The following is a 57671-nucleotide window of genomic DNA, read 5'->3' as shown; positions in this document are numbered from 1 at the left end:
ACCTGCGGTGGGGCCGGCGGGACCGGGCGCTCGTGGCGGTGCCGGCCGTCCTCAGCGGCTTGCACCTGGTGCGCCTGCTCACCTACGACCTGCTGGGCCCGCCGGTGGCGGACGGGGCGGCTCGGATGGTGTTCTGGAGCGTGTCGAGCGGAGTCCTGGTCATCGCCGCCTCCGCCGTCCTGTGGGCCGGTGGCCTGCCCCGGTGGCAGCTGGTCCTCGGCCTGTCCGCGGTGCTGGCGGGCACCCTCGGGGCGGGCCTGGCGGGGTGGCTGACGGCCGGCTTCCCCGACGACGAGCCTGGCGGGCTGCCGTGGACACTGGCGGGCATCGCCGCGGCCGATCTCCTGCTGGTGGCGCTGCTGTCGGCGGCGTGGATCAACGGGATGCGACGCGCCTTCCTGCGCGAGCACGGCGGTGCCGTCCCGCGCTGGGTGTGGCTGGTCAGCTGGGGTCTTGCCGCGCTCACCACGGGATACGCGTGCTTCGCCCTGGCCAGGGACCGCCTGCGGGTCATGTGGCTGGCCGAGGACCAGGAGGTCATGGGTTCGGTCACCTCCGACCTGCTCTGGATGCCCTTCAACCTGGTCACCTGGTTCGCCGGCTACGTGCTGTGGCTGTGGCCGGTGACGGTCCTGGTCGTGGCGCTGCGCTTCAGGACGTTCACGCTGGCGCGGGAAGGCCCGGACGGCGGGGGCGCCCGTGCGCTCGTGGTGTGGGTCTTCGTCGCCAACGCCTTCGGCTACTCCCACTTCTACGGCGGCCTCTGGCTGCCGGTCGCCCTGGTGGCAGGAACGGTGACCCTCTGGGCGGTGCTCCAGGCGACACGCCCCTGGGTGCTGTCGGCCCGTCGGCTCGCCGACGGCCGGCCCCTCCACGCCGAACTGCGCACCGGCACGATCGAGCAGGTGCGGAAGGCGGCCGGGCGGTATCTGTGGGCCCGGCGGTCGGGCAGGGAGTGGGACGCCAAGCCGCTCGACTCCGCCGAAGGGCTCGACGACTGGCACGAGGGAGCGGACGCGCTGCGCGCCGAGTTCCGGTCGCTGCGCAGGGGGCCGCGTTCGGGCAGGGAGGTGCTGCCCGCCGACGTGACCCCGCTCGACCTGGCCCTGCTGGCCGGCCCGGACAGGTCACGGGGCGCCGGGGGCGTCACCTGGCGGGCGGGCCGTCAGGCCGACCTGGCCTGGCGGGCCGGGCTCTTCGCGCTCGCCCTCGGGTCGGTGCCGTCCGGGTACATCGTCTGGCACGACATCGTGCTGACGGGTGGACCGGGACGGCTGGACTGGTTCGCCGGGCTCGCCCAGCCGGTGTTCGCCTTCGGGGAGGCGGCCTTCTGGTTCGTGCCCGGCTACCTGCTCGGCCTGTTCTGGGACCAGCTACCGGGACGGCGCGGCCCCATCAAGGCCCTGCCGTTCATCGTGACGTACCTGGTCTACACCCTGGTCAGGCTGGGGCTGGACCAGCTCTTCGACATGGGCGACCTGAACGGCCTCGTGGTACGCGCGGTGGTCCTGGCGGCCGTGCTGACCGCGACGGGACTGTACGTGGACGCCCGCACGATGAGGAACGTCCTGCCGCCCTGGAGCAGGGTCGGCAGGTACGTGCTGGACATCTACCGGCTGGAGACCCTGCCGTCACAGGCCACCTTCCTGCTCGCGCAGATCGCCGCGATCCTGGCGATCATCCAGTTCGTCGGCGGGGGCGGAGGGGAACCGCCCGCGCCGGGAGTGGATCCGTTCCAGGTCCCCAGAACGCCCTAATGGACTAGACGAGGGTGAGGCCCTCCTCGGTGCCGAGCTCGTGAGTGGTGCCGTCCGGCCAGGTCAGGGTGATCCTGCCGCCGGTCAGCCGGAACGCCGGTGGCGCCGAGGTGACGGGGGCCGCCGAGAGGGTGACGACGCACGCGAAGACGGCTCCCGGCTCGGGGACGGTGCCGTCCAGGGCGGGGACGACCGCGTCGGGGCCGAAGACCGTGCCGCCGGGGGACTTCAGCTCGGTGGCCGCCGTGAACCCGTGCAGGGGCAGGAGGGCACTGGTCAGCTCGCCCGCGCCGGTCAGCTCGCCCGCGCCGTTCGGCTCGCCCGCGCCGGTCGGCTCGTCCGCGCCGGTCACGGTCCGCGCGCCGGCGGCGGGCAGGGCCCAGCCCGTCTGGCGGACGAGGGTGCCGGCCGGGGCGGTCACCCGGTGGACGCGGACCTCGTGCGGGCCGTGGACCACGCTCACGGACTCGATCAGCGTCGAGGGTGTCGGGCGGCAGGAGGAGGCGGCCCATCCCGGTCCGGCGCCGCGCGGGGTGATCGGGCCGCGCGGGGTGACCTCCCCGCCGAGCACCAGGCCGACGTGGTTGTCGGCGGGCGCGTCCTCGCAGGATGCGGGCGTGTCCTGGGGGGATGCGGGCGCGTCCTGTGCGGCGGCGGGTACGGCGGGCGCGGGCGTGGTGGGGCCGGTGCGGGTCGAGTAGGCCATGCGCTGGTAGAGCGGGTCGTCGGGGGCGCCGCCGGGCGGCTGCTTGTCGCTGCCGTGGTTGACCAGCCTGACCAGCCCGTCGGCGGCCGTCGAGTGGATCAGCAGCCCCGGCCCCGGCAGGCCGATCGCCTGGTCGGCGCGTTCGACGGGTCCCGGCTCCTCCACCGCGGTCCAGACGGGGTGGTCGGGCGGCAGCAGGAGCCCGAGGAACCCCTTCGCCGCCCAGTACGGCGAGGCCGGCCCCGAGTACGCCTGCAGGGACGGCTCGTGCGGGCCGTACCAGCCGAGCGTGAGGAGTCCTTCGCGCGACAGCGCCCGGCCGCCGGCGAGGAAGTGGGCGGCCGCGCCGCTGGCCAGGCGCCGGGCGGTGCCGGGGGAGTAGGGCGAGACGCCGAGCAGCTCGCCCGCCCACACCGGCGCCGCGGCGGCGAAGCGGTAGATGACGGATCGGCCGTGGTAGACGGGCGAGCCGTTGGTGTCGAAGGCGGTGCCGTAGTTGGTCAGGAAGGCGCGCAGCCGCGAGGCGTACGGCTCGGCGGGCCCGCCGAGGTAGGCGTGGATCACCGGGTACAGGTGCATCGCCCAGCCGTTGTAGTGGTCGAAGTTGCGCCCGTCGCCGTCGCGGTACCAGCCGTCGCCCTCGTACCAGGCCTCGATCCTGGCCAGCCCGCGCTCGGTGGCGCCGCGGTCGTCGAGGCCGAGGTCGCCGAAGAGTCCGGCGACGGCGACGGGGAACAGGTGCCAGTTGTTGTCGACGTGTTCGCGGATCAGCGCGTCGCCCAGCCAGTCGAGGGCGCGCTCCTGGACGGCGGCGGGCAGGCGGTCCCACAGGTGGGCGCGGGTCAGCCGCAGCCCGATGGCGATCGAGGCGGCCTCGACCATCGGCTGGCTGTGGTCGGCGATCGGCTGCCACGCGCCGCCGGGGCCCGCGGCCAGCCCTTCCGCGTACGGCTCCAGCACCGCCGGGTCGCCGCCGCCGGCGACGCGGAAGGCGGCCAGCAGGAACGTCCTGGCGTATCCCTCGAGCCCGTCGCACCGCGACCAGCTGGCCCGGCCCGGCAGGTCGACCAACGCGCGATCATGGGAGCGGTACGGTTCGACGGCCGCGAGCAGGCCGTCGGCCGCCGCCTCCCAGTGGGCGCGCGTCCATCCCGTGATGGGGCTGAGCGATCGGTCGGCATCAGGAAGGGTGAGCACGCGGCCTCCGGGAACTGATCGAACGAAACAATACGTTCACGAACGAAAGCTACCTCGCTAGGATCGGACCCGTCGAGTGTTAGGAGCCCCCCTTGTTCGTCGAGCAACGCCATGAGTTCATCCTTCGCGAGGTGCGCGAGCGCGGCTCGGTCCGGCTGGCCGACCTGGTCGAGCGGCTGCAGGTGTCCATGGTCACCCTGCGCAGGGACGTCGAGCACCTGGCGGGCCGGGGGCTGGTCACCAGGGTGCACGGCGGCATCACGCTGCCCCAGGAGCCGGCCAGGCCGGTCGCCGAGGGGACGCTCGCGGGAGCGCCGGCCTTCCGGCCGGTGAACGACCGGGCGCTCACGATCGGGATGCTGGTGCCGTCGGCCACGTACTACTACCCGAGCGTGATCAAGGCCGCCCGCGACCGGGCCCAGGACCTGGGCGCGCGGCTGGTGCTCGGCGTCTCCCGCTACGACGACGAGGAGGACCGCAAGCAGGTCGGCCAGTTGATCGGCGGCGGCGCGGAGGGCTTGCTGCTCACGCTGAGCAGGCAGCCTGACGCCTCGCACGTCGAGTGGCTCGCCGGGCTGGGCGTGCCCGCCGTCCTGGTGGAGAGGGTGGCGGAGCTGGGCGGCCCGGCCTCCTTCCTCGACGCGGCGGCCTCCCACCACGCCCACGGCGCCTTCGTGGGCGTTCGGCACCTGGCCGAGCTGGGACATCGCCGGGTGGCCATGGTCAGCCGCAGCAGCCCCACCGCGCCGAGGGTGCGCCAGGGGTTCCTGGCCGCGGTGCGCGACCTGGGCCTGGAGACGCCCGGCGAGTTCGGGATCGAGCAGGAAGGGCCGTCGGAGGAGCAGGTCGCCCAGGTGGTGGCGGCGGTCCGCGAGGCAGGGGTGACGGGGCTGCTCGTGCACAACGACGAGGACGCGCTGCTGCTGGTGCAGCACCTCAGGGTCGCGGGCGTGCGGATCCCGCACGACGTGTCGATCGTGGCCTACGACGACGAGGTGGCCGCGCTCAGCGACCCGCCGCTGACCGCCGTCGCCCCGCCCAAGTCCGCGGTCGGCCGTAACGCCGTCGACCTGCTGGTTCGCCGCATCGAGCACGGCGCGGACCTGCCGGGCCAGCACGTGGCGCTGCTGCCGGAACTCCGGGTGCGCGAATCGACCGCTCCGCGCGGTTGATGTTTCGCGTTCATTTCGTTACTGATCGATATCTAGACAAGTCTTCGTTTGTGAGCGAATGATGCTCTAGCGATCGGAAGCGATTAGGAGCAATCATGGAACGCAAGCGCGCCGCCGCCGGCATCGCCGGAATGCTGGCCGGTATGACCCTTCTCGCGGCCTGCGGTGGCGGCAGCGGCGGATCCGCGCCCGCGTCCGGCGAGGCGGGCAAGCCCACCCAGGTCACCTTCTGGGGCTGGGCCAAGGGCACGCAGCAGGTCGTCGACGCCTTCAACAAGTCGCACAAGGACATCCAGATCACGTTCGAGGAGATCCCCTCGGGCAACGCGGGCGGCTACGCCAAGTTCTCCAACGCGGTGAAGGCGGGCAACGCCCCCGACGTGATGTCCGTCGAGTACCCGCAGCTTCCCGACTTCGTCAACCAGGGCGCGCTCCAGGACATCACCGCCGACGTCGCCGACCTCAAGGGCAAGTACCCGCCCAGCGTCTTCAGCCTCGTCGAGCTCGGCGGCAAGACCTGGTCGGTGCCCATGGACGCGGCCCCGCAGGTGTTCTTCTACCGCAAGGACCTGTTCGAGAAGAACAAGATCGAGGTCCCGAAGACCTGGGACGACTTCAGGGCCGCCGCCGAGAAGGTCAAGAAGGCCGACGGCAAGGCACGCATCGCCACCTTCTTCCCCGACGACCCGAGCGTCCTGGCCGCCCTGTCGTGGCAGGCGGGCGCCAAGTGGTTCGGCACCGAGGGCGACGCGTGGAAGGTCTCCATCAACGACGAGGCCACCAAGAAGGTCGCCGGCTACTGGCAGGGCCTGGTCAAGGACGAGCTCGTCAAGGTGCAGCCGTCCTTCAGCCAGGAGTGGAACGCCGCCTTCGAGGACGACAGCCTGTGGGGCTACGTCGGCGCCAACTGGGGCGCCGGCGTCATGAAGGGCAACCACGCCGGGCAGTCCGGCAAGTGGGCCATCGCGCCCGTCCCGCACTGGGGCACGCCCGCCAGCGGCATGCTCGGCGGCACCACCTTCGCCGTCGCCAAGAACAGCGCGAACACCAAGGCCGCCGTCGAGGTCATCAAGTGGCTGACCGGCTCCCCCGAGGCGTGGACGGCCCGCCTGTCCTCCGGCACCTCCAGCGGCTTCCCCGCGATCGCCGACCTGGTGCCGGTGGCGGCCAAGAGCTTCGACGCCTCCTTCTACGGCGGGCAGGACATCTACGCGCTGTTCACCGAGGCCTACGGCACCATCCAGCCCGGCTGGACGTGGGGGCCGAGCATGGTGCAGACGCTGACCTCCTTCAAGGACGCGCTCGGCAAGGTGAGCACCGGCGAGACGACGATCCCCGACGTGCTGGAGAGCGTCCAGACCGCGACCGTCACGGAGATCAAGGGCCGCGGCCTCAACGTCGCCGCCCAGCAGTAACCCGTACGGCACGCCTGCCTGGCTCCGGTCCGCCGGGTGGCCGCCCCCCGGCACCCACCCGGCGGAACCCGCCCCCCTTCAAGGAACCCTCGCGCGCGGGCGGCGAGGGGCCATGAGACGGCGGTCGGTCCAGGCGGCGTGGGAGCGGCGGACGGCCGTGCCGTACCAGACAGCGAAGAAGAGGTGGAGATGACGACCGGCACACCAGAGACACCGGCGCGCGGCCCGGGTGAGGCGTGGCGCAGGCGGGGGGCGATCCTGCTCTTCGTCGGCCCGTTCTTCGCGCTGTTCGCCGCGGTCATCATGGCTCCGCTGGCGTACGCGGTCTACCTGAGCCTGTTCAGCGAGAAGTCGTCCGGCCTCGGCTTCGGCGGCGCCGAGACGGTCTTCGTCGGGCTCGGCAACTACCTCGACACGCTCAGGGACCAGGCCTTCACCGACGGCTTCCTGGTGATCCTCGGCTACTGCGTCCTGTACATCCCGCTGATGATCGGCGGCGCGCTCGCCCTCGCGCTGCTGCTCGACTCCGGCCTGGCCAGGGCGAAGAAGTTCTTCCAGCTCGCCCTGTTCATGCCGCACATCGTGCCGGGCGTGATCGCGGGCCTCATCTGGCTCTACCTCTACCTGCCCGGCATCAGCCCCATCGTGGACCTGCTCGGCGGGGTCAACTTCCTCGGCGGCGACCAGGTGCTCGGCTCGGTGGTCAACATCGCGCTGTGGGAGTGGGTCGGCTACAACATGATCATCTATTTCGCCGCGCTCCAGGCCATCCCCGCCGAGGTGCTCGAGGCGGCCAGGATGGACGGCGCGGGCGCGGTCAGGACCGCCCTGTCGGTGAAGGTGCCGCTGATCCGCGGCGCCGTCATCACCACGGTGCTGTTCACGATCATCGGCTCGCTGCAGCTGTTCACCGAGCCCATGGTGCTCGACAACGTCAGCGACGGCATCGTCAGCACCTGGACCCCGAACATGTACGCCTACAACGAGGCCTTCGGCAACAACGACTACGGCCAGGCGGGCGCCGCCTCGATCATCCTCGCGCTGCTGGCCGCCGTGCTCTCCTACGTCGTCACCAGGTGGGGTAACCGTCGATGAAGTGGATGTCCCGCGCGACGGTCAACGTCCTGCTGATCGTCGCCACGCTCTACACGCTGCTGCCGCTGACCTGGCTGCTGTTCGCCTCGACCAAGTCGCTGTCGGACCTGTACTCGACGCCGGGCTTCGCCTTCGGCGACTTCAACCTGATCGCCAACATCCGGGCGGTCAGCGAGGAGAACGGCGGCATCTTCTTCCGCTGGTACCTCAACAGCGTCCTGTACGCGGGCGTCGGCGCGGCGGTGAGCTCCTTCATCACCGTCATGTGCGGCTACGCCTTCGACAAGTACTCGTGGTTCGGCAAGGAGAAGCTGTTCGGCCTGGTGCTGCTCGGCGTGCTGGTGCCCACCACGGCGACGGCGCTGCCGCTGTACCTGCTGGCCTCCCAGGTGGGCCTGGTCAACACCTTCTGGGCGGTGTTCATCCCGGTGCTGGTGCACCCGTTCGGCGTCTACCTGGCGCGCGTGCTGTCGTCGGGCTACGTGCCGGGCGAGGTGCTCGAGGCGGCCAGGTCGGACGGCGCCGGTGAGATCAGGACCTTCACCAGGGTGGCGCTGCCGATGCTGATGCCGGCCTACGTGACGATCTTCCTGTTCCAGTTCACCGCCATCTGGAACAACTTCTTCCTGCCGCTGGTGATGCTCAACGACCAGAACCTCTACCCGCTCAGCCTGGGCCTGTTCAGCTGGGAGAAGCAGGGCAACGCCTTCCCCGAGTTCCACAGCCTGGTGATCACCGGATCGCTGCTGTCGGTGGTCCCGCTGCTGCTGGTGTTCATGTCGCTGCAGCGCTTCTGGAAGGCCGGGATGACGGCGGGCAGCGTCAAGTGAACGACTTCTCGGGGGAGAACGTGAAAAGGCCGAAGACTCTCGTCGCCATGAGCGCCCACGTCGCCGAACGGCTCGTCAGGGGCCCTGTCAGGAGCCGCCTGGCGATGCTCGCCGACGTCGACGTGGACCTGGTCGTCCAGGACTTCGCGCGGGCCGACCTGTCGCAGGTGGAGGTCCTGTACACCTCCTGGGGCTGTCCGCCGCTCACCGCCGAGGTGCTGGCGCGCGCCCCCAGGCTGGGCGCCGTCGTGCACGCCGCCGGATCGGTCAAGCACCACGTCACCGACGCGGTCTGGCAGCGCGGCATCGCCGTCTCCTCGGCCGCGGCGGCCAACGCCGAGCCGGTCGCGGAGTTCACGCTCGCCGCGATCCTGTTCGCCAACAAGCGGGTCATCGACATCGCCCGCCGTTACCGCAGGGACCGGAGCCACGACGACTGGGACACCCGCTACCCCGGCTTCGGCAACTACCGCAGGACCGTCGGCGTCATCGGCGCCTCCAGGATCGGCCGCAGGGTGATCGAGCTGCTGCGTCCCTTCGACCTGGAGGTGCTGGTCAGCGACCCCTACCTGACCGAGGACCTGGGCGTCGCGCACGTCGGCCTGGACGAGCTGGTCAGCCGCAGCGACGTGGTCAGCGTGCACGCGCCCGACCTGCCGGAGACCCGCCACATGATCGACAAGGCCCGGCTGGCGCGGATGCGCGACGGCGCGACCCTGATCAACACCGCCAGGGCGGCGCTCGTCGACCAGGACGCGCTGACCGCCGAGCTGCTGTCCGGGCGGCTCCACGCCGTCCTCGACCACACCGAACCGGAGTTCCTGCCCGAGTCCTCGCCCCTCTACGAACTGGACAACGTTCTCGTCACCCCGCACATCGCCGGTTCGCTCGGCGGGGAGCTGGCCCGCATGGCCGACCTCGCGCTCGACGAGCTGGCCCGATACGCCCGCGGCCTGCCCTTCGAGTACGCGGTGGAGCCCGCGAGCCTGTCCCGCTCCGCCTGAACCCCTTCCCGGGAGGCACCCCCCATGCTCCGACGTGCCCTGCCGGCGACCCTGCTGGTCGCCACCGTCACCTCCTCCCTCACGCTGTCCGCCGCCCCCTCCCTCGCCGACCCGTTACCCGCCCCGGCCCCCACCGGAAGCGCCGCCCCACTACACGCGCCAGCGGACATCGGGAGCGCTGACCCTCTGCCCGCACCCGCCGACACCGGGACCCCCGCCCCACTGCCCGCGCCAGCGGACACCGGGAGCGCCGACCCGTCACCGGCGCCCGCGGGCACCGGGAGCGCCGACCCCGCGGCGGCGCCCGCCGCGGACGACTTCGGGGCGCCCGTCCAGCGGTGGCGCGACCTGGTCACCGGCGGAGCGGCCGTCACCCCCGCCGACCCCGTCTACGCCAAACCGCTGGCCGCCATGGACGACAAGGCCGCGGCCAACCTGGCCACCCTCGCCGACGGCCGCTGGCCCGACGCCACCAGCGCCGACGGCGCCACCGTCGGCACGGCCGCCGCCAGGATCAAGGACATCGCGCTCGCCTACGCCACCGCGGGATCGCGGTACCACGGCGACCGGACCGCCGCGGACGCGGCCGTCGCGGCCCTGCGCTGGCTGCACGACAACCGCTACCGGCCCGGCGCGCAGGAGCTGGGCAACTGGTGGTTCTGGGAGATCGGCGGCCCCAACCACCTGCTCGACTCGCTCATGCTGCTCGGCGACGCCGTACCGGAGGACCTGCGGGCGGGGGTGCTGGCGACGGTCGCGCACTTCGTGCCCGACCCGGCCAGGCGCAAGATCTCGGGCGTGCCCGAGGTCGGCGCCAACCTGGTGGACAAGGTCTCGATCACGGTACGGCGCGGCCTGCTGGCCCGCGACCCGGCCGTCCTGTCGATGGCCCGCGACAAGCTCAGCCCGGTCTTCGACCTGACGGCGAGCGGCGACGGCTGGTATCCCGACGGCTCGCTCATCCAGCACTTCTACTTCGCCTACACCGGCGGCTACGGCACCGTCCTGCTCGACGGCGTCGCCAGGGTCCTCACCCTGCTGGCCGGCACGCCGTGGCAGGTCACCGACCCCGACAGCGGCAACGTCACCACCTGGGTGTTCGACGGCTTCGAGCCGGTGCTGTTCCGCGGCCAGATGTTCGCCAACGTGCGGGGGCGCGGCATCTCCCGCCCGGCGAGCGACGACTTCGCCGAGGGCCGGGCGGTCGTGGCCGCGATGGCGATGCTCGCCCACGGCGCCTCGGCGGAGGTGCGGCAGCGCATCGCCGGCGTCGTCGCCGAGCACGTGAGCGCCGCCCCCTTCTACGACCACGCGACCGTCGCGCAGGTCTCCCTCGTCCGCGGCCTGGTCGAGGGCGTCGCACCCCGGGGCGACCTGACGCTCACCAAGGTGTTCGCCGGCATGGACCGCCTCGTCCACCACCGGCCCGGTCACGCCTTCTCCGTCTCGGCGCGCGGCAGCAGGGTCGGCGCCTACGAGGCGGGCAACGGGGAGAACCTCAAGGGCTGGTACACCGGCGACGGCATGACGTCGATCTACAACGACCGCCCGCAGTACAGCGACGGCTTCTGGCCGACCGTCGACCCCTACCGCCTGCCGGGCGTCACCAACGCCACCGCCGAGACCTACCCGCGCACCGCCAGGGACACCAACTGGTACGGCTTCCGCCAGAGCGACCCGCACACCGGCGGCGTGGCCATGGGCGACCTGTCGGCCTTCGGGATGCGCCTCGTCGCCGAGCGCGACTACCACAGCAAGCAGCCCATCGACCTGAAGGCCCGCAAGTCGTGGTTCACCGTCGGCGACACCGTCGTGGCGCTCGGCTCCGACATCACCGCGGCGGGCGTCGCCGCGCAGACGACGGTCGAGAACCGGATGGGCGCGGGGCGGCTCACCCAGGGCGAGCACTGGATGCACCTGGAGGGCGTCGGCGGCTACCTGTTCCCGCACGGCCTGCCGAAGACGCTGCGCGAGAGCAGGACGGGCGCGTGGTCCGACATCGGCACCGGCGGGCGCGAACCGCTCACCCGCGACTACACCACCCTCTGGTTCGACCACGGGAACGACCCGCGCGCGGCCTCCTACGCCTACTACCTGCTGCCGGGCAGGAGCGCGGCCGAGACCGCCGAGGCGGCCAGGCGGACGAACGTCCGCATCGGCGACAACACCGCCGCGGTGCAGTCGGTGGTCACGGCCGACGGCGTCAACACGCGGCTGGCGGCCACCTTCTGGAGCTGCGCCACCACCCAGGACACCGTCCGCGCGTACGGCCCGGCCGCCGTCACCCTGCACCAGGAGGGCGCCACGCTCGACCTGGCGGTCGCCGATCCGACGTGGAAGCAGGGCCGGATGCTGTTCGAGGTGGCCCGCGAAGGCCGCGAGGTGCTCGCCGCCGACCCGCGCGTCACCGTGCTGACCACTTCGCCGACGATCAGGTTCACCGTCGATGCGGCCGATGCGCTCGGCGCCGGCGTCAAGCTGAAGGTCAAGGTCAGGCCGACCGCCAGACCGGCGCTGACCGGGCCCTCCTGCGAGCAGGCCAGGCAGGTCGCCGCCGCCGACACCTACGTGCGCGGCGGCGTCCACGCGGGCACTTCCTTCAACGGCAAGGGCCTCGTGGTCAAGACCGTGTCGGCGGACCCGGGCTACACCAGGATCAGCTACCTGCGCTTCGACCCGCCGCCCGCCACGACGGGGCCGGCCACCCTCTGGATCCGCGCCGCCGTCCAGGACGCCGACGGCGACTCCACCACGCTCACCCTCTACGAGGCTCCCGCTTCGGGCTGGGACGAGGCGACGCTGACCTGGAACGACAGGCCCGCCCTCGGCCGGCCGATCGGCACCGTGACCGTCACGGGCAAGACCCCCGCCTGGTACTCCGTCGACGTCACGGGCCACCTCGGCGGCGGCTACGCGCTGTCCGCCCCGGACAGGACCCTCGCGGTCGGGATCGGCGACAGGGAGACCCCCGGCGCCGCCCCCTTCCTCCAGCTGTACTGACCCCCCGAGAACCCCCCAAGACCGACCCTTCGAGACCCCCCGAGAACCCGCCCGAGGCCCCCGAGACCCCCCGAGACCCCCCCGAGAACCCCCCGAGAACCCCTCGAGACCCCCGAGAGAACCCCTCGAGACCCTCGAGACCCCCCGAGAAAGGACCCGCATGCGCCTGTCCCTCAGATGGGCCGCGGCGACGGCGCTCGCCGTCGCCGCGACCGGCCTGGCCGCCACCCCGGCGGCGGCCGCGCCGGCCCGCAACGTCTTCGTCGACTGTCAGGCCCCCGACGGCGGCTCCGGCAGTGACGCCGCCTCCCCGATCAACGCCCTGGCCGCCGTCAACGCGCTGGAGCTCGGCCCCAAGACCAAGGTCAAGTTCCGGGCCGGGACCGTGTGTGCCGGCCGCCTGGAGCCGAAGGGCTCGGGCAGCGCCGACCACCCGATCGTGTTCACCTCCTACGGCGAGGGCCCCAAGCCGATCATCCAGGGCGACGGCGGTGAGTGGGCCGTGCACCTGGTCGACAACAGCCACGTCACCATCGAGAAGCTGCACATCACCAACCCGGCCCCCACCACCGCCAAGCGGACCGGCATCCAGTACAACTCGACGACCCCCGAGCCGAAGGCCGGGCTGGTCCTGCGTGACCTGGAGATCTCCGACGTCGCCGGCTGGGGCGACAAGACGGGCGCCAACTCCTCCTGGTTCGCCTACTCGGCGGGCATCAGCATCCAGGCGCTGCCCGAGGGCAAGGTCGGCTACCTCGACGGCATCACGATCACGGGCAACTACATCCACGACACCGGCGGCGGTGGCATCAAGATCAGCCGTAAGGGCACGGACTACCACAAGAACGTCTACCTCGCCCGCAACACCATCCGCGCGGTCGGCGGCGACGGCATCGTCGTGCACGCCTCCGACAGGCCGCTGATCGAGCACAACCTGTTCGACGAGGGCGGCGCGGGCAAGTACCCCTACGTCGACGGCAACTTCGCCGGCATGTGGCCGATCAACTCGGTCGACCCCGTCTTCCAGTACAACGAGGTCACCAGGCAACGGCCCACGATCTTCGACTCCACCGCGTGGGACTGCGACGGCGGCATCAAGGGCTCCTGCGTCTACCAGTACAACTACTCCCACGACAACGCGGGCGGCTTCTACCTCGGCTGCCAGAGCTGCACCGAGTTCCCGAACTACCAGGCGACCGCCATCCTGCGCTTCAACATCGCCCAGGACGACTGCAGGATCGCCGGCAACGCCGCGGGCGACAACCGCAGCCCGCTGTGGATCCACAACAACACCTTCTTCTGCTCCTCGCAGAAGGTGGACTGGGCGGTGCCCACCGGGAACTCCAGGATCGCCAACAACATCATCTACGCCCCGTCGGGCGTGCTGCCGGCGGCGCCCGGCATCACCTACGACGCCAACGTCTACTACGGCGGCGTGACCGCGCCCGCCTCGGACGCCAAGGCGATCACCGCCGACCCCGGGCTGGCCGCCCCCGGCACCGCCACCGGCTACGGCGACGTGGACGGCTACAGGCTGCTCGCCGGCTCCCCGGCGCTCGGTTCCGGCTCCCTCGTCGAGGGTGTGGGCGGGCGTGACTACTTCGGCAACCCGGTCGAGGGGAGCGTCTCGCGCGGGGCCTACAACGGCGCCGCCGTACCGGCGGTGGTCCACGAGTCCGTCGAGAAGGCCTACAACAACGTCGGCGTCAGCTCCGACCACAACCCCAACACCGGCGGCTTCTCCACCAGCGGCCGCAGCTACTCGGGTCAGGGTCTGGAGAAGGTGGGCCTGGTCCCCGGGGCGACCGTCAGCGTGCTGGGCGCGGACTTCGTCTGGCACCCCCGCCCCTACGGCTGGACCGACAACGTGAAGGCGGCCGGGCAGACCGTCAGGCTCGAGGGCCGCGGCGACCGGCTGGTGCTGCTCGGCGCCGGGGCGTTCAAGGTGCGCGAGGGCGTCTTCACGGTGACCTACACCGACGGCAGCGTCGAGGAGAAGACCGTGCGCTTCGGCGACCAGTGGGACGCGACAGCGCCCGAGGGCGGCGTCGTCGTGGCCCGCGCGACCTACCACAACAGGACCCAGACCAGCTACCGGAACCCGGCCACCGGGCAGACCACCGAGTCGGGCGTGTCGGTGTTCGGCTACGCGGTGCCGCTCGACCCCGCCAAGACCGTCGCCACCGTGACGTTCCCGCAGGGCAGCCCGCTGGCCGACGCCGGCTTCCACGTCTTCGACATGAAGATCGCGAGCTGAGGTCATGAGGAGCGCCACGCCGGGGACCGGGCGCCGTGCCCTCCCGCTCGGCAGGGCGGCCGCCGCGTCGGTCGTGGGCGTCGCCGTCCTGGTCGCCCTGGTCGTGGCGCTCACCCGGGGCGGAGGCGGCGCGCCCCCACCGCGGGGCCTGGCCGCCTCCGCGACCGTCTCCGAGGTGCTCGGCCTGCGGCCCGGCGACCGGGTCACCCTGGTCGAGGGCGAGCCTGTGGTGGGGGCCGAGGTGTTGAGGGCGGCCGAGACCGCCCGCGCCGAGGTGCTCTCCGAGTACACCCGGTACGGCCTCGCGCTCGGTCCCGGCTTCTGGGACCGGGCGCACGCCGGGGTCACGCCGCGCAGGGCGCTGCGCGACAGGGCGGTGCGCGCGGCCGTCCTCGACAAGGTCAGGCGGGTGTGGGCGCGGGAGGCGGGGCTGCTCGCCGATGTCAGCGAGCAGGGGTTCCAGCGCGAGCTGGCCGAGGAGAACGCGCGCCGCGCGCGGGCCGCCCGCGAGGGACGGCCGCTGCCCGGGGTGCCGTCCTACGACGAGCACACCTACGCCGGGGTGCGCGCCGCCGAGCTCGACTCGGCGCTCAGCAAGGTCCACGCCGCCACGCTCGAGCTGTCCGAGCGGCGGCTGCGCGAGCAGTACCGGCTGATGGCGGGTCAGGACGCCCCGCCGTTCGAGAGGGTCCGCGACAACGTGCGCCAGGCCCTGGTCGCCGAGGAATATCGCAAGGCGCTGCGGGCCCGCGCTGGGTAGCCTGACTTACAGGTACATGGGGGACTGGATCAGGGAACGCATCGTTGACACAGGACGGCTGCCGCTGTTCTGCTTCTTCGTCGCGCTCATCGTGGCCTTCGTCGCCACCCGGATCAACGTCAGGCTCATCCGCGCCAAGATCGGCTGGTTCCGCAACGTCAGCGTCGGCGAGATGCACATCCACCACGTCGTCTTCGGCGTGGTCCTCATGCTGGTCGGCGGCGTCAGCGGGCTGGTCGCCGCGGGGTCGGCGGTGGCGGCCGCGGTCTTCGGGGTCGGCGCGGCGCTGGTGCTGGACGAGTTCGCGCTCATCCTCCACCTGCACGACGTGTACTGGGAGGAGGAGGGCCGCACCTCCGTCGACGCGGTCTTCGTCGCGGTCGCGGTCACCGGGCTGCTGCTGATCGGGCTGCGCCCGCTGACCTGGGAGGTCGGCCGCGTCGCGCCCTGGTGGCTGCTGCTCGCCAACCTGGCGCTCGCCGTGATCACGCTGCTCAAGGGCAAGATCTGGACGGGCCTGGTGGGCTTGTTCCTACCTCCGCTGCTGGTGGTGGGCGCGCTGCGGCTGGCCAGGCCCGGCTCGCCCTGGGCGCACTGGTTCTTCGCGGTCAGGTCGCCCCGCAAGATGGCCACGGCGCTGCGCCGCGAGGAGCGCTGGCGCCGACCGGTGATCAAGGTCAAGATCGCGGTTCAGGAGTTCGTCTCAGGACGGCACGACCTTCCATCGACCCGCAAGAGGCGCGCGCATGAGTGAGGGCATGTGGTCACCGTGAGAGTTCCCGCGTTCCACGCGCGGCTGATCGAGGCCGCTCTGGACGTCCGCGAGCGCCACGGCCTGCTGCTGGCCGGCGGTCACGCGATGACCGCCCACGGGCTCACCGAGCGGCCGGGCGACGACCTCGTGCTGGCCACCGACCGGGGTGTCCCGCTGCCGGAGGTCGCCGCGGAGCTGGCCGCCGAGCTGCGGCGGCACGGCCTGGCGGTGACGCCGGCCGACGCGACCGAGCGGGTGGCGCGGATGGTCGTGCGCGACGAGGCCGGCGGCGAGCGGTGCACGGTCAGCCTGCTCAGGGAGCCGCTCAGGGACCGGCCGCTGGCACTGGAGGGCTACCGGGTGGTCGGCCAGGACGACGCGGTGGGCCTCAAGGTGCGGGCGCTGCACGGGCGGGGCCTGCCCAAGGACTTCGTCGACGTCGCCGCGGCGGCCACCCGCTACTCCTTCCGCGAGCTCGAGCGCTTGGGCGCCGCCTTCGAGGAGGACTGGCTGCTCGACGACCTGATCCAGCGCCTGGAAAGCGTCGACCTGCTGGCCGACGAGGCGTTCATGGCCTACGGCGTCGACGAGGAGCGGCTGCACGAGATCAGGCGCTTCGCCTACGCGTGGGCCGAGGACATCAAGCTTCGCCGCGCCGACGACGGCGACGCGGACCACGACGTCCCCGACGTCCCCGAGATCGACTGAAGGCGCGTCAACTTCGCTTGACTTCCGCCCATGCGTCAATCTAAGTTGACGCATGGGCGTACCGCGGCAATCAGGGAAAGGTGGGTGATTTCCCTGAGCGCGCGCGGCCGTGCCGCGACCCAGAATGTCTGTGGACGTATGTGACGGGGACGGAGAAACGTGAGCGGCGACAACCGCGAGACAGCGCAGGCCGCCGAGGGGGAGAAGCCACCCTTCAGGCTCCTGCTGGCCTACCTCGGGCCGCACCGGAAGATCTTAGTCGCCGGCGGGCTGCTCGGCCTGGTCGGCTCGGCCGCGGGACTGGCGATGCCGCTGCTGGCCAAGTACGTGGTCGACGCCTTCGGCGCGGAACGGTCGATGACCGGCCCGCTGATCGCGCTGACGGTCGCCGTCGTCATCGGCGCGGTGGTCTCGGCCGGCGGCAACTACCTGATGGAGCGCACCGGCGAGGGCATCGTGCTGGGCGCCAGGCGCAGGCTCGTCGACAGGATGCTGCGGCTGAAGGTCGCCGACGTCGACCGGCTCAAGCCGGGCGACCTGCTGTCGAGGGTCACCGGCGACACCACCCTGCTGCGGTCGGTGCTCACCAACGGCATCGTGGACTCGATCGCCGCGGTCTTCATGCTGATCGGCGCGATCGTCATGATGGCGCTGATGGACGGCGTGCTCCTGCTGGTCACGCTGCTGGTCGTGGTGCTGATCGGCGGCATGACCGCGCTGGTCATGCCGCGCATCCAGCGGGCGCAGCACCAGGCCCAGGAGGCCGTCGGCGAGATGGGCGCGGTGCTCGACCGGGCCCTGCAGGCCTACCGCACGGTCAAGGCGAGCGGCGCGGAGGAGCGCGAGGTCGCCGAGATCGGGGCGGCCGCCGAACGCGCCAAGGACAAGGGGCTGCAGGTGGCCGGCTGGACCTCGCTGGCCGGGGTCTCGACATGGATGGCGGTGCAGGTCGCCTTCCTGTGCGTCCTGGCCGTCGGCGGCGCCCGCGTCGCCGCCGGCACGCTGGAGGTCTCGGCGCTGATCGCCTTCCTGCTGTACCTGTTCTACCTGGTCGCCCCGATCGGCCAGCTGGTCGAGGGCGCGGTGCAGCTGCAGAACGGCCTGGCCGCGCTCAAGCGCATCCGTGAGATCGAGGACCTGCCGGGCGAACCGGCCGGCCAGGACACCCGCGTGGCCCCCGGCGGCGACGAGCCCGTCGGGGTGCGCTTCGAGGACGTGGTGTTCAGCTACGGCGATGACCGGGCGCCCGTCCACCACGGCGTGACCTTCGACGTGCCGCCGGGAGGGCTGACCGCGCTGGTCGGACCGTCGGGCGCGGGCAAGTCCACGGTGTTCGCGCTGGTCGAGCGCTTCTACGAGCACCAGGACGGGCTGATCGAGGTCGGTGGCGTGGACATCCGCGACTGGCCGCTGGAGCGGCTGCGCGCCGCGCTCGGCTACGTCGAGCAGGACGCCCCCGTGCTGGCGGGCACGCTCAGGGAGAACCTGCTGTTCGCCGCGCCGGACGCGACCGAGGACGAGCTGAGCAGGGCGCTGACCCGCACCAGGCTCGACGACCTGGTCGCCAGGCTGCCCGACGGTCTCGAGACGCCGGTCGGCCACCGCGGCGTGCTGCTGTCCGGCGGCGAACGCCAGCGGGTCGCCATCGCGCGGGCGCTGCTGCGCAGGCCGCGGCTGCTGCTGATGGACGAGGCCACCTCGCAGCTCGACGCGGTCAACGAGCTCCGCCTGCGTGAGGTGATCGCCGAGGTGGCGAGAGAGACGACGGTGCTGGTGATCGCGCACCGGCTGTCCACCGTCACCAACGCCGATCGCATCGTGGTGATGGAGTCGGGCGGTGTGCGGGCGGTCGGCACCCACGACGAGCTGGTGGGCTCCGACGAGCTCTACCGGGAGCTGGCCGCCACCCAGTTCCTCGTTTCATGATCCACGAAGGGCGAGGGCCGCTGCTCGCAGGGGCGGCCGTCATCCGGGTCGGTGGCGACGAAGCCGTCAGGGTGATGCCAGGCTTCCCTTGCTGATGATCGCGTACGGCTCGCGCGCCCGCGCGGGCCGTACGGCTGCTGGAGACTCCCCTGTATCGCCTCCAGAAACCGTCGTTGTGGACCAGCCGAATGCCCCCTCAGGCGAGATCAAGTCCAGCACTTCGCGCAGCGAAGTGTCATGCAGTTTCAGGCTCACCCGAATAACCCAGCTATGTCGGTATATTTCGGGTCAGCAATTTAACTTTCAGGCTTTTGCAAGCGCCCCCCGCGAGACTGCGACGCATGGCGGGCGGCATATTGCGCATCATTTTCACCGGCGACGACCTCGCACGCGTACGGATCGCCTCACGGGCCGATCCGCTGTGGGAGACGGTGGCCAGCCTGCACCGCTTCCAGGCCGGCGACGGCGGCGCCGCCATGGCCGAATGGCGGCGGCGGGCGCGCGCCAAGCTCGCCGAGACCGGCTTGCTGCAGGACGTGCGCAGGATGCTGGTGCCGCTGGCGCCCCGCGCGGCCTACTTCCCCGACTTCCTCACCCCGATCGAGGCGCAGCAGGGCCTCGAGGAGGGCATCCAGGCCATCCTCGACACGCCGCCCGCCAGGGTGCGGCGCGAGCTCGACCTGCTGCGCGCACGGCACGGGCTGCCGGCCCACCTGGAGTCGCTCCCCGACGACGGCCCGGCCATGCGCAGGCTGGCCGCGGTCGCGGCCGGATACTTCCAGACGGCGCTCGGCGAGCACTGGGGCGAGGTGGAGCGGGCCGTCAGCCAGGACCGCGGCACCAGGGTCAGGCACCTGGCCGACGGCGGCGTCGAGGGCATGTTCACCCAGCTGTCGCCCAAGGTCCGGTGGCGCGCCCCCGTCCTGGAGGTCGACTACCCAGCGGGAGACAGGGAACTGCGCCTGCGCGGGCGCGGGCTGACGTTCATCCCCAGCTACTTCTGCAGGACCGCGCCCGTGACGCTGGCCGACCCCGGCCTGCCGCCCGTGCTGGTCTACCCGGTGGCGCGCACCGGCGTCGCCGGACGGAAGACGGGCGGGGACGCGCTGGCCGAACTGCTGGGCAAGACCAGGGCGGCGGTGCTGCGGTGCGTCGGGCTCGCCCCCGGATGCAGCACGACCGAGCTGGCCCGGCGGGCGGGGGTGCCCACCTCCAGCGCCAGCGAGCACGCCCGAGTGCTCCGGCAGGCGGGCTTGATCGTCAGTACCCGGCACGCCAACCTGATGCTGCACCAGATCACCGAATCGGGCGACGCGCTGTTGCGTGGCACCCGCTGACCTGACCCAGGAGGTCGCATGTCGTTCTGGAAGAAGATCGGTATCGCGCTGGTGGCGGCCGTGGTGGTGCTCTTCGTCGCGCTGGTGGTGGCCGTCTTCGTGCCGGGCGGCTGGAAGTTCTCGCTGGTCCTGGTGGGCCTGCCGGCGCTGGCGGGCTGGATCTGGTGGCAGTGGCTGATGGAGAGCCATCCGGCGGACCGCCGCGACGACGTGCCGCCCCCCGGCTCCCGCTGGGACGAGCGCACGGAGCGGTGGCAGTACCCGGACCGGCCCTGACACGGGGTCGCGGGGTTGTCGACGGGAGCAGGCGTTGTACCCTTCGAGTGACATAGATGAATATGTTCATTCAGGAGGGAAGAGGCATGAGCCGTACCGTGCGCGCGCCGCGAGGCACCACGCTCACCGCCAAGGGCTGGCCGCAGGAGGCCGCGCTCCGGATGCTCCAGAACAATCTGGACCCGGAAGTCGCCGAGCACCCCGAGCAGCTCGTCGTCTACGGAGGCTCGGGCAAGGCCGCGCGCGACTGGCCCTCGTTCGACGCCCTGACCCGCACGCTCACCACCCTGGAAGGTGACGAGACGCTGCTGGTGCAGTCGGGTCGCCCCGTGGGCGTCTTCCGCACCCACGAATGGGCGCCACGCGTCCTCATCGCCAACTCCAACCTCGTTCCCGACTGGGCCAACTGGGAGGAGTTCCGCCGCCTCGAGGCCGCCGGCCTGACCATGTACGGCCAGATGACGGCGGGCTCCTGGATCTACATCGGCACGCAGGGCATCCTCCAGGGCACCTACGAGACCTTCGCCGCGGTGGCCGCCAAGCGCTTCGGCGGCTCGCTGGCCGGGACGATCACCCTGACCGCCGGGCTCGGCGGCATGGGCGGCGCCCAGCCGCTGGCCGTCACCATGAACGGCGGCGTGGCCATCTGCATCGACTGCGACCCGCGCAGCGTCACCCGCCGCATCGAGCACCGCTACCTCGACGTCGAGGCCGCCACCCTCGACGAGGCGCTCCGCCTGGCCTACGAGGCCCGCGACCAGCGCAGGCCGCTGTCCATCGGCGTCGTGGCCAACGCCGCCGAGGCCGTGCCCGAGCTGCTGGCCCGCGGCGCCGAGATCGACATCGTGACCGACCAGACCTCGGCCCACGACCCGCTGATGTACCTGCCGATCGGCGTCGCCTTCGACGACATGGCCGCCGAGCGCGACAAGGACCCCGCCGGGTTCACCACCAGGGCGCGCGAGTCGATGGCCAGGCACGTCGAGGCCATGGTCGGGTTCAAGGACGCGGGCGCGGAGGTCTTCGACTACGGCAACTCCATCCGCGGCGAGGCGCAGCTGGCGGGCTACGCCAGGGCCTTCGACTTCCCCGGCTTCGTGCCCGCCTACATCAGGCCGCTGTTCTGCGAGGGCAAGGGCCCGTTCCGCTGGGCGGCCCTGTCCGGCGACCCCGCCGACATCGCGGCGACCGACAGGGCGATCCTCGAGCTCTTCCCCGAGAACGAGGGGCTGTCCCGGTGGATCAGGATGGCGGGGGAGAAGGTCCACTTCCAGGGCCTGCCCGCGCGGATCTGCTGGCTCGGGTACGGCGAGCGCCACCTGGCCGGCGAGCGCTTCAACGACATGGTGGCCTCGGGCGAGCTCCAGGCGCCGGTCGTCATCGGGCGTGACCACCTCGACTGCGGGTCGGTGGCCTCGCCGTACAGGGAGACGGAGGCCATGGCGGACGGCTCGGACGCGATCGCGGACTGGCCGCTGCTGAACGCGATGCTGAACACGGCGTCGGGCGCCGCCTGGGTGTCCATCCACCACGGCGGCGGGGTGGGCATCGGGCGCTCGATCCACGCGGGGCAGGTGACCGTCGCCGACGGGTCGGCCCTGGCGGGGGAGAAGCTCAACAGGGTGCTCACCAACGACCCGGGCACGGGCGTCATGCGGCACGTGGACGCGGGCTACGACGAGGCGGTGACGGTGGCCGACGAGCGCGGCGTCCGCATCCCGATGCGCGAGTCCTGACGGCCCGCCGGCGCGGGAGCCGGTGGTCACGGGCGGACGCCGTCCATGAGAACGGCGCCGCCGGCCACCGGCCCGCGTCCTCGCGGAGAGCGCCGCCGCTCACCCCGTAGGACGCCCCGGCGGACTTCCTGCGGGGCCGAGCCGGGGTGTCGGGGACAGGTGCCCGTGCCCGGGTGACGGGAAGGGGTTGGGCAGGTCGGTGTGTTGGAGGTGGCGTGAGGGACGGACTTGAGGGGCTGCTGGACGGCAGGCGCCTGTCGCCCGTGCAGCGGCGGATCGCGCACTACCTGTCCGACCACCTGGACGAGGCGATCTTCCTGTCCAGCGTGGAGCTGGCCGAGCGGGCGGGCGTGAGCCAGCCCTCGGTGACCAGGTTCGCGATGGTGCTGGGCTTCGGCGGCTACCCCGAGCTGCGGCAGGCCCTGCGGCCTCTCGTGCTCGGCGGCAGGCCCGAGGGCGGCAGCCTGCTCAGGGGCGCGATCGACGACGAGATCCGCAACCTCACGCTGATCCGCGACCGCCTGAACGGCCTGCCGCTCAAGGAGCTGGGCGAGTCGCTGGCCGCCGCCGAACCGCTGCCGGTGCTCGGGCTGCGCGTCTCCTCCGGGCTCGCGACCACGTTCGCCTACTTCGCCAGGCGCGTCCACCCCGACGTCCGCCTGCTCGTCCACGGCGGCTCCGAGCTGGTCGACGGGCTGCACGCGGCCCGCAGGGCGGGCGCCGAATGGGTGTTCGCGGTGGTCCTGCCGCGGTATCCGGCCGAAACCGTGCACGCGCTGGAGTACGCGACCAAGCTCGGGCTCAGGACGGCGGTGATCACCGACCGGCCGGGCTTCCCCGCCGACGTCGTGCTGGACGCGCCGGTCGGGGAGCGCCTGGTGTTCGACTCCCACGCGGCCCCGCTCGCCCTGGCCATGGCGCTGGTGGAGGCGATGGCCGACGCCGCGCCGCTGCGGACGCAGGCCAGGCTCGAGGAGTACGAGCGGATGACGGAGGAGACGGGCACGTTCCTGTCAGCCGGCGAGTCTGCGTAGGGAGCGGACCGACCAGGTGACGGTCACCGCGGCGAGGGCGAGCATGATGCCGAACGCCAGGGGGATCGACAGGTCGGTCAGCGTGCCGGCGAACAGCGCGCGTCCCGCTTCGACGGGGTGGTAGAAGGGCGTGAACCAGGCGATCTTCTCCAGCCAGTCGGGGCCGAGCGCCATGGGCAGCAGCGCGCCCGACAGCAGCATCAGCGGCAGGGCGAAGAACTGCATGATCTGCCCCATCGCGTTCTCGTCGCGCAGGCCGAGCGCCAGGCCGTAGGCGACGCCGGAGGCGAACAGGCCGGTGACGCCGAGCAGCAGCAGCATGAGGACCAGCCCTAGCGGGCCGATGCGCAGCCCCATCAGCAGCGCGATGAGGATCACCGCCAGCGACTGGATCATGAGGGCGACCACGTCGCGCAGCATCCGGCCGAGCACGATCGCGGGCCGCCACGCGGGGCTGACCGCGATCCGCTCCAGCACGCCGCTGCGGATCTCGTAGATGGTGCCGTAGGCGACGCCCATCGAGCCGAACAGCGCGGTGATCACCAGCATGCCGGGCGCGAAGGAGGTCAGCGCCCGGCCCATGTCGCCCTGGAAGGCCATGCCCGCGTAGAGCGGCGCGAACAGCAGCAGGTACATCACCGGCTGGATGATGCCGAACAGCGGCCAGACGGGGTTGCGCAGGGTGTTCCTGACCTCGTGGCCGAAGAACAGGGACGTGTCGCGGATCATGCGGCGGCTCCGGTGTCGCGCAGGGACCGGCCGGTCTTGGCCAGGAAGACGTCGTCGAGCGTGGCCCGCTCGAGCGCGATCGAGCGCAGGGAGAGGCCCTCGGCCTCCAGCGTGCGCAGCAGCGCCGGCAGCGCGTGTTCGCCGTCGTCGACGTAGACGCGCAGCATGTCCTCGTCGACGCGGGTCTGCTTGGCCAGCGGGCCCAGCACCCGGGCGGCCTCGTCCAGTTCGTCGAGCCTGAGGGTGACCACATCGCCGGACACCGACCGCTTCAGCTCGGCAGGGGTGCCCTCGGCCACCACGACGCCGTGGTCCACGATCGCGAGGCGGTCGCACAGGGCGTCGGCCTCCTCCAGGTAGTGCGTGCTCAGCAGGACGCTGGTGCCCCGCTCGCGCAGTTCCCTGATCCGGTCCCAGAGGTTGGCGCGGTTCTGCGGGTCGAGGCCGGTGGTCGGCTCGTCGAGGAACAGCAGCGGAGGGCTGTGGACCAGCCCGAGGGCGATGGCGACGCGGCGCTTCTGGCCGCCGGAGAGGGTACGGCCGGGCCGGTCGGCGATCTCGGCGAGGTCCATCTTCCTGAGGATCTCGTCGGCCGCCCCCGCCGGGTCGGGCACGCCGTAGATCTTGGCGGCGAACACGACCTGCGCGCGGGGGGTGTTCTGCTCCTCCACCCCGCCGGCCTGGCTGACGTAGCCGAGCTTGCGCCGGATCGCGCCCGGCTCCTTGACCAGGTCGTGTCCGGCGATCCTGGCGGTTCCCCCGTCGGGGAGGATGAGGGTGGCCAGCATCCTGATCGTGGTCGTCTTGCCCGCGCCGTTGGGCCCGAGCACGCCGTAGATCTCGCCGTCCTTCACCTCGAGGTCGACGCTCTTGACCGCTTCGACGGTCTGGGTGCCTTTCCTGCTCTTGGTGACGAAGGTCTTCCTTAAGCCTTGCGCATCGATGATCATCAGGGGAGGTCTCCTTCTTCGACCTTCTGGATGGCTTCACGTACCCAGTCGAGTTGCGCGTTGACCATGCCGATGTTCAGCCGCAGGTTCTCGTCGACGTGCCGGGGGGCGCCGAAGGCCTGCTTGCTGCCCAGCGCCCGCTGCATCATCGCGACCGCCCGGCTGAGCTCGTCGGATCTGACCCGTAGCGCGTCCTTGAGCAGCGGCCTGTCCAGCCGGTCCATGAACGTCATGGCCACCTGGAAGGGGTCGATGATCGGCCTGATCTCGTACCAGAGCAGCATGAGCAGCCGGTGGAACTCGAACCGGCCCGCCTCCGTGATCGCGTAGACGGTCTTGCCGCCCTTGCCGCTCTCGACGATGTCGAGCAGCCCCTCGTTGGCCATCTTGCCGAGGCCGTGGTAGATCGAGCCGAAGGCGACGTTGGCCCACTGGTCGGCGCCCATCGTCTCCAGGCGGCGCCGCACCTGGTAGCCGTTCATCGGCTCGTCGAGCAGCGTGCCGAGGATGAGAACGCGCGTCGTATTCACCCTTCAAATTTGAATACAAACTTGAGTATGGTGTCAACCGTGAGAGAGATCGTGAGAGAGGACGACGGCGCCCTGCTCGGCTACGTCAGGCAGGTGGAGGGCGGCTGGCGGCCGCTGACCGTCTTCGGCTACCCCCTGGGTCCCGCGGCGGACGCGGACACGGCCGAGGAGGTGGTCAGGCGGGAGGGGCTCGACCGGCTCGCGGGCCGCTGGGAGTTCCACTGGGAAGGCGAGTGGTACACCTGCGTGCTGCAGGAGGCCGACCTCGCGCGGGTGCGCGTCCGGCCGACCGATCCGGGCTATCCGGGACGCGAGCACTCCCTCGAGCTGGTCACGCCGGGGACCGGCGAGCTGCGGCCCTTAGGCTGGCGACCATGAGAACCGCACTGATCACAGGGGCGTCGAGGGGCGTGGGCGAGGCCGTCGCCCGCGCGCTGGCGCCCACCCACCGGCTGATCCTCGGCGGCCGTGACCGGGCCGCCCTCGACGCGCTGGCCGCCGAGCTCCCCGACGCCCGCGCGTGGCCGGTGGAGCTCGCCGAGGTCACCGCCGCGGACGTCGAGGACGTCGACCGGCTCGACGTGCTCGTGCACAGCGCCGGGGTGGTCACGCTGGGCCGGATCGCCGACACCCCCGCCGAGGTCTGGCGGCGGACCATGGAGATCAACGTGGTCGCCGTCGCCGAGCTGACCAGGCTGCTGCTCCCGGCCCTGCGGGCGGCGGGCGGGCACGTGGTCCTGATCAACTCGGGCGCCGGGTTGCGCGCCAACCCCGGATGGGGCTCCTACGCGGCCAGCAAGTTCGCGCTGCGCGCCCTCGCCGACGGCCTGCGGCTGGAGGAGCCCGCGCTGCGGGTCACGACCGTCTACCCCGGCCGCGTCGCCACCGACATGCAGCGTGGCGTGCGGGCGCAGGAGGGCGGGGCCTTCGAGCCGGAGAAGTACCTGGAGCCGGACACCGTGGCCAGGGCCCTCCTGGCGGCGATCAACGCCGGCCCCGACGCCCACCTGACCGAGCTGACCCTCCGGCCCAGCGAGGGGCCCGTCTCCTGACGCCGGGCGAGCGCCGCCGGGCCCACCACCCGGCGGAAGTCCGGGGTGCCGGGTGTGGCTGAATGGATTCATTCACTAGAGTGAGGGCATGCTGGATGAACTCTCGCGTATAGGACGGGATCCCGCGACCAACGGCTATGTGCGGGACGCGTGGTCGCCCGCGGACATGGAGCTGCGGGAGTGGTTCCGGCAGGAGGCCGAACGCCGCGGCCTCGGCCTGCACGACGACCGCAACGGCAACCTGTGGGCCTGGTGGGGCGACCCCGACCGCGCACCCGGCGTGGTCACGGGCAGCCACCTCGACTCCGTACGGCAGGGCGGCGCCTACGACGGTCCCCTCGGCGTCGTGTCCGCCTTCCAGGCGCTCGACCTGCTGAAGGCCAGGGGCTTCACCCCGGCCAGGCCGATCGGCGTCGCCTGCTTCACCGACGAGGAGGGCGCCAGGTTCGGCGTGCCGTGCATGGGCTCGCGGCTGCTGACCGGCGTGCTCGACCCGGCCAGGGCCAGGTCGCTGACCGACGACGAGGGCGCCTCGATGGACGAGGTGCTGCGCAGGGCCGGACGCCGTCCCGAGGAGCTGGGCAGGGACGACGAGACGCGCGCCAGGATCGGCGTGTTCGTCGAGCTGCACGTGGAGCAGGGACGCGGCCTGGCCGACCTGGACGAGCCCGTCGGGGTGGCCGGCGCGATCTGGCCGCACGGCAGGTGGCGCTTCGACTTCTCCGGCGAGGCCAACCACGCGGGCACGACGCGGCTGGAGGACAGGCACGACCCGATGCTCGACTACGCCCGCGCGGTGCTCCAGGCGCGCGACGCGGCAGAGAAGCACGGGATCGTGGCGACGTTCGGCAAGGTGCGGGTCTCGCCGAACAACGCCAACGCCATCCCCGGCCTGGTCTCGGCGTGGCTGGACGCGAGGGGCGCCACCGAGGGGGCGGTCAGGGCGCTGGTGCGGGAACTGTCCGAGGGCAGGGACGTGCGCGAGGAGTCCTGGACCCCCGTCGTCGACTTCGAGGTGCCGCTGCGCGACCGCCTCGCCCGCGCCGTCGGCGCGGCGCTCGCCGGGGTCAGGACGGCAGGGCAGGGCCCGGCTCCCGTGCTGCCGACGGGCGCGGGCCACGACGCGGGCATCCTGGCGGCGGCGGGCGTGCCGGCCGCGATGCTGTTCGTGCGCAACCCCACGGGCGTCTCCCACTCGCCGCGGGAGCACGCCGAACCCGGCGACTGCGCGCACGGGGTCACCGCCCTCGCCGGCGTGCTCGAGGAGCTGGCCCGATGACCGTCTACTGGTGCGAGCTCGCCCTGCTGCCCGAGGGCGTCACCGACAGCGTGGTGATCGAGGTCGAGGACCAGCGGATCGTCTCGATCGACAGGGGCGACCGGCAGGGGATCACCCTCGCGGGGCTGACGCTCCCAGGCATGGCCAACGCGCACTCCCACGCCTTCCACCGGGCGCTGCGCGGCGCCACCCAGACGGGCAAGGGCGACTTCTGGACCTGGCGCGAGCAGATGTACGAGGTGGCGGGCGCGCTCGACCCCGACTCCTACCTCAGGCTGGCCAGGGCCGCCTACGCCGAGATGGCCCTGGCGGGCGTCACCTGCGTGGGCGAGTTCCACTACCTGCACCACGGGCCGGACGGCGTGCCGTACGACGACCCGAACGAGATGGGGCACGCGCTCATCCAGGCCGCGCGCGAGGCCGGTCTGCGCATCGCGCTGCTCGACACCTGCTACCTGACCGGCGGGGTCGGCACCGCGCTGACCGGCCCGCAGCTGCGCTTCGGCGACGGCACCAGCGAGGCGTGGGCGGTCAGGGCGCAGGAGCTGGCCGCCGCCTACGAGGGCCGGCACGACGTGGAGATCGGCGCGGCCATCCATTCCGTCAGGGCCGTGCCGCCCGAGCAGATGCCGACGGTCGCCGAGTTCTCCCGCAAGCACGCCGCCCCGCTGCACGCGCACGTCTCCGAGCAGCGGGCCGAGAACGCCGCCTGCGTCGAGCGCTACGCCGCCACCCCGGTCCAGGTGCTGCACGAGCACGGCGCGCTCGGCCCGCGGTCCACCGCCGTCCACGCCACCCACCTGGCCGAGGTCGACCTCGAACTGCTCGGCCACTCCCGCACCCACATCTGCATGTGCCCGACCACCGAACGCGACCTCGCCGACGGCATCGGCCCGGCCAGGGCGCTGTTCGACAGGGGCTCGCCGATCACGCTCGGATCCGACAGCCACGCCGTCGTCGACCTGTTCGAGGAGGCCAGGGCGGTCGAGCTGAACGAGCGCCTGGCCAGCGAGAAGCGCGGCCACTGGACCGCCGCCGAGCTGATGGCCGCCGCCACCGTCGCCGGCCACGCGTCGCTGGGCTTCCCCGACGCCGGAGGGCTGGTTCCCGGCGCGTGGGCCGACCTGGTCTCGGTCCGCCTCGACTCGGTCCGTACGGCGGGCGCGACACGCGAGAGCGCCCTGGAGACGATCGTGTTCGCGGCGACGGCCGCGGACGTGCACAGTGTGGTGTCGGGCGGTCGCAGGATCGTCACCGACGGCCGGCACGAGCTGGGAGACGTCGGGCGGATGCTGAACGAGGCGATGGGAGCGATCAGGTGAGTACCCTCATCGACGGGATCGGGATGCTGTTCGACGGCCACGTCGAGCACCTGGACGCCGCGCTGGTGATCGAGGGCGAGCGGATCGCGTGGGTCGGTCCCTCCAGCCAGGCGCCCGCGTGCGACGAGCGTCACGACGCCGGCAGGAGGTGCGTCATCCCCGGCTTCGTCGACAGCCACGCGCACCTGGTCTTCGCCGGAGACCGCACCTTCGAGTTCAACGCCCGCATGTCGGGCCAGAGCTACACCGCGGGCGGCATCCGCACCACGGTGACCGCCACCAGGGCGGCGGGCGAGGCCGAGCTGGCCACGCGCGCGGCGGCGCTGGTCGCCGAGATGACCGCGCAGGGCACGACCACCGTGGAGATCAAGAGCGGTTACGGGCTGACCGTGGAGGACGAGCGGCGCTCGCTGGAGATCGCCACCTCGCTCACCGACGAGACCACCTTCCTCGGCGCGCACGTGGTGCCCGCCGGGACCGACGCCGACGACTACGTCAGGACCGTCACGGGCGAGATGCTGCGGGCGTGCGCGCCGTACGCCAAGTGGGTGGACGTCTTCTGCGAGCGGGGGGCCTTCGACGGCGACCAGACGCGCGAGATCCTCCAGGCGGGCATCAAGGCGGGCCTGCTGCCGCGGGTGCACGCCAACCAGCTCACCGAGGGTCCCGGCGTGCGCATCGCGGTCGAGCTGGACGCGGCCTCCGCCGACCACTGCACGCACCTGAGCGACGCCGACGTCGACGCGCTGGCCTCCTCCGACACGGTGGCCACGCTGCTGCCGGGAGCGGAATTCTCCACCCGCTCGCCCTATCCCGACGCGCGGCGGCTCATCGACGCCGGCGTCACCGTGGCGATCGCCACCGACTGCAACCCCGGGTCGTCGTTCACCTCGTCGATGCCGTTCTGCGTGGCGCTGGCCGTACGGGAGATGCGGATGACGCCCATGGAGGCGGTCAGGGCCGCGACCTACGGCGGGGCCAGGGCGCTGCGCCGTGACGACGTCGGGCAGCTGCGCGTGGGCGCGCGGGCCGACCTCGTCGTGCTGGACGCGCCGTCGTTCGTGCACCTGGCCTACCGGCCAGGGGTGCCGCTCGTCCGGCAGGTGTGGCGGGCGGGCGAGCGGGTCGCCTGAATCCGGCGGGCATTTCTCGGAATCCCGCGGGCCATTGAGTCCCGCGGGTCATCCTCTGGTCGTAGCCGCGACGCGCGGCGAGCTGCGGCGGGGGCGGCGTATCGGCGCCGCCCCCGCCTTTTTTCGCGCGCCAGGAAAAGAATTTCTCATCCCTGAGAAGGAGGTGCAGAACCGTCCTGTGGTCGTAGTTCTTTTGGGAATCTTTGCTTCGGGCCGGACGTTGCCGGGATATAGAACGCAGCTGCGGGAACGAGGTGCCTGGGGATGGCAAGGCCTACGGGGAATCGCACGCAGGAGGTCGCCGATCGCGACCTGCTCGGGACCTATCTGGCCGAGATCGGCAGGGTTCCGCTGCTCACCGCGGAGGAGGAGGTCGAGCTCGCCAAGCGGATCGAGGCGGGGCTGTTCGCCGAGCAGCTGCTCGACAGCGGGGGCTCCGAGCCGCGTATCGGGGACGCGGCCGACGAGGAGCTCGAGCGCCTGGCGGTTTCGGGACGGCGCGCCAAGGACGAGTTCATCCAGGCCAACCTGCGCCTGGTGGTGGCTGTCGCACGGAAGTACTCGGGGCGGGGCATGCCGCTGATCGACCTGGTCCAGGAGGGCAACCTGGGCCTGGTGCGGGCGGTGGAGAAGTTCGACTACCGGCGGGGGTACAAGTTCTCGACCTACGCCACCTGGTGGATCAGGCAGTCGGTGGGGCGCGCCATCCACGAGCAGGCCAGGCCGGTGCGGCTGCCCACTCACGCGGGCGAGCAGATGACCAGGCTCATGCGGGTACGGCGCGACATGCTGGCCGAGTTCGACGCCGAGCCGACCGACGACGACCTCGCCCGGGTGCTCGACCTGCCGATCGAGCGGGTGCGCGAGCTGCGCCGCTGGGCCTCCGACCCGGTCTCGCTCCAGCTCGGCGTGGGTGACGAGGACGAGACCGAACTGGGCGACATGATCGCCGACGAGACGTGGGCCGATCCCGAGCAGCAGGCGATCGACATCCTGGAGCGCGAGCGTCTCGACGAGTGGCTGACCGGGCTGGAGGGCCCGACCAGCGAGATGCTGCGCTGGCGCTACGGCCTGCTCGACGGGCGCGAGCACACGCTGACGGAGGTGGGGGAGCGCTACGGCATCGGCCGCGACCGCGCCCGCCGCATCGAGCGCGACGCCCTGGCCAGGCTCCGCAAGATGGCCTCGGCCGCCGCCTGACCGACCGCTTCGCCGGGCGCTTCTCCGGTCCCTTCGCCATGCGTGGTCGCGCCCCGCGCGATCCGGCCGGTGGGCGCGGCCGGGGCCCGCTCGCGCGGGCCGCCCCGGCCACCCCGCCGCTCCAGGACGGTTCCGGCGCGCGGGCCACAGAGGCGGTTGCGGCCGCCGGCGTACGCCGCCACGGCGGCCCTGAGGGCCCGCCCGTGGCTATCGGGCCAGCGGGGTCAGGTAGGTGTCCAGGTCGTCGAGGATCTTGCCGGCCGCCGTGACGCCGATGCCGAGCATCCACACCTCGTCGTCCACGTCGTGGGCGTGGCCGGAGGTCACCGCGCCGAGGTTCTTCCACAGCGGGCCGCCCGTGACCTCTGCCTGGCTCTTGGCGGCGGCGTCGCCGTACGCGCTGTAGAACAGGGCGTCGCCGTCGGCCTTCGCGATGTTCTCCTGGCTCAGCTTGCCGAAGCGCTTGTCGTCCTGGTCGGCGAGCAGCTGCGCCTCCGGGCGCTGGACGCCCGCGTCGCCGAGCACGATGCCGCTGAAGGACTCGGGGCCGTACATCCTGATCTCGGTCGGCATGAATCGCACGATGCTCACCTTCAGCTTCGCGAACTTCGCGCCGACCTGCTCGGCGCGACCCTCGTAGGCCGACAGCAGCTTCTCGGCCTCGGCCTTCCTGCCGAGCGCGTCGGCGTCGAGGAGGAAGTTCTCCTTCCAGGTGACGCCGACCTTCTCGGTGAAGACGGTGGGCGCGATCCTGCTGAGCTTGTCGTAGAAGGCGGCCTGGCGGAACTTGGTGCCGAGGATGAGGTCGGGCTTCAGCGCGGTGATCGCCTCCAGGTTGGGCTGCTGGAGGGTGCCGACCGACGTGGTGGCCGACAGCGCGGAGCCCAGGTAGGCGGGCCACTTCTGGTTCTCGGCCGCCTGCGCGGCGCCGACGGGCGTCAGGCCGAGCGACACCATGGTGTCCAGCTTGTCGGTGTCGAGGACGACGACCCGCTTGGGCGTCTGGGGGACCTTCGTCTCCCCCATCGCGTGCTTGATCGCCCGGGTGGGCCCCGTGGCCGTCCCTTCGGGGGTGGAGGTGCCGCACGCGGTGAGCGCGAGGGCGGACAGCAGGGCGGCCGTGAGCCCGGCCAGACGGAACGTCATCACAGTTTCCTTGATCGCTTAGGTTAGGCAACCCTAAGTGTAGTACCGGTCTGTCCGAAACACCCGCGAAACACCGGGGTGCGGAGTTTCACGCATGCGAAACATGCGGCGTCAAACCACGAAACGGCGGAAGAAGACGCTGAGGCGACACGTCAGTGCGCTGCTGGGGGCATCCACTGCGACACGTACAGGCCGAAAGTGAAGGAGGGTCGCGTCGATGATCGATAGCGGCACTACCGCCTGGATGCTGGTATGCACCGCCCTGGTGCTGCTGATGACTCCGGGCCTCGCGTTCTTCTATGGGGGCATGACCAGGGCCAAGAGCGTCCTCAACATGATGATGATGTCGTTCGTCAGCATCATCGTGGTGACGATCGCCTGGGTCCTTTACGGCTACTCGCTGGCGTTCGACGCCTCGGGCAGCGACACGCTGAACTTCGTCGTCGGCGGCCTGGACAATCTCGGCCTGGCCGGCGTCTTCAACGCGGTGTACGAGGGTCTGATCGTCCAGGGCGGTCAGGTGACGGCCGAGGCGGCGGCGGCCGACAACTTCCCGATGATGGTCTTCTCCGCCTTCCAGCTCACGTTCGCGATCATTACGGTCGCTCTGATCAGCGGCGCCATCGCCGACCGCGCCAAGTTCGGCGCCTGGGTGCTCTTCTCCCTGGTGTGGGCGACGGTCGTCTACTTCCCCGTGGCCCACTGGGTGTGGGGCGGCGGCTGGCTCGGGCAGCTCGGCATCGAGGACTTCGCGGGTGGCACCGTGGTCCACATCAACGCCGGAGCCGCGGCCCTCGCGCTCGCGCTCGTGCTCGGCAGGCGCCAGGGCTGGCGCAAGGAGCCGATGCGCCCGCACAACCTGACGCTGGTCCTGCTCGGCACCGGCCTGCTGTGGTTCGGCTGGTTCGGCTTCAACGCCGGCTCCGAGCTCGCCCCCGACCAGACCGCGGGTCTGGCCTTCATGAACACGCAGATCGCCACCGCCGTCGCGGCCGGCGCCTGGCTCGTCGTCGAGAAGCTGCGCGACGGCCACGCCACCACACTCGGCGTCGCCTCGGGCGCCGTCGCCGGTCTGGTCGCCATCACGCCCGCGTGCGGCTTCGTCGACCCGTGGGCGGCCCTCGTCATCGGCCTGCTGGCGGGCGTGGCCTGCGCCTACGCGGTCGGCCTGAAGTACCGCCTGGGCTTCGACGACTCGCTCGACGTGGTCGGCGTGCACCTGGTCGGCGGCGTCGTCGGCGCGGTCTCCCTGGGCTTCTTCGCCGCCTACCCCTTCCTCGAGCAGCAGAACGAGGGCCTGCTCTACGGCGGCCCGATCAGCCAGCTCGGCCTGCAGATCCTCGGTCCCGTCGCGGTCGGCGGCTACTCCTTCGTGGTGTCGTGGGTCGCCGCCAAGGTGATCGACAGGACAATGGGCTTCAGGGTCGACGCCGACCAGGAGCTCGCCGGCGTCGACATCACCATGCACGCCGAGACCGGCTACGACCTGGGCACCGTGTACGCCTCAGGCGTGAGCCCGTCGACGGCGCTCGCCACGACGACCTCGAAGAAGGTGGACGCATGAGGCTCATCACCGCGGTCATCAAGCCCTTCAAGCTCGACGACGTGAAGGCCGCCCTCGAGCAGTTCGGCATCAAGGGCATGACGGTCAGCGAGGCCAGCGGCTACGGCCGCCAGCGCGGGCACACCGAGGTGTACCGCGGCGCCGAGTACCAGGTCGACCTGGTCCCCAAGGTCCGCCTGGAGGTGCTGGCCGAGGAGGACGACGCCGACGACGTCATCGACGTCATCGTCAAGGCGGCCCAGACCGGCAAGATCGGCGACGGCAAGGTGTGGTCCGTACCCGTCGACACCGTGATCCGGGTGCGCACCGGAGAGCGCGGTCCCGAAGCCCTGTGACCACGGAAGCGCGGTGACCATGACGGAGCCGAGGCGCGGCGAGGAGCCCGGCCGGAGGACACGGTGAGAGCAGACGCCCGCTCGTTCGCCGCGACCCGCAAGGAGCGGGCCGCGGACACCGACCGCTGGCTGAAGGACCTCCTGCGCACGGCCCATCCCGGCGGCGAGGGCGTCGCGCTCGTCGCCGTCGGCTCCCTCGGCAGGGGAGAGCTGGCCCCCGGCAGCGACCTCGACCTGGTCATGCTGCACGACGGCGGCGAGGACGTCGCCAGGATCGCCGACCGGATCTGGTACCCGATCTGGGACTCCGGCGTCGGCCTCGACCACTCCGTCCGCACGGTCGAGGAGGCCGTGAAGGTCGCCCGCGAGGACCTGAAGGTCGTGCTCGGTCTCATCCAGGCCAGGCACGTGGCGGGCGATCCCGAGCTGACCAGGAAGGCGCGGGAGACCGTGCTCGCCGACTGGCGTGCCGACTCCCGCCGCCGGCTCGCCGAGCTGCGCGAGGCGGCCGACAGGCGCGCCCGGAGCAGCGGCGAGCTGGCCTTCCGCCTCGAGCCCGACCTCAAGGACGGCCGCGGCGGGCTGCGCGACGTCCAGGCCATGCAGGCGGTCGCCGCCGCCTGGGTGGCCTCCGCCCCCGGCCCGCGCGTCCGCGAGGCCTACGAGCTGGTTCTCGACGTCAGGCACGCGCTCCACGTCGTCACCGCCCGCGGCGCCGACCGGCTGGTGCTGCAGGAGCAGGACGCGGTGGCGGGAACGCTCGGCCTGCTCGACGCCGAGGCGTTGATGCGCAGGCTCGCCGAGGCGGGCAGGACCGTCTCGCACGCCTTCGACGCCACCTGGCGTACCGTCGACCGGCTGCTGTCCGGCCCGATCCCCCGCGGCCGCAGGCCGCTGGCCGACGGCGTGGTCGAGCACGCCGGCGAGGTCGTGCTGGCCCGCGGCGCCACGCCCCGCACCGACCCGGTGCTCGTGCTGCGCGCCGCCGCCGCTGCCGCCGAGTCGGGGCTGCCGCTGGCCCCCGCCACCGTCTCCGTGCTGGCCGCCCAGTCGGCGCCCATGCCGGTGCCGTGGCCCGACGAGGCGCGCGACGCGCTGGTGGCCCTGCTCGGCGCCGGGCGCGCCGCCGTACCGGTGTGGGAGGAGCTCGACCAGGCCGGGATCCTGGTGAAGCTGCTGCCCGACTGGGAGCGCGTACGGCACCGCCCGCAGCGCAACCCCATCCACCGCTTCACCGTCGACCGGCACCTCATCGAGGCCGCGGCCAACGCCGCCGCCCACACCCGCGAGGTCGCCCGCCCCGACCTGCTGCTGATCGCCGCCCTCCTGCACGACGTCGGCAAGGGCTGGCCGGGCGACCACTCGGTCACCGGCGAGGTGGTCGTGCGCGACATCGGCGCCCGCGTCGGGCTGCCGCCGCAGGACGTCGAGATCCTCGCCAGCGTCGTCCGCCACCACCTGCTGCTGCCGGAGACCGCGACCAGGCGCGACCTCGACGACCCCGTGACGATCGAGAAGGTCGCCGGCGCGGTCGGCTCGCGCGAGGTGCTCGACCTGCTGGCCGCGCTCGCCGTCGCCGACGGCCACGCGACGGGGCCCGCCGCGTGGAACTCGTGGAAGGCCGCGCTCGTCGACGACCTCGTCCGCAGGGTGCGCAGCGCGCTGTCGGGCTCGCCGCTGCCTCCCGTGCCCACCCTCTCGCCCGCCCAGGCCGCCCTCGCCAGGCACGGCGGCGGCGCGATCCGAGTGAATGGGACAAACGTCACAGTCGTCGCCCCCGACCGTCCCGGCCTGCTGTGGCGCGCGGCCGGCGTTCTGGCCGCCCACCGGATGATCGTCCGCTCCGCCTCGGCCGCCTCCGCGAGCGCCACGGCCGTGATCGAGTTCTCCGTCGTGCCCGAGTACGGCACGCCCCCCGACCCGGCGACCCTCGAGGCCGACCTGCGCCTGGTCCTGGCCGGACGCCTGGACATCGAGCAGCGGCTGGCTCGCCGCGCCCGGTCGGTGCGACCCGCCAGGGTGCCGGTCGCCCCACCCCGCGTCACCCTGATCGACGACGCCTCCGCCACGGCCACCGTGGTGGAGGTCCGCGCCCACGACCGCCCGGGCCTTCTGTGGCGCATCGGCAGAGCTTTCGGTGAGTGCGGGCTTGACGTGAAAGCCGCTCGCGTGGAGACTCTCGGCGCGGAGGCGGTTGACGTCTTCTACGTAGTGGACCGCGCCGGGCGCCCCCTCAGCGACGACGCGCAGCGGACCCAAGTCCGCGATCACGTGCTCGCCGCGCTCCGGTAACCAACGGCAACGGTCTGCGGTCACCTTTGTAACGATTGTGTCCGTTTTGCCTGGTACGCGAGTTGTGGCGGATACGTTGTGGGGCGAATTACGGTCTTTATGATTCCTGTTGCGGACAGGGTTGAGGGGTAACGACGGCTGTGACGACGGTGACATCCGACGGCGGAAGTACCGCCAGGCGGGACCGCGGGAAGCGGTCGATGCCACGAATGGGACTGCGTAACTGGCGCGTGAGATCTCGTCTCACCGCGCTCATCCTGGTACCCACCATCGCGGGTGTGGTCCTCGGCGGAGCGAGGGTCGTCTCCTCCGTCGACAGCATCGGCGTCTACGACCGCACCGTGGTCATCGCCGGGCAGGCGACCCACATCCGCGATCTGGTCCAGGCGCTCGGAATGGAGCGTGACACTGGCGGCTGGTTCTACGCGACCAAGCAGCGCAGGCAGCTCAAGGAGCCCTACGAGGACAGCAAGGACGCCGTCGACAAGCAGGTCAAGGCCGTCCTGGCCGACCTCGCCGCCATGGACGCCGCCTACGGCCCCCGCGTCCAGCAGGCCGCCAAGGTCGCCGCCTCCCAGCTGAAGTCGCTGCCGGCCATCCGGTCGCAGCAGCGCGCCAGGCCCGACTCCGGCGCCTACCGCTACCTCGTCGAGCAGCTCGTCCGCGTGCACGAGGAGCTGAGCCTCCTCAACAACGACCCGCAGATCCTCGGTGACTTCCGCGCGCTGACCGTGCTGATGAAGGCCAAGGAGGCCGTCTCCAGGCAGCGGATCATGCTGCTGGAGTCCTACTACGGCACCTCCAAGGTCGACGCGCAGCGGGTGACCGACTTCATCGCCGCGGGCGCCGAGCAGTGGCAGCTGGTCAACAGCTTCGCCGCCGACGCCGGCGCCACCAGGGCCACGGCCCTCGCCACCGGACTCAAGAACGACAGCGACGTGGTCAGGGCCGAGCTGTCCAAGGCCCGCGCCATCCGGCTGACCAACGACGGCCCGGCCTTCCAGGCCAGGGCGCTGCTCGTCGACCCCACCCAGTGGTTCGAGGACAACGCCAAGGCCATCACGGTCATGCAGAAGGTCGAGTCGAACACCGACCCCAAGAACCTGGGTCTCGCCCAGGCCGTGACCAACAGGGCCGAGGAACTGCGGAGCGCCGAACTGCGCACCGCCCTCGTCATCGGTGGCGCCATCCTGCTCCTGCTGCTCCTGGTGCTGCTCTTCACCGTCCTCATCGCCCGCTCGATGGTCACCCCGCTGCGCCGCCTGCGCAGCGAGGCGCTCGAGATCGCCGGATCCCGGCTGCCCGACGTGGTGCGCAACCTGCGCGTCTCGGGCAACGCCACCGCGCCGGAGGTCGCGCCCATCGACGTCGAAGGCAAGGACGAGATCGGTGAAGTGGCGCAGGCCTTCGACGAGGTCCACCGCCAGGCCGTACGGCTGGCCGCCGAGGAGTCCGAGCTGCGCAGCAACATCAGCTCGATGTTCGTCAACCTCTCCCGGCGCACGCAGACGCTGGTGGAACGGCAGATCTCGCTGATCGACGGCCTGGAGAAGGGCGAACAGGACGGCGGCCGCCTCGCCGACCTGTTCCGCCTCGACCACCTGGCCACGCGCATGCGCCGCAACTCGGAGAACCTCCTGGTCCTCGCCGGCCACGAGCCCACCCGCAGGCGCAGCCAGCCCGCCAAGCTCGTCGACGTCGTCCGCGCCGCCCTGTCGGAGGTCGAGGACTACGAGCGCGTCCAGGTCAAGGTGCACCGCGCGACCGCGGTCGTCGGCAGCGCCGCCAACGACCTGGTCCACCTGGTGGCCGAGCTGGTCGAGAACGCCATCCAGTTCTCGCCCAAGAACAGCCAGGTCCACGTCTCCAGCAGCATCATCGAAGGCGGCGGAGCGCTGCTGTCGGTGAGCGACCAGGGCATCTCCATGACCGAGGAGGAGCTCGCCGAGGCCAACCGCCGCCTGGCCGAGCCGCCCGTCGTGGACGTGTCGGTCTCGCGCCGCATGGGCCTGTTCGTGGTCGGCCGCCTCGCGCTGCGCCACGGCATCCGCGTGCAGCTGCGCAAGGGCGAGGGCACCGGGCTCCTCGCGATGGTCCTGCTGCCGCCGCCCCTGCTGGCCGACGGCAACCAGCCGCCGCCGCCCCCGCGGCCCGCCTTCGGCGGCAGCGCGTCCTCCGCGCCCGCCTTCGGCGCGCCCGCGCAGAACGGCGCCTTCACCGCGTTCGAGTCCTACGACTCCACCGCGAACGGACAGGGCACCCGGCAGGCCTTCGGCGCCTTCACCGCCGACACGGGCGGCGACAGCGGCTTCTTCCGCCAGCAGCCCCAGGGCGAGCGCAACCCGTCGTTCCCGAGCATCGACCTGAGCGCGATGCCGAACCTCGACCAGACCGCGCCGCACCCGGGCCACTCGCACCCGTCCTTCCCCAGCCTCGACCAGGCCGGCCAGCACCCGTCCTTCCCCGGCGCCGAGCAGAACGGGCACCCGTCGTTCCCGAGCAGGGAGCAGAACGGTCAGTACCCGTCGCTCCCGGGCGCCGAGCAGAACGGGCGCCCATCGTTCCCGAGCAGGGAGCAGAACGGTCAGTACCCGTCGCTCCCGGGCGCCGAGCAGAACGGGCACCCGTCGTTCCCGAGCAGGGAGCAGAACGGTCAGTACCCGTCGCTCCCCGGCACGGAGAAGAACGGGCGGTCCCCGTCCTTCCCGAGCGTCGACAGCGGGCTGCCGCGCCGCGGCCCCCGCGCCGACAGCGGCAACACCGGCGCCTTCACGTCGCCGCCCGCGACCGCGTCGCCGTCCTACCCGCCGGCCGAGCCGTACGGGTGGGAGGAGCACACCGCCGCCATGCCCGCGGTCGGCAGCTCGCCCCTGGAGCCCGAGCAGGAGGAGTTCCTGCCGATCTTCGCCGCGGTGGAGTCGGCGTGGTTCAGGCGGCCAGAGGAGGCCGCGCGACCGTCCGCCTCCGCGGGTCCCGCCACCGGCCCCTCCAGCGGCCCCACCAGCGCCCCCTCCACCGGCCCCGCCACCGGGAACCCGGCGGCGTCTTCGGCCGGAGCTCCGGCGGGGTCCGCGGCGGGGTCTGCGGCGGCGCCCGGGCGGGAGCCCAAGTACCACCTGCCGGAGGCGCAGCGGCCCGCCCAGGCCGTACCCTCTGATGGTGACCAGTGGCGGACCCCCGCCGACGCGGGGTGGCGGGCGGCGGCCGCGGCCAGTGACCCGAGCCTCGGCGGCATCACCGCCGCCGGTCTCCCCAAGCGCACCCCGAAGGCGAACCTGGTCCCCGGCACGGCGGGTCAGGCGCCCCAGCAGATGACCCCGATGCCGCCGGTCTCGGCGGACCGGATCAGAAACCGGATGTCCAGCTTCCAGCAGGGCATCCGCCGGGGACGCGCGGAAGTGAACGATGAGTCCGCCCCGAACGGGTTGGATAAGGAGGACTTGGCGTGACGACCTTGAGCCACGAGGCCCATAGGTTCGACTGGCTGATCACTGACTTCGTCAGGAACACCCCCGGAGTGGCCCACGCCGTCGTCGTGTCGGCCGACGGCCTGTGCCTGGCCAGCTCCGAGGGCTTCCCGCCGGACCGGGCCGACCAGTTGGCGGCCGTGTCCGCGGGCCTGCTCAGCCTCACCGTCGGCGCATCGCGCGTCTTCGAGGGCGGCCCCGTGACCCAGACGGTCGTGGAGATGCAGCGTGGCCTGCTCCTGGTGATGGCCATCAGCGACGGTTCGGTCCTGACCGTCCTGGCCTCGCCCGACTGCGACATGGGTCTGGTGGCCTACCAGATGACCCTGCTGGTGGACCGCGCCGGTCAGGCGCTGACCCCGGCTCTCCGTGCGGAACTCCAGGCTGCCAGGACCCGGTGATGTGATGGTGTACGGGAGCGATGGGGCAGGGGACGAAGAGCCTCTGTTCCGTCCGTACGCAGTCACCGGCGGCAGGTCGGAACCCCGCTACCACTTGGCGATGGAGACGCTGATCTCCTCGATGTCGATCCCGGATGACGAGATGGCGCTGCTCACCCCCGAGCAGGAGGCCATCATGACGCTGTGCAGGTCGTTCCGGTCCGTCGCCGAGATCTCCGCGTTGCTGCGGGTCCCGCTCGGCGTGGCCAGGGTCGTCGTCGCCGACATGGCGGACGAAGGCCTCGTGCGCCTGCACCAGCCGCGTCTCGACCAGGGACAGCCAGACATGAACATGCTCGAAAGGGTGCTCAGTGGACTTCGCAGGCTCTAGCAGCGGCGGACTCACCTCGACGAAGATCGTCGTCGCGGGCGGGTTCGGCGTCGGCAAGACGACGTTCGTGGGTGCGGTGTCCGAAATTCTCCCGCTGACGACGGAAGCGGTCATGACCGATGCCTCAGCCGGCATCGACGACCTCGGCCTGACCCCGAACAAGCAGACCACCACCGTGGCCATGGACTTCGGCAGGCTCTCGCTCGACAGGGACCTCATCCTGTACCTGTTCGGCACGCCCGGCCAGCACCGGTTCTGGTTCATGTGGGACGACCTGGTCCGCGGCGCCATCGGCGCCGTCGTCCTGCTCGACACCCGCAGGCTCGCCGACTCCTTCCCCGCGATCGACTACTTCGAAGAGGCCAAGCTGCCCTTCGTCGTGGGCATCAACGGATGGGACGGGCAGTTCCTGCACTCGGAGGACGAGGTGCGGGAGGCGCTGGCGCTCGCCCCGCACATCCCGATCGTGCGGACCGACGCCCGCAACCGCGAGTCGGTCAAGGCGACGCTGATCTCCCTGGTGGAACACGTCGTCCGCGTCCGCGCCACCTACGGCGCCCCGGCCTGACCTCCTCCGGCTCCGGGGTTGGTGTTTGTCCCGGTCTCGCGGCAGGCCGCCGTTCCTCTCGGCGGCCCGGGTTCGTTGGGTTGGTGTTTGTGCTGGTCTCGCGGCAGGCCGCCGTTCCTCTCGGCGGCCTGGGTTGGTTCGGTTGGTGTTTGTGCCGGTCTCGCGGCAGGCCGCCGTTCCTCTCGGCGGCCTGGGTTGGTTCGGTTGGTGTTTGTGCTGGTCTCGCGGCAGGCCGCCGTTCCTCTCGGCGGCCTTCCGCGTTCTCCCCTGCTCCCTCTACGGCAAGCCCGCTCGAGCCCACCCCGGGCACGGGGCTGGCGTCCGTCCAGGGAGACGGCCGGCCGGCGTGCGTGGCCGGCCGCCGTTACGCGGCACCTCCAGGCGCTCCCCACGGGACTGACGTCATCGCGTTGAGCACCGGGACCAGCTGTTCCTCCTCGTAGTCGAAGTGCGCTTCCAGCTCGGCCGCCAGCCTCTCGACCTCGCCGGCCGCGTCCCCGCCCTCGTCGAGCAGCTCGCGCAGCCTCCTGATCAGCCGGGCCACGACGGTGTGCTCCCGCCGCAGCCGAGCGAGCGCATCGGCGAGCTCGGGGTGCGTCTCCTCCAGATGCGGGAAGGCGACGTTGTCCTCGGCACCGTGGTGGAAGTGGAGCGCCTCGCAGAAGGTCAGGCAGTGGGCGCGCAGTTCCGCACTCAAGCCCTGCCCCTGCGCCGCCCCCTTCCTGACCTTCGCCAGTTCGTCACGCAGCCAGCCGTGCACCCGCACCAGCTCGTCCCCGAACGCCCGCACCCGCGCCGCCGACTCCGCCCCCGGGCTTCCCTGCCCCGCACGTCCGTCCGACCGGGCCGCGCCGGTCCCGCCCGCCACTGTCCCGGCGCCGCCTTCCGCGGCTGCCCCTGCCCCGGTCGCCCCCGTCTCGGCTGCCCCTGCCCCGGTCGCCCCCGTCTCGGCGGCCCCTGTCTCGGTCACCTGTGTCCCGGTCACCCCCGTCTGAGCGGTCACCCCCGCCTGGGCGGTCACCCCCGTCTGAGCGGTCACCCCCGCCTGGGCGGTCACCCCCGTCTGAGCGGTCACCCCCGCCTGGGCGGTCACCCCCGTCTGAGCGGTCACCCCCGCCTGGGCGGTCACCCCCGCCTGGGCGGTCACCCCCGTCTGAGCCACCTTCGTCCCCGTCGCACTCGTCTCGGTCTCCTGTGTCGCGGTCGGCCCGGTCGGCCCGGTGTCGGTCACCTTCGTCGCGGTGGCCCTTGTCTCGGGCACTTGTGTCTTGGGCGTGTTCGCGCTGGTCATGGGCGTCTCGGTGGCGGGGGACTCGTGGGGGACAGCGTCGTCGCGGGTCGCCGGTCGGTCGAGGCGGTGGAGGGCGACGACCGGGATGACCCGCGACGTGTTCGCTTGGTAGGCGGCGAAGGCCGGGTCGATGGCGGCCTGCCGCTCGTACATCCGGTCCCGCTCCTCGCCCGCCAACGGCACCGCTCTTGCGGCGAACCGCTCCGACCCCAGCTCCACCACGACGTCCGGGTTGGCCAGCAGGTTGTGATACCAGGCAGGGTGCCTGTCCTGTCCCGCGTTGGAGCCGAACACCAGGATCCGCTCGCCGTCCCGCAGGTAGACGGCCGGGTTGGTCTTCACCGCGCCGCTCCTGGCGCCCACCGTCGTGAGCAGGACGAGCGGGGCGCCCTCGAACATGCCGCCGACGGTGCCCCCGTTCGCCCTGAACTCCTCGATGACCTGCTGATTGAAGTCCTCGGCCATTCGATATCCTTAGATGGTCAAGATGATTTGCTTTGCAAGCAAAGCTAATTTCATAGGCAAGGTATTTCGAGGAGTGGGCCGATGTCAACGGAGGGCCTGAGCGTCGATGAAGGGATCCGCACGCTGCTGCTGCTGATGCCGCGCATGGTCGGGCGCGTGAAGCGGATCAAGATTCCGGAAGAGCTGCAGTCGCTGTCGCTGGCGCCGCGTCACCTGTCGCTGCTGGCGTACCTGCTGTTCGACGGTCCCACCACGGTGAACGACCTGGCGGCCCGGCTGGAGGTGGCGCCCGCGACCGTAAGCCTCATGGTCGGGGACCTGAGCCGCAAAGGCGTGCTGGAGCGGCGCGAGGACGACGTCGACCGGCGCCGGACGATCGTCAGCATCGCCGCGGCGCACCAGACCTCGATCGAGGAGTGGCTGGGGCGAGGGGCGGGCGCGTGGCGGAAGGCGCTGGAGCCGCTCACGCCGGAGCAGCGCAGGATGTTCATCGACACCCTCCTGGCCTACGAGCGCGAGATCGGGGCCTGACCGGGCGAACGACCGGACGGCCCATCTCTCCACCGGTGGTCTCGCCGCTCGAGCGGTCGTCGATCAGCGTGCTTGCTGTCCTGGCTCATCGGCACACGTTCCGTGCCGCCGCAGGGTTGCGTGCCCGAGGGTCCGAAGGCTCGTCCAAGATGCGGGCTGATCTCCCCCCGGGAGTCCGTCGGCCCCGTGCGGGCCGCGTCGGAGTGGTTGGCGGGTACGAGTGCGGGCCTGTGTTGGAGTGGTTGGCGGGTACGAGTGCGGGCCTGTGTCGGAGTGGTTGGCGGGTACGAGTGCGGGCCTGTGTTGGAGTGGTTGGCGGGTACGGGTGCGGGGTCGGCTGCGGCGGAGTGGTCGGCCGGTTCGAGTGCCGGGCTGGCCGCAGCGGGGTTCGGCGGCACAGCCGGCAACCTGCAACGCGCTCCGGATGTGAGCTCGCTCACACGGTGTCACAGCCCGATGGAGCATGTCGTCTTAGAGGGCATGACGAACGCGGAACAGACCTCGGTGCTGATCACCGGAGGCAACAAGGGACTGGGGTTCGAGGCGGCCCGGCGCCTCGGGGAACTGGGTTGGACGATCTTTCTCGGCTCGCGTGACGAAGGTCGAGGACGTACGGCCGCCGACAAGCTGACCGCCGGTGGCGCGAACGTGGTCATGGTCCCGCTGGACGTGACCTCGGACGAGTCGGTGACCGACGCGGAACGGCTCGTCCGGGAGCACACCGACCGGCTGGACGTGCTGATCAACAACGCCGGCGCGTCAGGAAGAGCCATCGCGCCCGCGGACGCGACGGTCGACGAGATTCATTCCGTCTACGACACCAACGTGTACGGACCGGTCAGGGTCACGCACGCGTTCCTTCCCCTGCTGCGGGCGGCGGACAATCCGCGGGTGGTGATGGTGTCCAGCGCCGTCGGTACCTTCGCGGTCGTGACCGATCCGGAGCAGCCCGCCTCGAAAATGCACGAGCTCGCCTACAGCTCGTCCAAGACGGCACTGAACATGATCACCGTCCGGTACGCCCAGGCGCTCCCGGAGATCAAGTTCAACATGGTCACCCCCGGGGAGGTCGCCAACCGCAAGTTCGCCGCCACCGACATGAACAATCACACCGGCCAGCTGACAGTCACCCAGGGCACCGACCCGATCCTCGAACTCGCGATGATCGACGCCGACGGGCCGACCGGGACCTTCATCGATCGCCTTGGCCGCATCGCCTGGTGACCGCCGCGCCCTGCCTCCGCGGTCGGGTCTGCCTCCGTGGTCGGGTCTGCCTCCGTGGTCGGGTCTGCCTTCGTGGTCGGGCCTGCGTCCGCCGTTGGTGCGGGCGGTGGTATGTGGACAAGACCGTGCCGGTCGCGGCGCCGGAGGGAACCGTGCAGTGATAGGGCGTGATCGACGGGCCGGGCGCCTCGGATACCCTGCTGTCCGTCGTGCGGAAGCGTCCTCGAGCGAGAAGGCGAGAAGGCGAGTAGGTGAGCAGCGGTACGCGAGTCGGCGGGAGGGATTCCGTGCCTGGGCCGGCGGATGAGACGGGCGCGACCGGGTACCGGCCGCTGCTGTTCTCCATCGCCTACGGGATGACCGGATCCGTGGGCGACGCCGAGGACATCGTGCAGGACGCGTTCCTCGGCATGACCCGGGCGCGCCAGGCGGGAACCGTGATCGCCGACCCCAAGGCGTACCTGGCGACGGCGGTGACGCGGCTGGGCATCGACCACCTGCGTTCGGCGCGGGTGCGGCGGGAGACGTATGTGGGGGACTGGCTGCCCGAGCCGGTCGTCGTGCCCGCCGATGGGCCGGGCCCGGCCGAGCACGCCGAGCTGGCCGACTCGCTGTCGATGGCGTTCCTCGTGCTGCTGGAGTCCCTTTCGCCGGTGGATCGGGCGGTGTTCATGCTGCGCGAGGTGTTCGGGTACGGCTACCCGGATGTGGCGAGGATCATCGGCAAGACCGAGGTGAACTGCCGGCAGATCTTCGCGCGCGCCAGGCAGCGCATCGCCGCTGGGGGGCGGCTGCGCGACAGCACGCCGACCCCGGCGCGGCGGGCGCAGGGCAAAGAGCTCGCCCGCAGGTTCTTCGAGGCCGCCGCGGGCGGCGACATGGACGCGCTGCTCGGCATGCTCGCGCCCGACGTGGTGCTCCACGGGGACGGCGGCGGCAAGGCACAGGCGATCGGGAAGCCGGCGACCGAGCCGCGGCGCGTCGCACAGCTGCTCGTCGCCGGGCTCCGCCGGATACGGATGCTCGGCGTCTCCCTCCGGCCGGCCTGGGTCAACGGCGGGCCGGGCGCTGTGATGTACGACGCCGAAGGACGCGTGGCCGCCGTGGTCGAACTCGACATCGCCGATGGCGTGGTCCAGGCGGTCCACTCGGTCGCCAATCCCGACAAGCTTGCCCACATCGGACCGGTATCTGATGTAGCCCGACTGCCGGAGAAATAACGCGACTCGGTCAGGGGCGGGAGTCGATCAGGATCCGGAGCCGGTCGGGGATCGGCGCCGGTCAGGGGCGGGAGCCGGTCGGGATCCGGAGTCGGTCAGGAGCGGGAGTCGATCAGGAGGGAGATGCCGTCGAGGAGGCGCTGCAGGCCGAACTCGAAGGTGTGCTCGGGGCTGTGCGCCGAGCCGTACACCTCGGCGGCGGCCTCGCCGACGCGCGACGCGACGGGGAAACGGTTGACGTCGGCGATCCGGTGCAGGAAGGGCGCGTGCGCCGCCCACCACTGCTCGTCGGTCATCCCGGTGTGCTTCTCCGCCTCCAGCGCCTCCACCGCGCCTCGCGCCGCGCCGTGGACGAACCCGGTGACGAGCGTGATGACCGAGTCCATCTCGACGTCGGTGAGGCCGATGCCGTCGATGGCGCGCAGCTCGTACTCGTACTTGGCCGTGGTGTTGGGGCCGAGCACCGGACGGCTGGTGGCGACCTGGAGCAGCCACGGGTGGCGCAGGTAGAGCGCCCAGTTCTCGCGGGCGATCTGCAGCAGGCGGGCCCGCCAGCCGCCGGGGAGGTCGTCGGGGCGGGCGGTCTCGCCGTAGACGGTGTCGAGCATGACGTCGAGCAGTTCGGGCTTGCCGGGCACGTAGGTGTAGAGCGACATGGTGCCGACGCCGAGCCGTTCGGCGACCCTACGCATGGACAGCGCCGCCAGCCCCTCGGCGTCGGCCACCTCGATGGCGGCCCTGACGATGCGGTCGACGCTCAGCTCCGGCTTGCCCTTGCGGCTCGGGCGTTCGCTGGTGCGCCACAGGAGGGCGAGGCTGCGGGCGGGGTCGCCCTTGCCGGTGTACTCGACGGTCACCTTACGTACGGTACACCGTACGGATTCCGCTGCCCAGCAGGGCCACCCAGGTCAGGCCGACGACGAGCGTGAGCCGCTGGAGCAGTCCCGCGATCGGGGAGAGTCCGGCGGCGCCGGAGAAGCCGACCCCGGTGATCACGAAGCCGGCGAGGAAGACGACGCCCGTGACGATCGAGTACGCCGTCCAGCCGGGCCTGCCCCATCCGGCGAAGCGCCTGGCGTACACGAAGCACGCGGCGGGCAGTCCCGCGAAGACCAGCAGCGAGAACAGGTCGTGCAGGGCGCCGGCGGTGGTGGAGGTCGCCGGCGCGTCCTGCGGGTAGCCGTTCACGGGGTCGGTCACGAAGAGGCCGGCCCCGATCAGGCCGACGGCGAAGGCGAGCATGAGGGCGAGGCCCCAGCGGGAGGTGCCGCGCAGGCTGATCGCGAAGGCCAGCATGAGCAACCCTGTGACCAGGAAGTTCGCGGTCTGGGTCCAGCCGAGGTCGCCGATGGCGAGCGAGCTGACGGGATGCCGGAGCGGGTCGTAGCCGCCGCCCCGCGTGGCGCCCTCCACCAGGAAGGCGGTGACGAAGACCACCGCGCCGGCCACCCCCGACAACCGCATCAGCCTCATCGCGGTCCCTTCACCGATCACGCGCCCCACCTCCCATCCTGCCCGGCCACGTCACGGCGCGGGGCGGGCCGCCGACCGAATGACGCCGGACCGTGCCGCCGACCGGTTCCCCCCGTGCCGCCGACCGGCTTCCCCGGGGGGCGGGACCAGCGCCCCCGAGACGGCGACCGGTTTCCCCGGGGGCGGGACCGGTGCCCCCGGGCCGCCGACCGGTTCCATCCGGGCGGCGACGGGTTCCCTGGGGGTGAGGATCGGTGCCTTCGGGTCGGCGACGGGGTTTCCCCCGGGAGGGGGGACTGGTGCGCCCCAAGAGGGCGACGGGTTCCTGGGGTGAGGGCCGGTGCCCTCGGGTCGGCGACGGGTTTCCCCCGGGAGGGGTGGGGACTGGTGCCCCCAAGAGGGCGACGGGTTCCCTGGGGGTGAGGATCGGTGCCTTCGGGTCGGCGACGGCTTCCCCCCGGGGGTGGGGGACTGGTGCCCCCGGGAGGGCGACGGGTTCCCCGGGGGTGAGGGCCGGTGCCCCCGGGATGGCGACGGGTTTCTCCCGGCCGGCGGCCGGGACGGGGCGCGCGCCGGGGTGGCCGGGGGAGGGCCCGGTGCCCGCTCACCTGGGCAGCCAGTCCTTCCACACGATCTTGTTCGCGTCGATCCACTTCTTGGCCGCCTGCTCGGCCGACATGCCGCCGTCGGTCATGTCGCTGGCCACCGCGTTCTGGTGGTCGTTCGTCCAGGAGAAGTTGCGGACCAGCTCGTAGGCCCTGCCGCCGGTGTCGGCGAACTTCTTGCTGACGATCTTGTCGAGCAGGTACGGCGGGTAGTCGCAGGCCACCTTCGCCGCCACGGCGTCGCAGCCGATCGCGTACGACGGAAGGTTGATCTTGGCCATCTTGACCTGCGTGAACAGCCACTGCGGCTGGTAGAAGTACATCAGCAGCGGGCGTCTGGTCCTGGTGGCCGACCGCATCGCCTTGATCAGCGCGTCCTCGCTGCCCGCGTAGACGACCTTGTAGTTCAGCTTCAGGTTGCGGACCAGGTCCTCGTCGGCGGTGACGAAGGTGGGGTCGCCGTCGAGCACCTGCCCGAGCTCACCCGACTTCTCGGTCCTGAACAGGTGAGCGTACTTGTTGAGGTTGCGCCAGTTGGTGATGTCCGGGTACTCCTCGACCATCCACTGCGGCACGTACCAGCCGATCACGCCCTTGTTGCCGTTCAGCCCCGCGGACACGGCGACCTTCTTGTCCTGGATGAACTCCTTCTTCTCCTTGTCGCGGCCCCAGTTCTCGACGATGACGTCGACGTCGCCGCTCTCGAAGCCCTTCCAGGACTCCTCCTCCGTCAGCTTCTTGGTCTCGACCTTGTAGCCGAGCTCGTGCTCGAGGAGGTAGGCGAGCACCGCGGCGCTGGCCTCGTAGCCGACCCACGGGTTGACGGCCAGCCGTACGGTGCCGGTGGCCTTCGGGGTCTGGGGTGCTTCGCTGGTGCAGCCGGTGAGGATCAGGCCGAGGGTGAGGGCCGCGGCCAGCAGTTTGGTTCTCATGTGCGGTCTCCGGCGTGCCCCCGCCGGCGACGGGGGCACACGATCGTCTACTTCGGGATCCAGGCCTGCCACGTGGCCGTGTGGGCGTCGATCCACTTCTTGGCGGCGGCCTCGGCGGACATCCCGTTGTTCTGGATGTCGTTGGCGACCGCGTTCTGGTCCTCGTTGGTCCAGGTGAAGTTCTTGACCAGCTCGTAGGCCTTGCCGCCGGTGTCGGCGAACTTCTTGCTCACGATCTTGTCGAGGTCGAGCTCGGCGTAGTCGCAGGCGACCTTCTTGGGGTCGGCGTCGCAGCCGGCGGTGTACGGCGGCAGGCTCACCCTGGCCAGCTTGACCTTGTCGAAGAGCCAGTGCGGGGTCCAGAAGTAGAACAGCAGCGGCTTCTGCTGCTCCTGCGCCTGCGCCGCCGACTCCAGCAGCGCGGCCTCGCTGCCGCCCGTCACGACCTTGAAGTCCAGCTTCAGGTTCTTGACCAGCGCCTCGTCGTTGGTGACGTAGGAGGGGTCGCCGTCGAGCAGCTGGCCCTTGCCGCCGGACTCGGAGGTCTTGAACAGGTCGGCGTACTTGTTGAGGTTCTTGTAGTCGGTGATGTCGGGGTACTTGTCGGCCATCCACTGCGGGACGTACCAGCCGATGACGCCCTTGTTGCCGGTCGAGCCGGCCGAGGCGGCGACCTTCTTCTCGTCGATGTACTTCTTCTTGAGGTCGTCGTGCCCCCAGTTCTCGACGATGACATCGACCTCGCCGGTCTCGAAGCCGGCCCAGGCGACCTCCTCCTTGAGCTCCTTCTTCTCGACCGTGTAGCCGAGCTGGCTCTGCAGCAGCTGCGCGATCACGGCCGCGCTGGCCTCGTATCCGACCCAGGGGTTGATGGCGATCCTGACCGTCCCCGCGGCCGCGGCGCTCGCCGAGCCGCTGGGCTGGGTGGCGGGGCTCGCCGTGGTACCGCCGTCGACCCTGGCGCCGCCGCCGCACCCTGCGACGGCCAGGCCGAGGGCGACGACCCCGGCCATGAGGCGTATCTTCATCCGGTGATCATCCTCTTGAGTGGGGGGAAGTGCGCCTGTCGGCGCCCTGCGTGATGCGGTCGAGCATGACGCCCAGCAGCACCGTGGCCACTCCGGCGACGAAGCCCATGCCGAAGTCGGAGTGCTGGGAGAAGCCGGTGACGACGTCGTAGCCGAGCCCGCCCGCGCCGACCATGCCGCCCACCACGACCATGGCGAGCGTCATGACGATGCCCTGGTTGGCGGCCAGCAGGATGGCCCCGCGTGCCATCGGCAGCTGGACCTTCCACAGCAGCTGGCGCCGGGTGGAGCCGGCTGAAAGCGCCGCCTCGACGGAGGTGGGGGACACGCCCCGGATGCCGTCCTCGACCAGGCGCACCACGGGTGGCACCGCGTAGATCACCGAGGCGAAGATGGCGGTGAACCTCGTCGGCCCGAACAGCGCCAGCGCGGGCAGCAGGTAGACCACCGACGGCATCGTCTGGGCCGCGTCGAGCAGCGGACGCTGGACGGCCGAGAAGGCGCGCGAGCGCGCGGCGGCGACGCCGAGGACGAGGCCGAGCAGGAGCGCGGCGGCCGCGGCGACCAGAACGGTGGTCAGCGTGGCCATGCTGTGCTCCCACAGCCCCACCCCCGCCAGCGCCAGCAGGCACGCCAGCGCGACCAGCGCGGGGCGCGGCCCGCTCGCCCACCAGGCCAGCGCCAGGACGGCGGCGGCCACCAGCCACCACGGCGTGGAGGTCAGCACGTCCTGCAGCGGGTTGAGCAGGATCGTGGAGGTGATGTTCTTGATCGCCTCGGTGACGTCGTACCAGCTGAACTTGGCCCATTCCACCGCGTCGTTGACGGGGCCGCCGATCGGCACCACCCACTGTTCGGGGAAGGCGGGGGGCAGCACGAAGGTGAGCGCCAGGCCGACCACGGCCGGCGCGCCCGCGACGGCGTACCCGAGGGGTCCCGCGGCGCTCCGGCGGGCCGCCGCCATCGTCATCCTGTCCAGGACGACCGCCATGACGACGATCGCGACGCCGGCCGGCAGCATGAAGCCGACGTTGGCCCGTGACAGGCCGCGGATGATGTCGGAGCCGAGGCCGGGGGCGGAGATGAGAGCGGCGATCACGACCATCGACAGCGCCATCATGATGGTCTGGTTGATCGCCAGCGCGATCGTCTCGCGCGCCATCGGCAGCTGTACCTTGCGCAGCGTCTGCCAGCGGGTGGCGCCGATCGAGTCGGAGGCCTCGGTCGCGGTACGGGAGACCTGCTCGATCCCCAGCGCGGTGATCTTGATGGCGACCGGCATCGCGTAGATGAGGGTGGCGACGGTCGCGGACGAGGGGCCGATGCCGAAGAAGAGCACCATCGGGGTCAGGTAGGCGAACGTCGGCATGATCTGCATGACGTCGAGCACCGGCGACAGGGCCCGGCGCAGGCGTGGCGAACGGCCCGCCCAGACGCCCAGCGGCAGCCCGATCAGCAGGGCGATCAGCACGGAGGCGAGCACCAGGGCGAGCGTGCGGACACCGGCGTCCCAGACGCCGAGCACCCCGAAGGAGGCGAATCCGGCCGTCCCGAGCAGCGCGATCCGCCAGCCGCCGGCCAACCAGCCGAGGCCGCCGATCACCCCGATCAGGCCGGGCCAGCCCAGCGCCTGCAGCACGGTCTCGAAGGCGGTGTAGAACTGCCCGAGGTAGATGCGGACGTAGTTGATGAAGTACAGGAACAGCGGGTTGTCGTTCCTGTTGGCGTCGACCCAGTCGCGGGCGTCGTTGACGGCGAGGAAGGTGGCCGCCTCGTCGTCGTGCGGGAGGGTGGCGGTGCCGTTCAGCGTGAGGTAGCCGGCGACGAGGGCGGCGACGGCGACAGCGGGCACGACCCAGCGGGGCGGGCGGCGGATGCCGGGCGCGTCCGCGACGGCGACGGCGCTGCTCATGCGCGCGCCTGCGGGACGGGCGCCGTGCCCTCGCCCTGGTCCGGATGCGCTCCCGCCGCGTCGTCGCCCTCGCCCCGGTCCGGGTGCGCTTCCGTCGGGTCGCCGGCTTCGCCCTGGTCCGGCTGCGCTTCCGTCGGGTCGCCGGCCTCGCCCTGGTGCGCGCCGGGTTGCGCGGCCTCCTCGGGTGACGGTGCGGGCTCGGGCACCCGGATCTCCTCCGGTACGGCCGGCTCGTGCGCCATCGCCGACAGGATGTCCACGCGGTCGACCACGCCGATCAGCTCGTCCCCGTCCATGACACGGATGGGCCTGGCCGAGCCGGTCACCGCGGGGATGGCGTCCCTGATGATCGTGCCGGCCGGGAGGACGGGGCCGTCCAGATGCTCGCCCGGCTCCGGCGTCCGGCAGATCCAGCGCAGCGACAGCACGTGGCTGCGCGGCACCTCGCGGACGAAGTCGGCCACGTAGTCGTCGGCGGGCGCGCCCACGACCTCCTCCGGTGTCCCGAGCTGGACGATCCGGCCCGCCCGCATGATCGCGATGCGCTCGCCCAGCTTGAGCGCCTCCGACAGGTCGTGGGTGATGAAGACCATCGTCTTGCCGACCTCGCGGTGCAGCCTGATGACCTCGGTCTGCATGTCGCGGCGGATCAGCGGGTCGAGCGCGCTGAACGGCTCGTCGAACAGCATCACCTGGGGGTCGACGGCCAGTGCCCTGGCCAGCCCGACGCGCTGCTGCATGCCGCCCGACAGCTGGTCGGGGTAGGCGGTGGCGTGCCCGTCGAGGCCGACCAGGGAAAGGATCTCTCTCGCGCGCTCGTGCCTGCGCGGTTTGGGAGCGCCCTGGATCTCCAGGCCGTAGGCGACGTTGTCGATGACGCGCCGGTGCGGGAGCAGGCCGAAGTGCTGGAAGACCATGCTGACGTGGTGGCGGCGTAATTCCCGTAGCTGGGCGGGGGCGGCGGCGATCACGTCCTGGCCGCCAATGGAGATCTTTCCGGCCGTCGGCTCGATGAGGCGGGTCAGGCAGCGCACCAGGGTGGACTTACCGCTTCCCGACAGACCCATCACGACGAACATCTCGCCTGGTCTGACATCGAACGTGACGTCTCTGACGGCGGCCGTGCAGCCGGTCTTCTCGCGTAGTTCGGCCGGGTCGAGATCTTTGTCAGGGCCTTTCATGACGCGATCCGCCCGCGGGCCGAAGATCTTCCACAGCCCGCTGACCTGGATCGCCGCACTGTCCTGCCCGGCTGCCACTTGCTGCCTCCAGAAGCTTGCCGGCCCCGCGGTTGGCCCGGTCCGAGTTGTCGAGGGTAGGCGCGACGGGGCTCAACATAGGGCCTGAATAACGCGAATCACAACGTCGTGACCATGTAGAGACGCGGGTGTTACGGAGTGGATCTTCAAGTGGAACGCGGCAAACCCCCACAACCGGACAGAAGGTGATATATCGCGACATTTTCATCTCGAGATCCGATAACGGCGGACCGAAATTGGGGGCCCCAAGTTATCGACGCTTGTGTGGTACCCGACTAGATTTGTCGCGTTATGTTCGTTTGGTCGTTCAGGTATTGGTGTGCTGAAATAGCCGCCACTTGCTGGAGTTTTCCCAGGAGTCTCACGGGAGGCTCTCCCCCCAACTGAGGTTGCGTTCGGTGAGTAGAAGAACCAGTGCCAAGGCCGCCGACCAGGCCGCCGATCACGGTGGATGGCGGCTGCGCAACTGGCGGGTGCGCGCGCGATTAGTCGCGCTGATCCTCGTCCCGACCGCAGCGGCCGTCCTCCTCGGCGGCATCCAGGTCGTCGCCTCCACCAGCGCGGCGGCCGACTACGACCGCGCCAACCAGCTGGCCAAGCTCGCCCAGCAGATCGGCGGTCTCACCCACGAGCTCGGCGCCGAACGCGCCCGCACCGCCTGGTACATCACCCTCGGCCGCCCCGAGCGCGGCCTGGCCGACGTCCGCACCCAGATGAGCAGGGTCGACACCCAGGCCGACAAGGTACGGCAGAGCGCCGCCGTCCTCGGCACCGAGGTCGCGGGCCGGACGGGCGACGAGGTCGCGACCGTGCTGAACCGCCTGGAGGACCTCGCCGCGCTGCGCGACCAGGCGCTCGACTCCGACCTGCTGCCCGGCGCCGCCCTCGACGCCTACACCACCGTCATCGCCGACCTGCTCACCCTGAACGACGAGCTCGGCAAGAACGGCGAGGACGAGGAACTGGTACGCCAGTCGGCGACGCTCGACGCGCTCGCGCGGGCCAAGGAGAGCGCCTCGCTGCAGCAGGCGCTGCTCACCAGCGTGCTGGTCGTCGGCAGGTTCGAGCAGGAACAGCTCAAGACCTTCCTCGGCGAGCAGTCCAACGAGGCCAACCAGCGCAAGGCCTTCGCCGCCGAAGCCACCGCCGCCGAGCGCCGCCTGTTCGACGAGACGGTCAACGGCCGCGGCGCCGACCGGGCGCGCTTCCTGCGCGAGCTGGTCCTCACCAGGGTGAGCACCGGCGCCCCGCTCAAGGGACTCGACCTCGCCAAGCGCGACGACGCGCGTGAGTGGTTCGAGGCCGCCACCGTCATCGTCGAGTCCATGCGCTCGGTCGAGGAGCGGCAGTCGGCCGCGATCGTGCTGCGCAGCGAGGAACTGGCCGGGGCCGAGACCAAGCGCGCCTACCTGGTGGCCGGCGCCGTCGTGGCGCTGCTGCTGGCCGTCCTGCTCATCACCACCGGCGTGGCGCGCTCGCTGGTGCGCCCGCTGCGCAGGCTGCGCAGCGAGGCCCTCGACATCGCCGGCGAGCGGCTGCCCGGATTCGTCCAGCGCCTGCGCGAGGCGCGCGACAGCGACGTCTCTGCCGAGGTCACCCCGATCGGGGTCTTCTCCCGCGACGAGGTCGGCGAGGTCGCGCGGGCCTTCGACGAGGTCCACCGCGAGGCCGTACGGCTGGCCGGCGACGAGGCCAAGCTGCGCGCCAACGTCAACGCGATGTTCGTCAACCTCTCCCGCCGCAGCCAGACCCTGGTCGAACGCCAGCTGACGCTCATCGAGCGGCTCGAACGCGGCGAGCGGGACGACACCCGCCTCGGTGACCTGTTCAAGCTCGACCACCTGGCCACCCGCATGCGCCGCAACAGCGAGAACCTCCTGGTCCTCGCCGGCCAGGAGGCCGCCCGCAAGTGGACCCAGTCCGTCGAGCTGATGGACATCGTCCGCGCGGCACTCGGCGAGGTCGAGAGCTACGACAGGGTCGTCATCCAGGGCGCCTCCGAGGTCGCCATCGCCGGCCAGGCCGTCACCGACACCGTCCACCTGCTGGCCGAGCTGGTGGAGAACGCCGTGTCCTTCTCCTCGAACGACACCAAGGTGACGGTCTCCAGCAGCCGCATCGACGGCGGCGGCGTCATGATCGCGGTGACCGACCAGGGCATCGGCATGAGCCAGGAGGAGATCTCCCAGGCCAACTGGCGGCTGGCCAACCCGCCGGTGGTGGACGTGTCGGTGTCGCGGCGGATGGGCCTGTTCGTGGTCGGCCGCCTGGCGCTCCGGCACAACGTCCGCGTGCAGCTGCGCAGGCAGGACGTCGGCGGCCTCACGGCGATGGTGCTCATCCCCGAGAGCCTGCTGACCGCCATCCCCGGCCAGCAGCCAGGGCACGGCTTCCCGGCGGGGCAGGGCATGCCGCCCCTGCACGGCTCGCCGTCCGAGCCGCAGATGCCGCAGATACCGCCCATGTCGCCGATGTCGCAGCTGCCGTCGGGCCCGCAGGTGCCGCTCCAGCCGATGGTGCCGCCGCAGGCCGGGCCCCAGCCGTACGAGCGGCCCATGCTCGACGACCTGAAGCCCTCGCCCATGGGCGCGCCGGTGCTCGACTCGCCGCCCGTCGACTGGTTCGGCACCAACGACGCGCCCTCGGCCGACCTTTCCGACTTCCCGTCCGACTACACCTCCGACTTCACGGCCAACGGGCTGCCCAAGCGCGGCGGGCACGCTCCGGACGACGGTCCCGGCTTCCGCGAGATGCCCGGCCTGGGCGGCTCCCAGGGCCCCGACTCGTACGGCACGCTCGACCGCCGCCCGTTCGACTCCTTCGACGCGCCGCCCAGGTCCGGCTTCCCCGACGCCACCAGCCCTCTCCCCAGGGTGGAGACCTCCTCGCTCGACACCGGCGAGGAGGAGTACCTGCCGATCTTCGCGGCGGTGGAGTCGAGCTGGTTCAAGCGGCCGGAACCTTTCTCCGACGCCCCGGACACCCCGGACGCCCCCGCGTTCGACACCGGTCCGCACGCGGGACCCAGCGCGGGGCCCGCTGCGGGACCCACCGTGGGGGGCGGCGTGCCGGGCAGGCCCGCGACGGCACGGCCGGCCGATCCGTACCCGCCGGAACCGCCCGTCGCGTCCCCGCAGGGCGCACCCTCGCCCGACGCCTGGTCGTCGCCCGCCGACGCGGGCTGGCAGGCCGCCCGCGCGGCCAGCGACCCCAGCCTCGGCGGCCTCACCTCCTCGGGCCTGCCCAAGCGCAAGCCCAGAGCGAACCTGGTGCCGGGCACCGCCGCCGCCCCGCAGTCCGCAGCTCCCACGCCGCCGATGCCGCCGGTCTCGCCCGACCGGATCAGGAGCAGGCTGGCCAGCTTCCAGCAGGGCGTGCGGAAGGGCCGCGCCGAGCTCGACAACGCGCAGGAGGAGGAGCAGCGGTGAAGGAGTTGAGCCAGGCCGCCAGGGACGTCAACTGGCTGGTCAGCGGCTTCGTCGAGGAGGTGCCCGGTGTGGCGCACGCCGTGGTCGTCTCCTCCGACGGGCTGCCCATGGCGTTCTCGCGCGGGTTCCCGAAGGACCGCGCCGACCAGCTCGCCGCCGTGGCCGCCGGGCTGATCAGCCTGGTGCAGGGCGCCTCCAGGGTCTTCGAGGGCGGCGGGGTCACCCAGACCGTCGTGGAGATGCAGCACGGGCTGCTGCTGGTGATGTCGATCAGCGACGGCTCGTGCCTGGCGGTGCTGGCCGCGCCCGAATGCGACATGGGCCTGGTCGCCTACCAGATGACCGTGCTGGTCGAAAGGGCGGGCCAGGTGCTCACGCCCGCCGTACGGGCGGAACTGTCATCCGCGCACCCCTGGTGATGGGAGACGATCGTGGCTTCGTGGAATGACGGCCCTCCTCCGTATGGGCCGCCGGCGGACTACGGCAGGGGGTACGGCCAGCCGCCGGGTTACGGCCCCGCGCCCACCCCTCCCGAGGAGGAGCGCCCCTCGCTGGTGCGGATGTACTCGCTCACCGGCGGGCGCACCGCGCCGCGCACCAACCTGGCGATGGAGGCGCTGGTCTCCTCGGCGACCTCGGCGCAGCTCGGTATGAACCACACCCGTGAATACCGCGCGATCAGCGAGCTCTGCCGCCAGATCAGGTCCGTCGCGGAGGTGTCGGCGCTGCTGGCCATCCCGCTCGGCGTGGCCAGGGTGCTGATCGCGGACATGGAGGCGGAGGGTCTGGTGCGGATCTACCAGCCGCAGCTGGACGCGGGCATGCCGAACAGGAACCTGCTGGAAAGGGTGCTAAGTGGACTTCGCAGGCTCTAGCGGCCTGACCTCGACGAAGATCGTCGTGGCGGGCGGGTTCGGTGTGGGCAAGACCACGTTCGTGGGCGCGGTGTCGGAGATCCTGCCGCTCACCACGGAGGCGGTCATGACCGACGCGTCGGCGCA

Annotated in this window: 48 protein-coding genes (1 of these 48 running past the window's edge); 36 read left to right on the top strand and 12 right to left on the bottom strand. The window is 71.6% G+C overall.

The features are described 5' to 3' along the window. Positions 1–1757, top strand: the 3' portion of a protein-coding gene (locus tag ACWDLG_RS43140; protein ID WP_449931160.1) for a DUF6185 family protein. The gene continues 853 nt to the left of window position 1, outside the view; the window shows 1757 of its 2610 coding nt (coding positions 854–2610); its start codon lies beyond the left edge, outside the window; the stop codon is at positions 1755–1757. A 4-nt stretch (positions 1758–1761) separates the two neighbouring features. Here ACWDLG_RS43140 and ACWDLG_RS43135 read toward each other — a convergent pair whose 3' ends face one another. Next, positions 1762–3660, bottom strand: coding sequence for a DUF2264 domain-containing protein (locus tag ACWDLG_RS43135; RefSeq protein WP_449931158.1), 1899 nt, complete (start codon positions 3658–3660; stop codon positions 1762–1764). A 92-nt stretch (positions 3661–3752) separates the two neighbouring features. Between ACWDLG_RS43135 and ACWDLG_RS43130 the strand changes: the two genes are divergently transcribed. The 15 genes from ACWDLG_RS43130 (at position 3753) to ACWDLG_RS43060 (ending at position 22964) form a co-directional block, all read left to right on the top strand. Next, positions 3753–4832, top strand: a complete 1080-nt coding sequence (locus ACWDLG_RS43130) for a substrate-binding domain-containing protein (RefSeq protein WP_449931156.1) — start codon at positions 3753–3755, stop codon at positions 4830–4832. A 95-nt stretch (positions 4833–4927) separates the two neighbouring features. Next, a complete protein-coding gene (locus ACWDLG_RS43125) occupies positions 4928–6247 on the top strand; it encodes an ABC transporter substrate-binding protein (RefSeq protein ID WP_449931154.1) in 1320 nt (439 codons plus the stop codon). Positions 6248–6436: 189 nt separating this feature from the next. Further along, positions 6437–7342: a carbohydrate ABC transporter permease gene (locus ACWDLG_RS43120; RefSeq protein ID WP_449931152.1), complete on the top strand. Its 906-nt coding sequence runs from the start codon at positions 6437–6439 to the stop codon at positions 7340–7342. Beyond that, positions 7339–8172, top strand: a complete 834-nt coding sequence (locus tag ACWDLG_RS43115; protein WP_354922719.1) for a carbohydrate ABC transporter permease — start codon at positions 7339–7341, stop codon at positions 8170–8172. Before ACWDLG_RS43120 ends, ACWDLG_RS43115 begins: the two co-directional genes overlap by 4 nt. A 47-nt stretch (positions 8173–8219) precedes the next feature. After that, entirely contained in the window at positions 8220–9176 is a 957-nt protein-coding gene (locus tag ACWDLG_RS43110) for a hydroxyacid dehydrogenase (protein ID WP_449931150.1), read from the top strand. A 24-nt stretch (positions 9177–9200) separates the two neighbouring features. Next, the gene (locus tag ACWDLG_RS43105; RefSeq protein ID WP_449931148.1) at positions 9201–12176 is read left to right on the top strand and encodes a polysaccharide lyase family 8 super-sandwich domain-containing protein; all 2976 of its coding nucleotides are present in this window, start codon (positions 9201–9203) and stop codon (positions 12174–12176) included. Positions 12177–12336: 160 nt separating this feature from the next. Continuing rightward, complete coding sequence (locus ACWDLG_RS43100) at positions 12337–14433, top strand: right-handed parallel beta-helix repeat-containing protein (protein ID WP_449931146.1); 2097 nt, start codon at positions 12337–12339, stop codon at positions 14431–14433. 4 nt (positions 14434–14437) lie between these two features. Beyond that, complete coding sequence (locus ACWDLG_RS43095) at positions 14438–15193, top strand: hypothetical protein (RefSeq protein ID WP_449931144.1); 756 nt, start codon at positions 14438–14440, stop codon at positions 15191–15193. A 16-nt stretch (positions 15194–15209) separates the two neighbouring features. After that, complete coding sequence (locus ACWDLG_RS43090; protein ID WP_449931142.1) at positions 15210–15947, top strand: hypothetical protein; 738 nt, start codon at positions 15210–15212, stop codon at positions 15945–15947. A 15-nt stretch (positions 15948–15962) separates the two neighbouring features. Next, positions 15963–16655 (top strand): nucleotidyl transferase AbiEii/AbiGii toxin family protein, encoded by a 693-nt coding sequence (locus ACWDLG_RS43085; protein ID WP_449931140.1) that lies wholly within the window; start codon positions 15963–15965, stop codon positions 16653–16655. 159 nt (positions 16656–16814) lie between these two features. Then, the gene (locus ACWDLG_RS43080) at positions 16815–18581 is read left to right on the top strand and encodes an ABC transporter ATP-binding protein (protein WP_449931138.1); all 1767 of its coding nucleotides are present in this window, start codon (positions 16815–16817) and stop codon (positions 18579–18581) included. 341 nt (positions 18582–18922) lie between these two features. Then, positions 18923–19918: a helix-turn-helix domain-containing protein gene (locus ACWDLG_RS43075; protein WP_449931136.1), complete on the top strand. Its 996-nt coding sequence runs from the start codon at positions 18923–18925 to the stop codon at positions 19916–19918. An 18-nt stretch (positions 19919–19936) separates the two neighbouring features. After that, entirely contained in the window at positions 19937–20194 is a 258-nt protein-coding gene (locus ACWDLG_RS43070; RefSeq protein ID WP_449931134.1) for a hypothetical protein, read from the top strand. 86 nt (positions 20195–20280) lie between these two features. Beyond that, complete coding sequence (hutU, locus tag ACWDLG_RS43065; protein ID WP_354922866.1) at positions 20281–21930, top strand: urocanate hydratase; 1650 nt, start codon at positions 20281–20283, stop codon at positions 21928–21930. Between the two features lie 215 nt (positions 21931–22145). Beyond that, a complete protein-coding gene (locus tag ACWDLG_RS43060; protein ID WP_449931131.1) occupies positions 22146–22964 on the top strand; it encodes a MurR/RpiR family transcriptional regulator in 819 nt (272 codons plus the stop codon). Here the strand turns inward: ACWDLG_RS43060 and ACWDLG_RS43055 are convergent. Genes ACWDLG_RS43055 through ACWDLG_RS43045 form a run of 3 tightly spaced genes read right to left on the bottom strand, consistent with a single transcriptional unit; the run spans position 22944 to position 25173 of the window. Then, entirely contained in the window at positions 22944–23693 is a 750-nt protein-coding gene (locus ACWDLG_RS43055) for an ABC transporter permease (RefSeq protein ID WP_449931129.1), read from the bottom strand. The two genes, ACWDLG_RS43060 and ACWDLG_RS43055, sit on opposite strands and share 21 nt — an antisense overlap. After that, a complete protein-coding gene (locus ACWDLG_RS43050) occupies positions 23690–24643 on the bottom strand; it encodes an ATP-binding cassette domain-containing protein (protein WP_449931127.1) in 954 nt (317 codons plus the stop codon). The genes ACWDLG_RS43055 and ACWDLG_RS43050 overlap by 4 nt, the downstream gene beginning before the upstream one ends. Next, positions 24643–25173, bottom strand: coding sequence for a PadR family transcriptional regulator (locus tag ACWDLG_RS43045; protein ID WP_449931125.1), 531 nt, complete (start codon positions 25171–25173; stop codon positions 24643–24645). The genes ACWDLG_RS43050 and ACWDLG_RS43045 overlap by 1 nt, the downstream gene beginning before the upstream one ends. A 39-nt stretch (positions 25174–25212) precedes the next feature. Between ACWDLG_RS43045 and ACWDLG_RS43040 the strand changes: the two genes are divergently transcribed. From ACWDLG_RS43040 to ACWDLG_RS43015, 6 genes are all read left to right on the top strand, one after another. Next, positions 25213–25551, top strand: a complete 339-nt coding sequence (locus ACWDLG_RS43040; protein ID WP_449931123.1) for a hypothetical protein — start codon at positions 25213–25215, stop codon at positions 25549–25551. Continuing rightward, positions 25548–26225, top strand: a complete 678-nt coding sequence (locus ACWDLG_RS43035; protein ID WP_449931121.1) for an SDR family oxidoreductase — start codon at positions 25548–25550, stop codon at positions 26223–26225. Before ACWDLG_RS43040 ends, ACWDLG_RS43035 begins: the two co-directional genes overlap by 4 nt. Before the next feature lie 88 nt (positions 26226–26313). Further along, positions 26314–27504: an allantoate amidohydrolase gene (locus ACWDLG_RS43030; protein ID WP_449931119.1), complete on the top strand. Its 1191-nt coding sequence runs from the start codon at positions 26314–26316 to the stop codon at positions 27502–27504. Continuing rightward, positions 27501–28826: a formimidoylglutamate deiminase gene (locus ACWDLG_RS43025; protein WP_449931117.1), complete on the top strand. Its 1326-nt coding sequence runs from the start codon at positions 27501–27503 to the stop codon at positions 28824–28826. Before ACWDLG_RS43030 ends, ACWDLG_RS43025 begins: the two co-directional genes overlap by 4 nt. Positions 28827–28849: 23 nt before the next feature. After that, positions 28850–29959, top strand: a complete 1110-nt coding sequence (gene hutI / locus ACWDLG_RS43020) for an imidazolonepropionase (RefSeq protein WP_354922488.1) — start codon at positions 28850–28852, stop codon at positions 29957–29959. A gap of 264 nt (positions 29960–30223) precedes the next feature. Beyond that, positions 30224–31159 (top strand): sigma-70 family RNA polymerase sigma factor, encoded by a 936-nt coding sequence (locus ACWDLG_RS43015; RefSeq protein ID WP_354922432.1) that lies wholly within the window; start codon positions 30224–30226, stop codon positions 31157–31159. A gap of 207 nt (positions 31160–31366) precedes the next feature. Here the strand turns inward: ACWDLG_RS43015 and ACWDLG_RS43010 are convergent, their stop codons facing one another. Then, positions 31367–32305, bottom strand: coding sequence for an ABC transporter substrate-binding protein (locus ACWDLG_RS43010; protein WP_449931115.1), 939 nt, complete (start codon positions 32303–32305; stop codon positions 31367–31369). A 217-nt stretch (positions 32306–32522) separates the two neighbouring features. Between ACWDLG_RS43010 and ACWDLG_RS43005 the strand changes: the two genes are divergently transcribed. From ACWDLG_RS43005 to ACWDLG_RS42975, 7 genes are all read left to right on the top strand, one after another. Next, a complete protein-coding gene (locus ACWDLG_RS43005; protein ID WP_449931113.1) occupies positions 32523–33869 on the top strand; it encodes an ammonium transporter in 1347 nt (448 codons plus the stop codon). Then, the gene (locus ACWDLG_RS43000) at positions 33866–34204 is read left to right on the top strand and encodes a P-II family nitrogen regulator (protein WP_354922440.1); all 339 of its coding nucleotides are present in this window, start codon (positions 33866–33868) and stop codon (positions 34202–34204) included. Before ACWDLG_RS43005 ends, ACWDLG_RS43000 begins: the two co-directional genes overlap by 4 nt. 63 nt (positions 34205–34267) lie before the next feature. After that, a complete protein-coding gene (locus ACWDLG_RS42995; RefSeq protein ID WP_449931111.1) occupies positions 34268–36496 on the top strand; it encodes a [protein-PII] uridylyltransferase in 2229 nt (742 codons plus the stop codon). A gap of 230 nt (positions 36497–36726) precedes the next feature. Next, on the top strand, positions 36727–39945 hold the full coding sequence (locus ACWDLG_RS42990) for a nitrate- and nitrite sensing domain-containing protein (RefSeq protein WP_449931109.1): 3219 nt from the start codon (positions 36727–36729) through the stop codon (positions 39943–39945). Next, positions 39942–40364, top strand: a complete 423-nt coding sequence (locus ACWDLG_RS42985) for a roadblock/LC7 domain-containing protein (RefSeq protein ID WP_183648813.1) — start codon at positions 39942–39944, stop codon at positions 40362–40364. The genes ACWDLG_RS42990 and ACWDLG_RS42985 overlap by 4 nt, the downstream gene beginning before the upstream one ends. 7 nt (positions 40365–40371) lie before the next feature. Next, positions 40372–40734 carry a DUF742 domain-containing protein gene (locus ACWDLG_RS42980; protein ID WP_449931183.1) on the top strand — a complete coding sequence of 121 codons (363 nt, stop codon included), beginning with the start codon at positions 40372–40374 and terminating at the stop codon, positions 40732–40734. After that, complete coding sequence (locus ACWDLG_RS42975; protein ID WP_354922453.1) at positions 40715–41302, top strand: GTP-binding protein; 588 nt, start codon at positions 40715–40717, stop codon at positions 41300–41302. The genes ACWDLG_RS42980 and ACWDLG_RS42975 overlap by 20 nt, the downstream gene beginning before the upstream one ends. 364 nt (positions 41303–41666) lie before the next feature. Here the strand turns inward: ACWDLG_RS42975 and ACWDLG_RS42970 are convergent, their stop codons facing one another. Further along, on the bottom strand, positions 41667–43058 hold the full coding sequence (locus ACWDLG_RS42970; protein WP_449931106.1) for a nitroreductase/quinone reductase family protein: 1392 nt from the start codon (positions 43056–43058) through the stop codon (positions 41667–41669). An 81-nt stretch (positions 43059–43139) separates the two neighbouring features. Between ACWDLG_RS42970 and ACWDLG_RS42965 the strand changes: the two genes are divergently transcribed. The 3 genes from ACWDLG_RS42965 to sigJ all read left to right on the top strand — a co-directional run bounded on the left by ACWDLG_RS42965 (position 43140) and on the right by sigJ (position 46033). Next, on the top strand, positions 43140–43589 hold the full coding sequence (locus ACWDLG_RS42965) for a MarR family transcriptional regulator (protein ID WP_449931104.1): 450 nt from the start codon (positions 43140–43142) through the stop codon (positions 43587–43589). Between the two features lie 480 nt (positions 43590–44069). Continuing rightward, on the top strand, positions 44070–44813 hold the full coding sequence (locus ACWDLG_RS42960; protein ID WP_449931102.1) for an SDR family NAD(P)-dependent oxidoreductase: 744 nt from the start codon (positions 44070–44072) through the stop codon (positions 44811–44813). Between the two features lie 287 nt (positions 44814–45100). Further along, entirely contained in the window at positions 45101–46033 is a 933-nt protein-coding gene (gene sigJ / locus ACWDLG_RS42955) for an RNA polymerase sigma factor SigJ (RefSeq protein WP_449931100.1), read from the top strand. A 95-nt stretch (positions 46034–46128) separates the two neighbouring features. Here sigJ and ACWDLG_RS42950 read toward each other — a convergent pair whose 3' ends face one another. From ACWDLG_RS42950 to ACWDLG_RS42925, 6 genes are all read right to left on the bottom strand, one after another. Further along, on the bottom strand, positions 46129–46890 hold the full coding sequence (locus tag ACWDLG_RS42950; protein ID WP_354922471.1) for a TetR/AcrR family transcriptional regulator: 762 nt from the start codon (positions 46888–46890) through the stop codon (positions 46129–46131). Position 46891: 1 nt separating this feature from the next. Then, positions 46892–47527, bottom strand: coding sequence for a DUF998 domain-containing protein (locus ACWDLG_RS42945; protein ID WP_449931097.1), 636 nt, complete (start codon positions 47525–47527; stop codon positions 46892–46894). Between the two features lie 583 nt (positions 47528–48110). Beyond that, complete coding sequence (locus tag ACWDLG_RS42940) at positions 48111–49043, bottom strand: ABC transporter substrate-binding protein (protein WP_449931095.1); 933 nt, start codon at positions 49041–49043, stop codon at positions 48111–48113. 47 nt (positions 49044–49090) lie between these two features. After that, the gene (locus ACWDLG_RS42935; protein WP_354922477.1) at positions 49091–50071 is read right to left on the bottom strand and encodes an ABC transporter substrate-binding protein; all 981 of its coding nucleotides are present in this window, start codon (positions 50069–50071) and stop codon (positions 49091–49093) included. A 7-nt stretch (positions 50072–50078) separates the two neighbouring features. Further along, positions 50079–51983 carry an ABC transporter permease subunit gene (locus ACWDLG_RS42930; protein ID WP_449931093.1) on the bottom strand — a complete coding sequence of 635 codons (1905 nt, stop codon included), beginning with the start codon at positions 51981–51983 and terminating at the stop codon, positions 50079–50081. Next, positions 51980–53242: a quaternary amine ABC transporter ATP-binding protein gene (locus ACWDLG_RS42925; RefSeq protein WP_449931091.1), complete on the bottom strand. Its 1263-nt coding sequence runs from the start codon at positions 53240–53242 to the stop codon at positions 51980–51982. Before ACWDLG_RS42925 ends, ACWDLG_RS42930 begins: the two co-directional genes overlap by 4 nt. Positions 53243–53640: 398 nt before the next feature. Here ACWDLG_RS42925 and ACWDLG_RS42920 point away from each other — a divergent pair, with 398 nt between their 5' ends. The 4 genes from ACWDLG_RS42920 to ACWDLG_RS42905 form a co-directional block, all read left to right on the top strand. Beyond that, positions 53641–56670, top strand: a complete 3030-nt coding sequence (locus ACWDLG_RS42920; protein WP_449931089.1) for a nitrate- and nitrite sensing domain-containing protein — start codon at positions 53641–53643, stop codon at positions 56668–56670. Next, positions 56667–57089, top strand: coding sequence for a roadblock/LC7 domain-containing protein (locus ACWDLG_RS42915; RefSeq protein WP_354922485.1), 423 nt, complete (start codon positions 56667–56669; stop codon positions 57087–57089). Before ACWDLG_RS42920 ends, ACWDLG_RS42915 begins: the two co-directional genes overlap by 4 nt. Positions 57090–57230: 141 nt before the next feature. Continuing rightward, positions 57231–57545, top strand: a complete 315-nt coding sequence (locus ACWDLG_RS42910; protein WP_358140933.1) for a DUF742 domain-containing protein — start codon at positions 57231–57233, stop codon at positions 57543–57545. A gap of 4 nt (positions 57546–57549) precedes the next feature. Continuing rightward, positions 57550–57671 (top strand): ATP/GTP-binding protein (locus tag ACWDLG_RS42905; RefSeq protein ID WP_449931181.1); only part of this gene is annotated, 122 nt, incomplete at its 3' end.

The sequence above is a fragment of the Nonomuraea sp. NPDC003727 genome (assembly GCF_053586935.1).
This window is presented reverse-complemented; position numbering and strand designations above follow the sequence as displayed.

Bases quoted from the DNA above. Each gene is read 5' to 3' on its own strand.
- ACWDLG_RS42970 (WP_449931106.1), bottom strand. From the start codon at position 43,058: ATGGCCGAGGACTTCAATCAGCAGGTCATCGAGGAGTTCAGGGCGAAC.
- ACWDLG_RS43000 (WP_354922440.1), top strand. From the start codon at position 33,866: ATGAGGCTCATCACCGCGGTCATCAAGCCCTTCAAGCTCGACGACGTG.
- ACWDLG_RS43120 (WP_449931152.1), top strand. From the start codon at position 6,437: ATGACGACCGGCACACCAGAGACACCGGCGCGCGGCCCGGGTGAGGCG.
- ACWDLG_RS43025 (WP_449931117.1), top strand. From the start codon at position 27,501: ATGACCGTCTACTGGTGCGAGCTCGCCCTGCTGCCCGAGGGCGTCACC.
- ACWDLG_RS43005 (WP_449931113.1), top strand. From the start codon at position 32,523: ATGATCGATAGCGGCACTACCGCCTGGATGCTGGTATGCACCGCCCTG.
- ACWDLG_RS42930 (WP_449931093.1), bottom strand. From the start codon at position 51,983: ATGAGCAGCGCCGTCGCCGTCGCGGACGCGCCCGGCATCCGCCGCCCG.
- ACWDLG_RS43115 (WP_354922719.1), top strand. From the start codon at position 7,339: ATGAAGTGGATGTCCCGCGCGACGGTCAACGTCCTGCTGATCGTCGCC.
- ACWDLG_RS43090 (WP_449931142.1), top strand. From the start codon at position 15,210: ATGGGGGACTGGATCAGGGAACGCATCGTTGACACAGGACGGCTGCCG.
- hutI (WP_354922488.1), top strand. From the start codon at position 28,850: ATGCTGTTCGACGGCCACGTCGAGCACCTGGACGCCGCGCTGGTGATC.
- ACWDLG_RS43055 (WP_449931129.1), bottom strand. From the start codon at position 23,693: ATGATCCGCGACACGTCCCTGTTCTTCGGCCACGAGGTCAGGAACACC.
- ACWDLG_RS43015 (WP_354922432.1), top strand. From the start codon at position 30,224: ATGGCAAGGCCTACGGGGAATCGCACGCAGGAGGTCGCCGATCGCGAC.
- ACWDLG_RS43095 (WP_449931144.1), top strand. From the start codon at position 14,438: ATGAGGAGCGCCACGCCGGGGACCGGGCGCCGTGCCCTCCCGCTCGGC.
- ACWDLG_RS42960 (WP_449931102.1), top strand. From the start codon at position 44,070: ATGACGAACGCGGAACAGACCTCGGTGCTGATCACCGGAGGCAACAAG.
- hutU (WP_354922866.1), top strand. From the start codon at position 20,281: ATGAGCCGTACCGTGCGCGCGCCGCGAGGCACCACGCTCACCGCCAAG.
- ACWDLG_RS43125 (WP_449931154.1), top strand. From the start codon at position 4,928: ATGGAACGCAAGCGCGCCGCCGCCGGCATCGCCGGAATGCTGGCCGGT.
- ACWDLG_RS43105 (WP_449931148.1), top strand. From the start codon at position 9,201: ATGCTCCGACGTGCCCTGCCGGCGACCCTGCTGGTCGCCACCGTCACC.
- ACWDLG_RS43100 (WP_449931146.1), top strand. From the start codon at position 12,337: ATGCGCCTGTCCCTCAGATGGGCCGCGGCGACGGCGCTCGCCGTCGCC.
- ACWDLG_RS43075 (WP_449931136.1), top strand. From the start codon at position 18,923: ATGGCGGGCGGCATATTGCGCATCATTTTCACCGGCGACGACCTCGCA.
- ACWDLG_RS43010 (WP_449931115.1), bottom strand. From the start codon at position 32,305: ATGACGTTCCGTCTGGCCGGGCTCACGGCCGCCCTGCTGTCCGCCCTC.
- ACWDLG_RS42910 (WP_358140933.1), top strand. From the start codon at position 57,231: ATGTACTCGCTCACCGGCGGGCGCACCGCGCCGCGCACCAACCTGGCG.
- ACWDLG_RS43070 (WP_449931134.1), top strand. From the start codon at position 19,937: ATGTCGTTCTGGAAGAAGATCGGTATCGCGCTGGTGGCGGCCGTGGTG.
- ACWDLG_RS42940 (WP_449931095.1), bottom strand. From the start codon at position 49,043: ATGAGAACCAAACTGCTGGCCGCGGCCCTCACCCTCGGCCTGATCCTC.
- ACWDLG_RS42965 (WP_449931104.1), top strand. From the start codon at position 43,140: ATGTCAACGGAGGGCCTGAGCGTCGATGAAGGGATCCGCACGCTGCTG.
- ACWDLG_RS43050 (WP_449931127.1), bottom strand. From the start codon at position 24,643: ATGATCATCGATGCGCAAGGCTTAAGGAAGACCTTCGTCACCAAGAGC.
- ACWDLG_RS42935 (WP_354922477.1), bottom strand. From the start codon at position 50,071: ATGAAGATACGCCTCATGGCCGGGGTCGTCGCCCTCGGCCTGGCCGTC.
- ACWDLG_RS43110 (WP_449931150.1), top strand. From the start codon at position 8,220: ATGAGCGCCCACGTCGCCGAACGGCTCGTCAGGGGCCCTGTCAGGAGC.
- ACWDLG_RS43030 (WP_449931119.1), top strand. From the start codon at position 26,314: ATGCTGGATGAACTCTCGCGTATAGGACGGGATCCCGCGACCAACGGC.
- ACWDLG_RS43035 (WP_449931121.1), top strand. From the start codon at position 25,548: ATGAGAACCGCACTGATCACAGGGGCGTCGAGGGGCGTGGGCGAGGCC.